General features: G+C 70.4%; 47 protein-coding genes and 1 pseudogene (2 of these 48 only partly in view). 24 read left to right on the top strand and 24 right to left on the bottom strand.

Annotation, left to right across the window (positions count from 1 at the left end):
• The 4 genes and pseudogenes from V1460_RS30725 to V1460_RS30710 form a co-directional block, all read left to right on the top strand.
• Window positions 1–1,462, top strand: the 3' portion of a protein-coding gene (locus V1460_RS30725; protein WP_338676863.1) for a fatty acyl-AMP ligase. It extends 350 nt beyond the left edge of the window; 1,462 of the gene's 1,812 nt are visible here — the last part of the coding sequence; its start codon lies off the left edge, out of view; it ends in the stop codon at window positions 1,460–1,462.
• Entirely contained in the window at window positions 1,459–3,189 is a 1,731-nt protein-coding gene (locus tag V1460_RS30720) for an acyl-CoA dehydrogenase family protein (RefSeq protein ID WP_338676862.1), read from the top strand. The genes V1460_RS30725 and V1460_RS30720 overlap by 4 nt, the downstream gene beginning before the upstream one ends.
• Window positions 3,190–3,251: 62 nt before the next feature.
• Window positions 3,252–4,493, top strand: coding sequence for an acyltransferase domain-containing protein (locus V1460_RS30715; protein WP_338676861.1), 1,242 nt, complete (start codon window positions 3,252–3,254; stop codon window positions 4,491–4,493).
• Window positions 4,494–4,603: 110 nt separating this feature from the next.
• Window positions 4,604–5,194, top strand: a pseudogene (locus V1460_RS30710) (4'-phosphopantetheinyl transferase family protein); the annotation flags it as partial.
• 141 nt (window positions 5,195–5,335) lie between these two features.
• Here V1460_RS30710 and V1460_RS30705 read toward each other — a convergent pair.
• The 5 genes from V1460_RS30705 to V1460_RS30685 all read right to left on the bottom strand — a co-directional run bounded on the left by V1460_RS30705 (window position 5,336) and on the right by V1460_RS30685 (window position 10,574).
• Complete coding sequence (locus tag V1460_RS30705) at window positions 5,336–5,950, bottom strand: response regulator transcription factor (RefSeq protein WP_338676860.1); 615 nt, start codon at window positions 5,948–5,950, stop codon at window positions 5,336–5,338.
• A gap of 32 nt (window positions 5,951–5,982) precedes the next feature.
• Entirely contained in the window at window positions 5,983–6,588 is a 606-nt protein-coding gene (locus V1460_RS30700; RefSeq protein WP_338676859.1) for a hypothetical protein, read from the bottom strand.
• A 45-nt stretch (window positions 6,589–6,633) separates the two neighbouring features.
• On the bottom strand, window positions 6,634–7,788 hold the full coding sequence (locus V1460_RS30695) for a histidine kinase (RefSeq protein ID WP_338676858.1): 1,155 nt from the start codon (window positions 7,786–7,788) through the stop codon (window positions 6,634–6,636).
• Window positions 7,789–8,022: 234 nt separating this feature from the next.
• Window positions 8,023–10,287, bottom strand: a complete 2,265-nt coding sequence (locus V1460_RS30690) for a TOMM precursor leader peptide-binding protein (protein ID WP_338676857.1) — start codon at window positions 10,285–10,287, stop codon at window positions 8,023–8,025.
• Entirely contained in the window at window positions 10,284–10,574 is a 291-nt protein-coding gene (locus V1460_RS30685; protein WP_338676856.1) for a hypothetical protein, read from the bottom strand. The genes V1460_RS30690 and V1460_RS30685 overlap by 4 nt, the downstream gene beginning before the upstream one ends.
• A 245-nt stretch (window positions 10,575–10,819) precedes the next feature.
• Here V1460_RS30685 and V1460_RS30680 point away from each other — a divergent pair, with 245 nt between their 5' ends.
• From V1460_RS30680 to V1460_RS30620, 13 genes are all read left to right on the top strand, one after another.
• Complete coding sequence (locus V1460_RS30680) at window positions 10,820–11,611, top strand: AfsR/SARP family transcriptional regulator (protein ID WP_338676855.1); 792 nt, start codon at window positions 10,820–10,822, stop codon at window positions 11,609–11,611.
• A 76-nt stretch (window positions 11,612–11,687) separates the two neighbouring features.
• The gene (locus tag V1460_RS30675) at window positions 11,688–13,277 is read left to right on the top strand and encodes an acyl-CoA carboxylase subunit beta (RefSeq protein WP_338676854.1); all 1,590 of its coding nucleotides are present in this window, start codon (window positions 11,688–11,690) and stop codon (window positions 13,275–13,277) included.
• Between the two features lie 282 nt (window positions 13,278–13,559).
• The gene (locus V1460_RS30670; RefSeq protein ID WP_338676853.1) at window positions 13,560–14,825 is read left to right on the top strand and encodes a beta-ketoacyl-[acyl-carrier-protein] synthase family protein; all 1,266 of its coding nucleotides are present in this window, start codon (window positions 13,560–13,562) and stop codon (window positions 14,823–14,825) included.
• Entirely contained in the window at window positions 14,822–16,036 is a 1,215-nt protein-coding gene (locus tag V1460_RS30665) for a ketosynthase chain-length factor (RefSeq protein ID WP_338676852.1), read from the top strand. The genes V1460_RS30670 and V1460_RS30665 overlap by 4 nt, the downstream gene beginning before the upstream one ends.
• A gap of 104 nt (window positions 16,037–16,140) precedes the next feature.
• The gene (locus V1460_RS30660) at window positions 16,141–16,425 is read left to right on the top strand and encodes an acyl carrier protein (RefSeq protein WP_338676851.1); all 285 of its coding nucleotides are present in this window, start codon (window positions 16,141–16,143) and stop codon (window positions 16,423–16,425) included.
• Window positions 16,426–16,583: 158 nt separating this feature from the next.
• Window positions 16,584–18,371: an acyltransferase domain-containing protein gene (locus tag V1460_RS30655; protein ID WP_338676850.1), complete on the top strand. Its 1,788-nt coding sequence runs from the start codon at window positions 16,584–16,586 to the stop codon at window positions 18,369–18,371.
• Window positions 18,368–18,589, top strand: coding sequence for a DUF6059 family protein (locus V1460_RS30650; RefSeq protein ID WP_338676849.1), 222 nt, complete (start codon window positions 18,368–18,370; stop codon window positions 18,587–18,589). The genes V1460_RS30655 and V1460_RS30650 overlap by 4 nt, the downstream gene beginning before the upstream one ends.
• Before the next feature lie 206 nt (window positions 18,590–18,795).
• Window positions 18,796–19,491 carry a chaplin gene (locus tag V1460_RS30645; protein ID WP_338676848.1) on the top strand — a complete coding sequence of 232 codons (696 nt, stop codon included), beginning with the start codon at window positions 18,796–18,798 and terminating at the stop codon, window positions 19,489–19,491.
• Window positions 19,492–19,672: 181 nt separating this feature from the next.
• Complete coding sequence (locus V1460_RS30640) at window positions 19,673–20,209, top strand: CAP domain-containing protein (protein ID WP_338676847.1); 537 nt, start codon at window positions 19,673–19,675, stop codon at window positions 20,207–20,209.
• A 425-nt stretch (window positions 20,210–20,634) separates the two neighbouring features.
• Window positions 20,635–21,435, top strand: a complete 801-nt coding sequence (locus V1460_RS30635) for a hypothetical protein (protein ID WP_338676846.1) — start codon at window positions 20,635–20,637, stop codon at window positions 21,433–21,435.
• A 164-nt stretch (window positions 21,436–21,599) separates the two neighbouring features.
• A complete protein-coding gene (locus tag V1460_RS30630) occupies window positions 21,600–22,169 on the top strand; it encodes an LPXTG cell wall anchor domain-containing protein (RefSeq protein ID WP_338676845.1) in 570 nt (189 codons plus the stop codon).
• Between the two features lie 410 nt (window positions 22,170–22,579).
• On the top strand, window positions 22,580–23,476 hold the full coding sequence (locus tag V1460_RS30625; protein ID WP_338676844.1) for a glutaminyl-peptide cyclotransferase: 897 nt from the start codon (window positions 22,580–22,582) through the stop codon (window positions 23,474–23,476).
• Between the two features lie 76 nt (window positions 23,477–23,552).
• Window positions 23,553–25,433, top strand: a complete 1,881-nt coding sequence (locus V1460_RS30620; protein ID WP_338676843.1) for a DUF4012 domain-containing protein — start codon at window positions 23,553–23,555, stop codon at window positions 25,431–25,433.
• On the opposite strand, the gene V1460_RS30615 is transcribed toward V1460_RS30620, so the two are convergent.
• Window positions 25,412–26,038 (bottom strand): low molecular weight phosphatase family protein, encoded by a 627-nt coding sequence (locus V1460_RS30615; protein WP_338676842.1) that lies wholly within the window; start codon window positions 26,036–26,038, stop codon window positions 25,412–25,414. The two genes, V1460_RS30620 and V1460_RS30615, sit on opposite strands and share 22 nt — an antisense overlap.
• Window positions 26,039–27,556: a polysaccharide biosynthesis tyrosine autokinase gene (locus V1460_RS30610; RefSeq protein ID WP_338676841.1), complete on the bottom strand. Its 1,518-nt coding sequence runs from the start codon at window positions 27,554–27,556 to the stop codon at window positions 26,039–26,041. It abuts the gene before it with no gap.
• A 133-nt stretch (window positions 27,557–27,689) separates the two neighbouring features.
• Between V1460_RS30610 and V1460_RS30605 the strand changes: the two genes are divergently transcribed.
• Window positions 27,690–29,570 (top strand): DUF4012 domain-containing protein, encoded by a 1,881-nt coding sequence (locus V1460_RS30605; RefSeq protein ID WP_338676840.1) that lies wholly within the window; start codon window positions 27,690–27,692, stop codon window positions 29,568–29,570.
• Between the two features lie 70 nt (window positions 29,571–29,640).
• Here the strand turns inward: V1460_RS30605 and V1460_RS30600 are convergent, their stop codons facing one another.
• Entirely contained in the window at window positions 29,641–30,633 is a 993-nt protein-coding gene (locus V1460_RS30600) for an NAD-dependent epimerase/dehydratase family protein (RefSeq protein WP_338676839.1), read from the bottom strand.
• Complete coding sequence (locus tag V1460_RS30595) at window positions 30,630–31,820, bottom strand: glycosyltransferase (protein WP_338676838.1); 1,191 nt, start codon at window positions 31,818–31,820, stop codon at window positions 30,630–30,632. The genes V1460_RS30600 and V1460_RS30595 overlap by 4 nt, the downstream gene beginning before the upstream one ends.
• A gap of 225 nt (window positions 31,821–32,045) precedes the next feature.
• Between V1460_RS30595 and V1460_RS30590 the strand changes: the two genes are divergently transcribed.
• The gene (locus V1460_RS30590) at window positions 32,046–33,239 is read left to right on the top strand and encodes a glycosyltransferase (protein ID WP_338676837.1); all 1,194 of its coding nucleotides are present in this window, start codon (window positions 32,046–32,048) and stop codon (window positions 33,237–33,239) included.
• The gene (locus V1460_RS30585; protein ID WP_338676836.1) at window positions 33,232–34,542 is read left to right on the top strand and encodes a polysaccharide biosynthesis C-terminal domain-containing protein; all 1,311 of its coding nucleotides are present in this window, start codon (window positions 33,232–33,234) and stop codon (window positions 34,540–34,542) included. The genes V1460_RS30590 and V1460_RS30585 overlap by 8 nt, the downstream gene beginning before the upstream one ends.
• Before the next feature lie 24 nt (window positions 34,543–34,566).
• On the opposite strand, the gene V1460_RS30580 is transcribed toward V1460_RS30585, so the two are convergent.
• From V1460_RS30580 to V1460_RS30560, 5 genes are all read right to left on the bottom strand, one after another.
• Entirely contained in the window at window positions 34,567–35,496 is a 930-nt protein-coding gene (locus tag V1460_RS30580) for a class I SAM-dependent methyltransferase (protein ID WP_338676835.1), read from the bottom strand.
• A complete protein-coding gene (locus tag V1460_RS30575; RefSeq protein ID WP_338676834.1) occupies window positions 35,497–36,786 on the bottom strand; it encodes an O-antigen ligase family protein in 1,290 nt (429 codons plus the stop codon).
• A gap of 6 nt (window positions 36,787–36,792) precedes the next feature.
• Window positions 36,793–38,802, bottom strand: coding sequence for an asparagine synthase (glutamine-hydrolyzing) (asnB, locus tag V1460_RS30570; protein ID WP_338676833.1), 2,010 nt, complete (start codon window positions 38,800–38,802; stop codon window positions 36,793–36,795).
• Between the two features lie 93 nt (window positions 38,803–38,895).
• Window positions 38,896–39,942 carry an MraY family glycosyltransferase gene (locus V1460_RS30565; protein ID WP_338676832.1) on the bottom strand — a complete coding sequence of 349 codons (1,047 nt, stop codon included), beginning with the start codon at window positions 39,940–39,942 and terminating at the stop codon, window positions 38,896–38,898.
• Complete coding sequence (locus tag V1460_RS30560) at window positions 39,930–41,090, bottom strand: NAD-dependent epimerase/dehydratase family protein (protein ID WP_338676831.1); 1,161 nt, start codon at window positions 41,088–41,090, stop codon at window positions 39,930–39,932. The genes V1460_RS30565 and V1460_RS30560 overlap by 13 nt, the downstream gene beginning before the upstream one ends.
• A gap of 270 nt (window positions 41,091–41,360) precedes the next feature.
• Here V1460_RS30560 and V1460_RS30555 point away from each other — a divergent pair, with 270 nt between their 5' ends.
• Window positions 41,361–42,641, top strand: a complete 1,281-nt coding sequence (locus V1460_RS30555) for a nucleotide sugar dehydrogenase (RefSeq protein WP_338676830.1) — start codon at window positions 41,361–41,363, stop codon at window positions 42,639–42,641.
• An 880-nt stretch (window positions 42,642–43,521) separates the two neighbouring features.
• Complete coding sequence (locus V1460_RS30550; protein WP_338678269.1) at window positions 43,522–44,412, top strand: DUF5655 domain-containing protein; 891 nt, start codon at window positions 43,522–43,524, stop codon at window positions 44,410–44,412.
• A 90-nt stretch (window positions 44,413–44,502) separates the two neighbouring features.
• On the opposite strand, the gene V1460_RS30545 is transcribed toward V1460_RS30550, so the two are convergent.
• The 3 genes from V1460_RS30545 to V1460_RS30535 form a co-directional block, all read right to left on the bottom strand.
• Entirely contained in the window at window positions 44,503–46,737 is a 2,235-nt protein-coding gene (locus tag V1460_RS30545; RefSeq protein ID WP_338676829.1) for a hypothetical protein, read from the bottom strand.
• A 580-nt stretch (window positions 46,738–47,317) separates the two neighbouring features.
• Entirely contained in the window at window positions 47,318–47,998 is a 681-nt protein-coding gene (locus V1460_RS30540) for a hypothetical protein (protein WP_338676828.1), read from the bottom strand.
• A gap of 501 nt (window positions 47,999–48,499) precedes the next feature.
• A complete protein-coding gene (locus tag V1460_RS30535) occupies window positions 48,500–49,105 on the bottom strand; it encodes a DUF6417 family protein (RefSeq protein ID WP_338676827.1) in 606 nt (201 codons plus the stop codon).
• Between the two features lie 295 nt (window positions 49,106–49,400).
• Between V1460_RS30535 and V1460_RS30530 the strand changes: the two genes are divergently transcribed.
• Both V1460_RS30530 and V1460_RS30525 read left to right on the top strand, forming a co-directional pair.
• Window positions 49,401–49,958 carry a 2'-5' RNA ligase family protein gene (locus V1460_RS30530; RefSeq protein WP_338676826.1) on the top strand — a complete coding sequence of 186 codons (558 nt, stop codon included), beginning with the start codon at window positions 49,401–49,403 and terminating at the stop codon, window positions 49,956–49,958.
• A gap of 66 nt (window positions 49,959–50,024) precedes the next feature.
• Complete coding sequence (locus V1460_RS30525) at window positions 50,025–50,972, top strand: hypothetical protein (RefSeq protein WP_338676825.1); 948 nt, start codon at window positions 50,025–50,027, stop codon at window positions 50,970–50,972.
• A 162-nt stretch (window positions 50,973–51,134) separates the two neighbouring features.
• Here the strand turns inward: V1460_RS30525 and V1460_RS30520 are convergent, their stop codons facing one another.
• The 7 genes from V1460_RS30520 to V1460_RS30490 form a co-directional block, all read right to left on the bottom strand.
• Window positions 51,135–52,499 (bottom strand): DUF317 domain-containing protein, encoded by a 1,365-nt coding sequence (locus V1460_RS30520; protein WP_338676824.1) that lies wholly within the window; start codon window positions 52,497–52,499, stop codon window positions 51,135–51,137.
• A 55-nt stretch (window positions 52,500–52,554) separates the two neighbouring features.
• Window positions 52,555–53,658, bottom strand: a complete 1,104-nt coding sequence (locus tag V1460_RS30515) for a DnaB-like helicase N-terminal domain-containing protein (protein ID WP_338676823.1) — start codon at window positions 53,656–53,658, stop codon at window positions 52,555–52,557.
• On the bottom strand, window positions 53,658–54,923 hold the full coding sequence (locus V1460_RS30510; protein WP_338676822.1) for a DNA cytosine methyltransferase: 1,266 nt from the start codon (window positions 54,921–54,923) through the stop codon (window positions 53,658–53,660). Before V1460_RS30510 ends, V1460_RS30515 begins: the two co-directional genes overlap by 1 nt.
• The gene (locus tag V1460_RS30505) at window positions 54,920–55,783 is read right to left on the bottom strand and encodes a hypothetical protein (RefSeq protein WP_338676821.1); all 864 of its coding nucleotides are present in this window, start codon (window positions 55,781–55,783) and stop codon (window positions 54,920–54,922) included. Before V1460_RS30505 ends, V1460_RS30510 begins: the two co-directional genes overlap by 4 nt.
• Before the next feature lie 105 nt (window positions 55,784–55,888).
• On the bottom strand, window positions 55,889–56,422 hold the full coding sequence (locus V1460_RS30500) for a hypothetical protein (RefSeq protein WP_338676820.1): 534 nt from the start codon (window positions 56,420–56,422) through the stop codon (window positions 55,889–55,891).
• A complete protein-coding gene (locus V1460_RS30495) occupies window positions 56,406–56,966 on the bottom strand; it encodes an XF1762 family protein (RefSeq protein WP_338676819.1) in 561 nt (186 codons plus the stop codon). Before V1460_RS30495 ends, V1460_RS30500 begins: the two co-directional genes overlap by 17 nt.
• Window positions 56,963–57,671 carry the 3' end of a TraM recognition domain-containing protein gene (locus V1460_RS30490; protein WP_338676818.1) on the bottom strand. It continues 1,076 nt past the right edge of the window, so the window shows 709 of its 1,785 coding nt (coding positions 1,077–1,785); the start codon falls outside the window, past its right edge; its stop codon occupies window positions 56,963–56,965. The genes V1460_RS30495 and V1460_RS30490 overlap by 4 nt, the downstream gene beginning before the upstream one ends.

The raw sequence follows: 57,671 nt of genomic DNA, 5'->3' as shown, positions 1-57,671 counted from the left end.
GCTCACCGAGAGCAGGCATGCGCCCGAGGTCTCCCAACTGCTGGCCAGGACCGGATTCGGCGCGGTGACCTGCCTCCTCGCGGACACCCCGGCGGGTGCCGCCACGAGCACCGGCCAGTCTCCGGCCGGCACGGCGGCACAGCCCGGACCGGCACTTCCCCCTCCCGGCCCGGACGAGATCGCGTACCTCCAGTACACCTCGGGTTCCACCCGTGAGCCCCGCGGAGTGATGGTCACCCACCGCAATCTCGCCGCCAACCAGGAGGCCATCCGGCTCGCTCTGGGCACTGACGCCGGCTCGCGGTTCGGCGGCTGGCTGCCGCTGTACCACGACATGGGCCTCGTCGGTCAGCTGCTGCACCCGCTGTGGCTGGGAGCGACGACGGTGATGCTGTCTCCGCAGACGTTCGTCAAGAAGCCGTTCCACTGGCTCGACACCGTGTCCCGCTACGGACTCACCGTCAGCGGCGCCCCCGACTTCGCCTACGAGCTGTGCCTGCGCAGGATCAACGACATCCAGCTCGCCGCACTCGACCTCACCCGCTGGCGGCACGCCGTCAACGGGGGAGAGCCCGTGTACCCGGGCACCCTCGAAGCCTTCGCCGAACGCTTCGCCCCCGCCGGTCTCGAGCCGGACGCCCTGACCCCCGCCTACGGGCTGGCGGAGGCCACGCTGATGGTCTCGGGCGCCGGTACACCGGCGTCCGGTGCCGTCCCGTCGGGCGCCCGCAACCCGTTCGCGCCCTGCGGAGCGCCCGCGTCCTCCGAGGTCAGGATCGTCGACCCGGTCAGCCGCAAGGAACTCCCCGACGGGCGGATCGGCGAGATCTGGGTACGCGGAGACAGCGTCGCCCCCGGCTACTGGGGCCGCCCCACCGAGACCGCGGAGGTCTTCGACGCCCGGCTCGCGGGCAGCGGATGGGGTGCCGACGGGAGCGGCGCCGATGGCACCGGCGGCAGCGCGACGGGAGGCAGCCGCGCCGGTGGCGGTGGATTCCTGCGCACCGGCGACCTCGGATTGATGGAGGCCGGGATCCTCCATGTCACCGGCCGGATCAAGGACGTGATCGTGGTCGCCGGACGCAACCTCTACCCGCAGGACCTGGAACGCACCGTCCAGCAGGTCAGCGGCCTGTTCGGCCCGGCCACCGCGTTCGCCGTCCCCGGCGCCCGCGAACGGGTCGTCGTCGTACAGGAGCTGCGCGCCCGCAGCCAGTACGACATCGACCTCGACTCGCTGGCTGCCACCGTGGAGGCCAGGATCGGCGAGGAGCACGAAGTGCGCACCGGAGGGCTGCTCTTCGTCCGCCCCGGCACCGTACGCCGCACCACCAGCGGAAAGGTGGAACGCGCCGCGATGCGAAGGATGTTCCTGCGCGGTGAGCTCAGCCCGCTGCACCAGCGCGTCGACCGCGAGATCGAGCAGTTGCTGGCGTCCGGGACGTCCGGGGCAGGCTCATGAAGACCGTGGGGGAGCGCTCCGACGCGCTGGAGCGGTCCTTCGGGCCGCTTGACGACCCCGCCAACCCGCTCGGCGGCGCTGCGTTCGTCGCCGCCGACGCAGCCGGCGAGGTGCCGCCCGCCGCCGAGACCGTACTCGACCACTACGGTCTGAACGAGGAGTTCGTACCCGCCGCGCAGGGCGGCCGACTGCGGCGGATGGATGAACTGGGCCGGGTGCTGCGCCCCGTCTTCCGGCGCGATGCCTCACTCGGCTTCGGCTACGGGCTGAACTGCTTCTTCGCCGCCACCCCGGTCTGGACCGCGGGCAGCGAGCAGCACCGCGAGCTCGCGGCGGGTCTGCTGCTCGGCGGGGACCGGATCGCCGTCGCCCGACATGGTGTGGCCCACGGCAACGACTTCGTGCGGGACGAGTTCACCGCGCAGCGTGAACCGGGCGGCGGGCTGTTGCTCAGCGGTAGCAAGACCGGCATCGCCAATGCCTCGCGCGCCCGCGGCCTGGTGGTCTTCGCCCGCACCGGACCACCGGGGCAGGCCCGCAGCCACACCGTGCTGCTCTTGGACCGGGAGGCCCTACCACCGGGCCGGGTCACCGACCTGGGTCGGCGGGCCACCACCGGGATGCGCAGTGCCGAGTTCGGCGGACTGGCCATCGAGGACTGCCGCGTCCCGGATTCCGCCCTGGTCGGCGGGCTCGGCGACGGCTATGAGCTGTCGCTCCGCTCGTCCCTGGTCATCCGGGGCCTGATCCCGTCGATCGTGCTCTCGGGCGTCGACACGGCGCTGCGCACGGTGGCGGCGTTCGCCGTGCGCCCCAGGAGCGACGGGCGCTCGTCGCTCGATGTGCAGCATGTACGGGACGTACTCACCGGAGCGTTCCTCGATCTGCTGCTGATCGACTGCCTCGCGCTGGTGGCCACTCGGGCGCTGCATCTGCTGCCCCGGCAGATGAGTGTGTACGCGGCGGCGGCCGCCTACCTGGCGCCCAAGCTGATGGCGGAAGCCATGGACGAGATGTCCGCCGTGCTCGGCGAGGCGACCTTCGCCGAAGAAGGCGCGTACGCCATGTTCCAGAAGCAGCTCAGGGACCTGCCGGTCACCTCACTCGGCCATGCGGGCAGCGCGGGACGGCAGGTCAGCATCCTGCCGCAGCTGCCGTTCTTCGCCCAGCACGCCTGGTTCGCCGACCCGGAGCCGCCGCCCGGGCTGTTCCGGCTGCACGAGGACCTGCCGCCGCTCGATCTGGCGCAGCCGGCGTTGCTCGGCGACGCCGATCCGCTGGCGGCGACCCTGGTGGCGAGCACCGACCTGTTCGAGTCGGTCCCGCTGCCCAGGCAGGGCAGGGACGGCGGAGTGCTCCGCTTTCTCAGCCGCGCCTTCGCCATCGAACTGGACGATCTGCGCAAGGCGTTCGCCGATGTGCCGCAGGGCGACCGCCGGGCGCTGGCCAGCCCCCACAGCCTCGGGCTCGCCGACCGCTACACGCTGGTGCTCGCCGCTGCGGCCTGCCTGGGGGTGTGGCGTGAGCAGCAGTCCGCCGGTGCCGAAGCGGACCGCTTCCTCGCGGACACGGCGTGGCCGGCGGCCGCGCTGTACCGGTTGTGCCGCCGACTCGGCCTGGCGCTGCCCGACCGGCCGACTGCGGCGGAGCAGCGGGTGCTCGCGGAGGTGCTCGCCCGGCTGCACGGCCGCCGCAGCTACGACCTGTACGCGTCCTCGCTTGCCTGACCCGCCGCGAGGCGCCGCCCGCCCCCCGCCTTCCCTCCCCCTAGTCCCCCTAGGAGCACACGATGTCCACGCAGGAACACGACGGACACGGAGACGTCCACGGCGACGTGCACCGTGAATGGCTGCTGGAGCGGCTCCGCCACTATCTCTCCCGCCCGGTGCAGGACTCGGTACCGCTGGTCGAGTACGGACTGGACTCGGTCGCCGCGCTCAGTCTCTACGGCGACATCGAGGAGGAGTTCGGGCCCATTGTCGAGCTGGACGACATCTGGGCGTTCCCGACCGTGCGGGAGCTCGCCCGGCACATGGCGTCCCGTGATGTCCGCCAGAGCGGCGGCGGGGTACGCGCGGCCTTCGTCTTCACCGGGCAGGGCTGCCAGCACCCGGGGATGACCGCCGCCCTGTATCTGAACTCCACCAGCTACCGGAGCCAGTTGGACGAGGTCGCCGACGCCCTGTTCCCGTACCTCGGGCTCTCGATCGTGGACCTGATCCTCAGCGAGGACCCCCGTATCCACCAGACCGCCTTCACCCAGCCCGCCCTGTACGCCGTCGAGTACGCCCTCGCACGGACCCTGGAGACCGTCGGAGTGGTGCCCGTGGCCGTGCTCGGCCACGGCATCGGCGAGTATGCGGCGGCGACCGTCGCAGGAGCGCTCACACCGGCGGATGCGGCCAAACTGATCGCCCTGCGTGGCGCCTTCATGCAGTATCTGCCGTCCGGCGGTGGCATGATGGCCGCTCCCATCTCGCCGTACGAGATCGCCGAACTCGTCGCCATCGAGCCGGGCGTCGGCATCAGCGCCGTCAACGCGGCCAAGGCGACCGTGCTGTCCGGCGAGCTCGCCGGACTCGAACGGATCGAGGACGGGCTCGCGGCCCGCGGCATCCGGTGCCGGCATCTGCCGGTGACCCATGCCTTCAACTCCCCGCTGATGGAGCCCATGGCGCCCAAGTTCGAGGCCGTGGCCCGCCGGGTGCCCGGTGGCGCCGCCCGTCTGCCGTTCTACTCGACCGTGTACGGCCGGCTCGTCACCGAGCCGCTGTACGCCTCGTACTGGACCGAGCAGCTCACCGCACCCATCCGGTTCGCCGACGCGGCCCGCAACATGCTGGCCCAGCAGAACCCCACGCACATCGTGGAGATCGGCCCCCGCCCGGTGCTCACGCCGTATCTGCGCCGGATGGGAAGCCCCGCCTGCATCCCCATGTGCCCCCGCCCGGACACCGACGCCGTCGATTTGGCCGGGGTGATCTCGGCCCTGGACGCCGGCCCGCTGGCCGTCGCACCGGCGGGAGCCTGAGTGTGGCCGCCCTCATCGGACGGCCGCTGCCCGCCCTCGGACCCTCGGGCCCCTGGGACCGGGTCGGGGAGGAACTGGCGGGTACCGGAAGCGTCCTGGTGTACGGCACCATGCCCGGCTGGCTGCCGCGCGGTGAGGCCGACTCGGTGCGCCGCATCCTGGGCCGCGACTGGCGCCGTTACGAGAACCTGTCCCGGCAGGGGATGCGGGACCGGTTCGTGGCCTCCCGGCTGTTTCTGCGGTACACGGCAGCCGCGGTGCTCGACACCACCCCCGACCTGGTCGACCTCTCCTACCAGCCCGGTGGCCGCCCCTATGTCCGAGGCTGCGACCAGATCGACGTCAGCCTCAGCCACACCGAGGAGATGATGGTCGTCGCCGTCACCCGCCGCGGGCGGGTGGGTGTCGACGTGGAGCGCGCCGACCGCAGGCTCGCCCACACCGGATCCGAACTCCAGGCGTGCACCCCGTACGAGAAGGAGCGGCTGGACGAAGGGGGTGAGGAGGCACGCAACGACACCATGGTGCGGCTGTGGACGCTCAAGGAGGCGTACAGCAAGGCACTCGGGCAGGGATTGCGCTTCCGGTTCACCGAATTCGGCTTCGCCCTGAACGGGTCCGCGACCCGGTTGGTGCGGCCGGACGGAACCCAGGCGGCAGGTGACGAATGGAGTTTCGGCACGTTCCCGGTCGGGGAGCGCTATGTGGTGAGTGCCGCCGTCCATGACTCGGGCTTCGGGGACATGGCTGACCTTTCGGTGGCCACGATGCTGGACGAGGGGCTGTTCGACACCCTGCTGGGACTGGCCGGGCCGGACGGGGAGCGGCCCGCGGACACGGGGTCAGGGAATCCAGCCGGCCTCCTCGGCGATCCGGATCGCGTCGATCCGGTTGCGGGCGCCGAGCTTGGTGACGATGGCCGTGAGGTAGTTGCGGACGGTGCCCTTGGACAGGAACAGGCACCCGGCGATCTCGGCGGCGTCCGCACCCTGGGCGGCGAGCCTTAGCACCTCCAGCTCCCTCGGCGACAGCGGGTTCTCCGGTGAGTCCCAGGCGCTGAGGGCGAGTTGTGCGTCCACCACCCGCCGTCCCGCCGCGACCGCGCGCACGGCCTCGGCGAGCTGGTCCGGCGGCGAGTCCTTCAGCAGGAACCCGCTGACATGGGCGGTGAGCGCACGGCGCAACGTGCCCGGACGGCCGAGGCTGGTCAGGATCAGGGTCCGGCAGCCGGGTAGTTGCTCATGCAGTTCGGCGGCGGCGGTGAGGCCGTCGATGCCCGGCAGGTCGATGTCGATGATCGCCACGTCCGGTCTGGACTCCAGCGCGGCCTTCACGATGGTGTCCCCCCGGTCGACGGACGCCACGACTTCCAGATCGGGTTCGAGTTGCAGTAGTGCGACCAGTGCGCCTCGAATCATGTGCATGTCCTCGGCGAGAAGAATCCTCACGCACAGCATCAGTCCCCCCCGGGCGAATCAGGTCGTCGTTCTCAAGCGGCTGTCCTCTCGCCGGCGCGCGATCCGGTGTCCTGTGGCGTTTCGTCGTCTCCGGTCCGTGGTCGGGTGGGTACGTACGCCTCAAGGTGGAAGCGGCCGTCTTCGCGCAGTTCGGCGGTGAGCCGTCCGCCGATCTCCGTGAGGCGCTGCCGGAGGTTGTCCAGCCCGCTGCTCGCCGGCCGTTCACGTGTCGAGGCTTTGTGGTGCCGTGCTCCGTCGTTGACGATGCCGAGCAGGACCGTTCCGTCGTCAACGGTGGCGGAGTTGCTGCACCTTTGTACCTTACTGTGTCGCAGTGCGTTGGTGACACCCTCACGGAGCGCGGTCGCGAGGACGGTGTCGACGACCGGGTGGAGTCGTCCGCAGGCGATGTCGACTTGTGTGTCCACTTCGGCTGCGGTGAGGATCGCGGCTGCGGATTCCGCTTCGCCGCGTGGGGACATGTCGCGGTAGCCGCTGGAGACGAGGCGTACGTCGGCGGGTGCTTGGCGGGCGAAGCCGGTGAGACGCGATCTGTCCGGGTCGCCCCACTTCAGTGCGTTCAGGATGGCCACTGTCGCGAAGCACGGCAGCGCGACGACGGTGATCGCCCGTGCCATGCGCGGGGCCGGGAGGTCGGTACGACGTCCTCGGTTGGAAACTCTTCAGGCGGCCACCTTCTCGCCGGTGCGTGACTCGGTGGCGTCAGCCGGGTTGTGTCCGGTCCGCGGCCGGGTGGGTGCGTGGGCTTCGAGGTGGAAGCGGCCGTCTTCGCGTAGTTCGGCGGTGAGCCGTCCGCCGATCTCCGTGAAGCGCTGCCGTAGGTTGTCCAGCCCGCTGCTCGCCGGGCGCGGTTGCGGTGAGGGGGCCTTGTGGTGCTCTGCTCCGTCGTTGACGATGCTGAGGAGCACGGTTTCTCCGTCTGCGGTGGCGGAGATGCTGCACCTTTGTACCTTGCTGTGGCGCAGTATGTTGGTGACGCCTTCACGGAGCGCGGTCGCGAGGACGGTGTCGACGACCGGGTGGAGTCGTCCGCAGGCGATGTCGACTTGTGTGTCCACTTCGGCTGCGGTGAGGATCGCGGCTGCGGATTCCGCTTCGTCGCGTAGGGACATGTCGCGGTAGCCGCTGGAGACGAGGCGTACGTCGGCGAGTGCTTGGCGGGCGACGCGGAGGAGGTCGGCGGTTTCCTCGCGGGCGTCTTCGGGGCGGGTGTTGATGAGCCGGTGTATCAGTTCTCCTTTGAGGGCGATGGCGGAGAGGCTGTAGCCGAGGAGGTCGTGGAGGTCGCGGGCGAAGCGGAGGCGTTCCTGGACGACGGCCATTCTGGCCATCTCGGCGCGCTGGGCGTGTACTTCGTGCACCAGGTCGGTCAGCCGGCTGAGGCCGTAGATCACCAGACCGGTGAAGATCCCGGCTATGACGTAGTACCCGACCTGTGGGAGAGGCTCCCCCTCGACCGCCGCGTAGACCGGAATGCTGACCACCACCAGGGCGAATGCCGGCCAGGCGATCCGAGAAGGCAGAGCCAGCAGCACGGTGGCGGCCAGCGGTCCCTCCATGCTTCCCCATGAGGTCCCGTACCAGAACAGCGGCAGATAGGTCAGCAGCGCCTGAAGGAGAAGCACGGTCACCTTGCGCCGGATGCTCCAGGAGCGGGCGGCGGGGGCGGAGATCGCGAGCTGCACGGTGAAGATGAGCACGATCAGCGTCATGCTGACGGTGAGGCGGGACGTGGTCGGATCGCCCCACCGCAGCACGTTCAGGATGGTGACCGTCGCGTAGCACAGCAGGGCGGCGGTGGTGATCGCCCGTGCCATACGCGGGGCAGGAAGTTCCGCTCGGTTTCTGCGCTCGGCGGAGTCCACGCGGAGGCGTCCGGAGGTCTGCCCCCGGTCCCGAATGTCTCTGCCGGGTGGTTCGTCGTTGGTTGAATCCGGGACGGCACTTCGGGAGCGGTCCGGCATCGCAGCCTCCTTGAGGGACTGTGGCAGAACCGCATGCTAATGACGAAAGTGGGATGGTGCCCGCGCCAGGCGACAACAGCCCTGGTTTCAGACGAAGAGGGGAACCGGGTTCAACTCTTCGTACGGTGTGGCTCGATCACACCACCCCATCTCCACCGGTACGTCGAAGAGTCGACCGGGTGCGAACCGTGCCCAGAAGTGGCGTAGCCCGGGCACCACGACCTTGACCACGGGCAGCCCCACGTCGGGCCTGGTCTGGTCCAGTACCAGCAGCTCCATGCCTCGGGCCCGAACCGCGGATTCCGCCGCTTCGACATCCGCCCGCAGGTCCGCCCGCGGCGTGTAGACGTAGTCCGACGGGCCGTTGGAGGGCTCTCCGGGATCGGGGAGCACATACGGCTGATTTTCGACGGTCGCCGTGGACCACCATTCCAGCAGTTCCTGCGGCAATCCGGGTCTACGGCGCAACGGTTCGCCCACGCCGGCGACCGGTGGCGGGAGCAGCTGGCACATTTCGGTGACCGCACGGCGCAGAGCCAGGCGGGGATCGAAATGGGCCCCGAAGCCGAAGCAGATCTCCTGCCGGTGTCCGTCGGTCCGGGACACCGCCCCCATCACGGGGATGCCGAAGTCCGCCGTCAGATCAAGTACCCACAGTGAGCGGCCCGTCCGCGCGTACGCCTCACGGGCCCGGGTGAGCCAGGGCTCGTCGAAGGCGTCGAGGTCGACCGCGGGACGCCGCAGGCGGTTGTACCACCACAGCGCCACCGCGTCGCGCTCCACCAGTTCCAGGAAGCCCTGGACGATGGCGTCCTCCGGACTGGAACCCGCCGCGTTGCCGTTGGAGTCCGCCCAGGGCGGCTCCTGGACACCATCGGGTCCGGGGCCGTAGTACAGCATCGATGTCGGCAGCAGCCGGTGCCGGCCTTCCGTGAGCGACCACACGGGAGTCCACTCGCACGGCGCCAGCTCGTCGAAGCGCGGCGGCACCGTCTGCATCAGCGAGTGGCTCGGATTCCAGCGGTCGCGGTCGCGGAACTGCCGGTCGGCGAACAGTTGGACGGCGTTCGGGTGCATGGCGTCGCCACCGAGACCCGTGTACGAGTCCCGTACCACCGGCTCGTCCCCCTGCCGGGTGCCGCAGTAGCGCTCGACCGCTTCGCAGAGCGCTCCGGCCTCCGCCTCCTCCGATGTGACGCCCTTGCCGCCGCTGTGGCTGCGCAGCCCCTCGGGGGAACGGCCGCGCCAGGCCAGATTCCGCCCGGACATCCAGCGGTTGAGGCCCTCCGGAGTTCCCGGCGACGGCTGGAGTGAGGAGACGACGCCGGTGATCGGATCGACCAGATGCCTGTAGCGCGCGAGCACCTCGGCAGCCGAAAGCGCCCGGTGGTTGCTGCCGGACTCCTTCGCCTTGGGCCGTGACATCGGCACCACGGGGCCTCGGACTCGCGCGGCGACCAGCCCCGGGTCTCCGCACTCGGAGCACTGGGGGCGCTTGGCCACCTGATGGTGGCGGGTGCGCAGGGTGCGTGTGTCCAGCGCGCACACCGCACCCTGGCCCTCGTAGCGCATCCCGGCCGCCCACTTCAGCGCCTCCAGCACTGTCGTGTGCAGCCCCATCATCCGCACCGCAGTCAGCGAGGCCTCCGGCAGCGGCACCGGGCCCGGCAGGCCCAGGGCGTGCCGGACCGGAGCCTCGGACGAACGATGGCCGCGCAGCCGGTGCGCCAGACAGGACCAGCACGGCCCGCCGTCCGCGCCGAACACCGGCCCGACCCACACCTCAGGACCGCACGGGCGGGCCAGCAGCCACGGCCGTCCAGCCGCCCGGTACCGGGCGTCCACCTCGGCCAGCGCGGGGTCGAGATAGTCATCGCACAGCACCAGGCCGAAGGCGGCCGCCCCCACCGTCTCCGCCAGGGAGAGCCCGGCGGTCAGGCACTCCGCCCTGGCCGCCGCGCCGTCCGTCCGCCCCAGCGGCACCACCTGCACCGGGGTTGAGGCGACCGTCGCCGCGACGTCGGGGCCGCCGATACCGGCGAGTTCCCAGTACGCCGCGGCGGCGGAGTCCGCCCCCGGGTCGCGGTAGCCGACGAGGTCGGCGCGAGCGAGGGCGGCGATCACCCGGCCCACCTCCTCGGCCGGCACGACCGGAGTCGCCTCGGCGATCACCGCGGGGAGGGTGCGTGTTCCGTCGAGGAGCGGAGCCAGGGCGACGACCTGCTGTCCCCGCAGCACCTTGGTACCGCGTTCGGACAGCAGATACACCGCTTCCCCGGCCACCATCTCCACACGCAGGTGGTGCTTGAACCCCACCGGAAATCCGGCGTGAGCCGGGTCCACGGCCGTCATGAGCCCGCCGCGGACAGTGTGGTCCAGTTGCACCCGGCGGTGACCGCCGCGGCCGTGTCGTCGAAGCTCTCCAGCAGTACGTCCAGCGGGCGTTCCGCGTGTCCGTCCAGGTAGACCGGCTCCGCCGCCACCAGGCCGAACTCGGCGAGGACGGACACCGGGTCGATGGTGTAGCGCAGGGCCAGGTCGGGCTCCAGACCCGTCCGGGCGGTGAGCAGGGCCAGACGGTGGTCGTCGGTCTGCGTAGACGGGGACTTGCCGGGTACGAGCGTGGTCGAGCCGATCATGGGGTTCCCCTCCCGAGTCAGTCGTACGAGTTTTCGTCGACGTCCTGTGGCTCAGGATTGTGAGGTGTGGATCTCATGGAGGCCCAGTGCCCGGTTCACCATCGCGGTATGACATTTTCATGTCGGCCTTCGTGAGCCGCTCACTGGGGGCGCGACCGCCTTTGATGCGAACCTCGACCCTCAGCAGTGCTCCGCCCCGAGCACCGGAGCGTGAGACGGGGAATCGAGGCAAAGGGGAACGAACGATGGAGATCAATGTTCTGGGACCGCTCGCCGCCGTCGAGCACGGCATCTCCGTGGTCCCCACCGCCGGCAAGCCGCGCCAGATCCTCGCGCTCCTCGCCCTCCAGGCCGACCGGGTGGTCACCGTACCGACCCTGATGGAGGAGATCTGGGGCGAGGAGATCCCGCGTAGCGCGGCGACCACCCTCCAGACGTACATCCTCCAGCTGCGCCGCAAGCTCACCGCGGCACTGGACGGGGATCCGCACCGGCAGGCCAAGGACGTGCTGGTCACCCAGCACGGCGGCTATCTGCTCCAGGTCCAGCCCGGCAGGGTGGACGCCGAGGAGTTCAGCCGGCTGGCCTCATCGGGACGGGACGCGCACGAGGCGGGCGACTACCACGCCGCCTCGGAACTGCTCGGCACCGCGCTCAAGATGTGGCGCGGGCCGGCCCTGGTCGATGTCCGGGTCGGCAGTGTGCTGGAGCTTGAGGTGCTGGGCCTCGAAGAGGACCGGATGGCGGCGCTGGAGCGGCGTATCGACGCCGATCTGCGCCTCGGACGGCACACCGAGATCGTGCCCGAGCTGCGTGTGCTGGTCGCCAAGCACCCGATGCACGAGAACTTCTGCGCCCAGCTGATGACCGCGCTGCACCGCGCGGGCAGCGCCTGGCGGGCCCTGGAGTCGTACCAGCGGCTGCGCGGCACCCTGATAGACGAGCTGGGACTCGAACCGTCGCCGCGGCTCCAGCGGCTGCACCAGGCCATCCTGTCCTCCGACCCGGAGCTGGATCTGAACGTGCCGGCCACCTGATCGGAGCCGGACGTGCCGGGGACACGGGGAGCGGCTGCTCCACCGAGCTTCGAGGAGCCGTTCCTACGTTCGGCCAATGACGATCCTTGACGAGCTCACGGTCATCCAGGCGGCACCCGACCTGCGCCGCTCCACCGACGAACTGCGCCGTCTCAAGGAAGAGGTGAGCCGCGGCCCCGACCCGGCCGCCACCCGACGGCAGCACGAGAAGAACAAACTCACCGCCCATGAACGCCTCGAACTGCTCTTTGACGAGGGCACGTTCACGGAGATCGAGCCGCTGCGCCGGCACCGGGCCAGCGGCTTCGGCCTGGAGCACCGCAAGCCGCACGGCGACGGCGTGATCACCGGCTGGGGACTGGTGCACGGCCGCACCGTCTTCGCCTACGCCCACGACTTCCGGGTGTTCGCCGGTGCGCTGGGTGAGGCGCACGCCGAGAAGGTTCACAAGGTCATGGACCTCGCCGAGGCCGCGGGAGCGCCCCTGGTCAGCCTCAACGACGGCGCGGGCGCCCGCATCCAGGAGGGCGTCACCGCCCTCGCGGGCTACGGTGGGATCTTCCGCCGCAATGTCGCGGCCTCCGGCGTCATCCCCCAGATCAGTGTGATGCTCGGCCCCTGCGCGGGCGGAGCGGCCTATTCCCCGGCCCTGACCGACTTCGTCTTCATGGTCCGCGAGACCGCGCAGATGTTCATCACCGGACCCGACGTGGTCCAGGCCGTCACGGGCGAGCAGATCACCCACAACGGACTCGGCGGGGCCGATGTGCACGCCACCACCTCCGGGGTCTGCCACTTCGCCCATGACGACGAGGCCGCCTGCCTGGAGGACGTGCGCTTCCTTCTCGCCCTGCTGCCCGGGAACAACCGCGAGATGCCACCCGCCGCGGCCTGCGACGACCCGGCCGACCGGCGCACCGACGCGCTCACCGAGCTGGTGCCGGCCGAGCCGGGACGCTCGTACGACATCCGCAAGGTCATCGAGGAGGTCGTGGACGACGGCGAGTTCCTCGAAGTGCACGAGAGCTGGGCGCAGAACGTGGTGTGCGCGCTCGCCCGGCTCGACGGGCACCCGGTCGGCATCGTCGCCAACCAGCCCGCCTCCCTCGCTGGGGTACTCGACATCCATGCCTCGGAGAAGGCCGCCCGCTTCGTGTCCTTCTGCGACTCGTTCAACATCCCGCTCGTCACCCTGGTCGACGTGCCCGGTTTCCTGCCCGGTGTCGACCAGGAGCACGGCGGCATCATCCGGCACGGCGCCAAGCTGCTGTACGCGTACTGCAACGCCACCGTGCCCCGTATCTCCCTGGTGCTGCGCAAGGCCTACGGCGGCGCGTACATCGTGATGGACTCCCGCTCCATCGGCGCCGACCTGTCCTTCGCCTGGCCCACCAACGAGATCGCGGTGATGGGAGCCGAGGGCGCCGCCAACGTCATCTTCCGGCGCGAGATAGCCGCAGCCGAGGATCCCGATGCGCTACGGGCGCAGCGCATCAAGGAGTACAAGTCCGAGCTGATGCATCCGTACTACGCGGCCGAACGTGGTCTCGTGGACGACGTCATCGACCCCGGGGACACCCGGCGGGTACTGGTCAGGTCCCTCGCCATGCTGCGCGCGAAGCAAGCCGAAGTGCCTGCCCGCAAGCATGGAAATGTGCCGACGTAGTGCGCTTTTCCACGGTCCACGGGCGCGCGAGCCACGGTCGAGAGCACACCCGTTCCATGGCTGGACCGAGCCCGGCGACAAGCCACGAGCGAGTCGCCGGACAGGTGCCCGGCCGGCCGGGGTGGGGAGGCCCTGACCCTGAACCGCCCCGGCCGCCGCATCGAGTGCAGGAGCGTCACGCAAGCGAAAGCGTCACGGACGAAGGGATCGACAGTGACCCCCACAGTTCCAGCCGGCTGGTGCGCGACGGCGCACCCGGCCCCGTCGAAGGCCAGGTAGACCATGCGCAGAGTCGCCATCACAGGCCTGGGCGTCGTGGCCCCGGGCGGGGTCGGTGTCAAGGAGTACTGGGACCTGCTCACGGCGGGACGCACCGCCACCCGCAGGATCACCTTCTACGACCCGTCCCCGTTCCGCTCCCAGGTCGCCGCCGAGTGCGATTTCGACCCGCTGGCGGCGGGTCTGTCCCAGCAGGAGGCCCGGCGTCTCGACCGGGCCGCGCAGTTCGCGGTGGTCTCCACCCGTGAGGCCGTCGCCGACAGCGGACTCGATGTCGGCACGCTCGACCCGGGGCGGATCGGCACCTCGCTGGGCAGCGCGGTCGGCTGCACCACCAGCCTGGAGCGGGAGTACGCCGTCGTCAGCGACGGCGGGCGCCTGTGGAACGTCGACCACACCTACGCGGTACCCGAGCTGTACCGGCACTTCGTGCCCAGCTCGATGGCCGCCGAGGTGGGCCAGGCGGCCGGAGCCGAAGGACCCGCGGCGGTGGTCTCCACCGGCTGCACCTCGGGACTCGACTCCCTCGGACACGCCGTGGAGCTCATCCGAGAGGGCACTGCCGATGTGATGATCGCGGGCGCCACCGAGGCGCCCATCTCACCGATCACCTCGGCCTGCTTCGACGCCATCCACGCCACCACCCCCCGCAACGACACCCCGGAGAGCGCCTGCCGGCCCTTCGACAGGACCCGCAGCGGTCTCGTCCTCGGCGAGGGCGCGGCGATCCTCGTCCTGGAGGAGTTGGAGAGTGCCAAGCGGCGCGGCGCCCATATCTACGCGGAGATCGCGGGATTCGCCTCCCGTTGCAACGCGTACCACATGACCGGTCTCAAGCCGGACGGGCGCGAGATGGCCGAGGCCATCGACGTCGCGCTCGCCGAGGCCCGGCTCGCACCCGACACCATCGACTACATCAACGCCCACGGCTCCGGCACCAAGATGAACGACCGCCACGAGACCGGCGCGTTCAAGCGCAGCCTGGGGGACCACGCGTACCGCACCCCCGTCAGCTCCATCAAGTCGATGATCGGGCACTCGCTGGGTGCCATCGGCTCCCTGGAGATCGCCGCCTGCGCGCTGGCGATGGAGCACGGAGTGCTGCCGCCCACCGCCAATCTGCACGAGCCCGACCCCGAACTCGACCTCGACTACATCCCGCTGACCGCCCGTGAGAAGCAGACCGACGTGGTCCTCAGCGTCGGCAGCGGCTTCGGCGGGTTCCAGAGTGCCATGGTGCTGGCCCGTCCGGAGAGGAGCGCCGCATGAGCAGGACCACCGTGGTGACCGGCCTGGGCGTGACCGCGCCCAACGGGCTGGGCACCGAGGAGTACTGGAAGGCCACGGTGGCCGGACAGTCCGGCCTCGGCGAGGTGACACGCTTCGACGCCTCGGGGTATCCCTCGCGTGTCGCGGGCGAGGTCTCCGACTACAACGCCGAGGAGCACATCCCCAGCCGGCTGATGCCGCAGACCGACCATATGACGCGGCTCGCGCTGACCGCGGCGGACTGGGCACTCTCCGACGCCGGGATCGACACCACCGCGATGCCCGAGTACGGCATCGGCGTCGTCACCTCGGCCTCGGGAGGCGCTGTCGAGTTCGGCCAGCGGGAGCTGGAGAACCTGTGGAGCAAGGGCAAGGAGTACGTCAGCGCGTACCAGTCCTTCGCCTGGTTCTACGCCGTCAACACCGGCCAGATCTCCATCCGGCACAAGCTGCGCGGCCCCAGCGGGGTGCTGCTCACCGAGCAGGCGGGTGGCATCGACTCCATCGGGCAGGCACGCCGCCACATCCGCAAGGGTTTCCCGGCCGTGATCTCCGGTGGCGTCGACGCGGCCGTCTGCCCCTGGGGCTGGGTGCCGCAGATCGCCTCCGGGCTGATGTCGACGGTCGACGACCCGGCGCGCGCCTATCTGCCGTTCTCGTCCGAAGCGAGCGGCTACGTACCGGGTGAGGGGGGCGCGATCCTGCTCCTCGAAGACGCGGAGGCGGCACGCGACCGGGGTGCCACCCATGTCTACGGGGAGATCGCCGGCTACGCGGCCACCCTCGATCCGGCTCCCGGATCCGGTCGCCCGTCCGGACTGCGCCGGGCCATCGAGCAAGCCTTGGCCGACGCCGGGTGCACCAGCGCCGACATCGACGTGGTCTTCGCCGACGCGGCGGGTGTGCCCGAGCACGACCGGGCGGAGGCCGAGGCGCTCGCCGCCGTGTTCGGGCCGAACGCCGTCCCCGTCACCGCGCCCAAGACGATGACCGGGCGACTGCTGGCCGGCGGCGCCGCCCTGGACGCGGCCACCGCCCTGCTCGCCCTGCGCGACGGGGTGGTCCCGCCGACCGTCCATGTGGCGGCGCCGGCGCCCGGTCTCGGCATCGACCTGGTCACCGAGGCGCGCGAGGCCGATCTGCGCGCCGCGCTGGTCGTCGCCAGGGGCCACGGAGGCTTCAACGCGGCGCTGGTCGTGCGCCGCGCCTAGAGCCGGTACGAGCTGCGATCCCCCACTCCCCACCCCTCACAAGCTCCACAGCGTCACCTACCTCACCACCAGACCAGCCAGCCCGAACGAGAGGACGTCCCATCATGAGCACCGGTATCACCACCACCACCACGACGATCACCGTCACCCTGGCCGACCTGACCCGCATGTTGCGTGAGAGCGCGGGCGAGGAGGAGGGTGTCGACCTGGACGGCGACGTCATGGACACCCCCTTCATGGACCTCGGTTACGACTCGCTCGCCCTGCTCCAGGTGATCGGCCAGATCCAGCGCGAGTACGGCATCGAGATCCCGGACGACGCCGTGGTGGACGCGGAGACCCCGAGGGCCCTGCTCGCGCTCATCAACGCGGACCAGACCGCCGCCTGACCAGGGGCTCGAATGAACGCGGCCGTCCCGCCCGAATCCCCCGCGGGGCGGGACGGCCGCCCCCCCACACCCCGCCCCCACACGCAACTCCGCACGACCACAAGCACACGAACGCGCACGCCAGGGCGGCCGGAGGCCGCGGCCCACCAGGAGGGAAGATGTCGCTCACCTCATACAGCGCGGTCGTCCGGAGGCTGGTCATCAGCCCCGGCTCCACGCAGCCGCCCCGAGCGCGGATCGTGGCATCGGCCGCCGGTGTGTCGGCGGTGCTGCGGGCCTTCGGCAAGCCGCCCGAGGAACTGCCCGTACGCACCATCGTGTACGTCGGCGCCATCGACCCGGACCCCGGACTCGGCAGCGAACACGAGGGCTTCACGGTGCGTACCGTGTCCACCCCCGGCCGGGCCCTGCGCCTCGCCGACCGGGAACTGCGCGACGGCATCGCGGACTTCGCCATGGTCGCCGGATTCGGCGAGTTGGACCCGCACACCATCACCGTCTACGCGGTCAAGCGGGCCGCCGAGGCCATCGCGGAGGCGGACCGCGTCCTCGGCGTGCTCGACGCGAGCGGCGGCACCGACGACGAGATGCCCGCGCTGCGCCCGCTCCACCACGGACGCCGCGCCACCGACCCCGAGCAGCATCGGCTGCTGCTCTGGTCCGGTCAGGACGCCGCCGACGAGAGCCGGGTCCGCAGCGAACTGCTGCCCCTGCTCAGCGGACTGCACAGTGAGGCCTACCCGGCCCTGCCCACTGCGGTGCCCTGCGGCACCACGCCCGGACCGGTGCGCGGCGCCGCCGTCTCGGTGTCGGCGCTGGCCGCCGCCACCGTGCACAAGGCCAAGCCCGTGACCGCCGCCCGTCCGCGGCCCGTCGCCCTGCTTTTCCCAGGCCAGGGCTCCCAGCACGCGGGCATGGCCGCAGGGCTCTACCTGCGCGAGCCCGTGTTCACCGCCGCCGTGGACGCCGCACTCTCCCACATGGGCGAGGAGGGCCACCGGATCCGCGAGGACTGGCTCAACTCCGGATCGCCGCGCATCGACATCGACGATGTGCGCCGCGCACAGCCGCTGCTGTTCGCCGTCGACTACGCGCTCGGCCGGCTCATCCTCAGCTGGGGTGTGCGCCCCGCAGCCCTGCTCGGGCACAGCGCCGGTGAACTGGTCGCCGCCACCCTCGCCGGAGTGATGGCGCTGCCCGACGCCGTGGCGATGATGATGGCCCGGGTGCGAGAGGCGGTACGGATACCGGAAGGCGGAATGCTGGCCGTCGCCGCGAGCGAGGAGCAACTGCATCCCTACGTGGAGGGGGACGTGGCCATCGCCGCGGTCAACGCCGCGCAGCAGGTGATGCTCGCGGGTTCCGCCGCCCCGCTGGCCGATGTCGCGGCCGACCTCAGGTCCGATGGCTTCACCGTCGTCAACGTCCCCGCGACCAGTCCCTTCCACTCACCTGCGATGGCTCCGGCATCCGACGCCGTGGAGGCCGTCTACCGCGGCATCCCCCTGCGCGAGCCCCGGCTGCCGCTGTACTCCGGCTACACCGGTGGTCTGATGCACCCCGAGGACGCCGTCAGCCCCCGCTTCTGGGCGCGCCAGATCACCGACACGGTGTACTTCAAGGCCGCGCTCGAAGAACTGCTCGCGGTGGACGACATGCTGCTGATCGAGGCCGGTCCGCGGCAGACCCTGACCGCCTTCGCCCGCAGGCACCGCGCCGTGCGCCTCGGTGCGAGCGCGGCCGCCGCGCTGCTGCCCGCGCGCCGGGGCACGCCCGAGGCCGACCGCCAGTCGGTGCTGGCGACCGCCGCGCGCATCTGGACCGAGGGCCACGATCTCGACCTCGACGCGTTGTCCCGGTTGTGGACCTGGAGCGACGAGGAGCCCGTGGCGACGGTGACCGGGACCGGCGCACCCTGGGAGCCGGCCGCCGCGCTGCGCTCATGACGCTGCTGAGGCGGGTGGTGTACGGCTGCTACGACGCCCTCGTGACCGCCGGGTGGATATGGATCGGGGTGCCCGCCCCGGGCCGGGGTACGGAGCCCCCCGGGCTCCGCCCGCCGCCGCCCGGCCACCCGGAACGGGTGCGCCCGGACATCCCGCTGACCCCGGCGGAGCGCCGTCTTCGCCGTCAGTTGACGGCACGTCACCGACCGGGTTGCTGAGCGGCGCCTGTGAGGCGGCCGTGCCATAGCCGCCGCAGTATCCACCAGCGACGCATTCATGGCACCCAAATAGGAAGAACTGATTTGCTTTTGTCGATTCCCGAAAATCCGCGACCGCTACTGCGTGACGTGTCCGCCCTCTGTTTCGTTTCCTGCTCGAAGGGGTGAGGTCAGATCCTTCCCCCGATGCATGAAGGGAATTAAGGGTGGAGAGCAAGGCTCAGCGCATTCTCCTCGCAGCCTGCCTGGCTACGGGGGCGACCATGGCCGGTGCCGGGGCGGCCCTGGCGGACAGTGGTGCCGTCGGTGCCGCGTCGGGCTCGCCCGGGATCCTCTCGGGCAATGTCATCCAGGCGCCGGTGCATGTTCCGGTGAACGTGTGCGGAAACACCGTCAGCGTCATCGGTCTCCTCAACCCGGCTTCCGGCAACGCGTGCGGCAACGGCGACGGCACCAGTGTGATCGAGGAACCGACGGTCCCCGGACCGGAGGAGCCCACGACCCCGGGCACCGAGGAGCCTCCGGCCAACGAGCCGCTGCCGCTCCCGGAGCCGCTCCCGGAGCCGAACGAGCCGGCTCCGGTCCCGCCGGTCGAGGAGCCGCCCGTCGTTCCGCCGGTGGACAACCCCGCGCCCGAGCCGCCGGTCCAGCCGCAGCCGCCGGTCGTCAGCACGCCTGAGACCCCGGCCACCCCCGAGGTCCCGGTCGCTGAGACGCCCGAGGTCCCGGCCGTCACCCCGGTCGTGAACACCCCCGCCGCCCCCGCCGCCCCGGCCGCCCCGGGTGCCACGCTCGCCGAGACGGGCGCCGAGGCCAACGCCGGAATCATGGCGGCGGTCGCGCTCGCGCTCGCCGGTGGCGGTGCCCTCGCGATCCGGAGCACCAGGGCCGCACGGCGCTGACCACGCGTATGCCCGCGGAGGGAAGTCCCGGACACGACAGCCGCGTGTCCGGGACTCCTTCGTGTGTGGCTGACATGGCATCCGGCGAATAAAGTCCGACCAATCGTCCGGAAGGAAGAGAAAATCTCGCCGCCGTATCGAATTTACGGGCGGTCGGTGGTAAGCGCTGTACAAATGTGCCATGACGAACTGGGCGAAGAGAATTCGTGTCGTGGCTCTGTTCGCCGGGCTCGCGTCGGCGGCCGCATGGGCGACGAGTGGTCCCGCACCGGCACTGGCGGCCTCGTCCGCGGTCTCCGTCGTCGGACGGTCCGCCATCGAGGTCCGGCTCGATGTGACCGCCGACCGCGTGCTCGGTCTGGTCAACAAGGAGCGGGAGCGCGGGGGCTGCGACCCCGTCCACGCGCATCCGGCACTCGAGCGGGCCGCCGAGGAGCACAGCGAGGACATGGCCGAGCGGGGGCGGTTGACGCATACGGGGACGGGCGGCCTCTCCGTCGCCGAGCGCCTGCGCGACTCGGGGTACAGGAACGAGTACTTCGGCGAGAACCTGGCGCGGGGTTCGCTCACCGCCCGCTCGGTCGTGAACAGCTGGATGCACAGCCCCGCGCACCGGGAGATCATCCTCACCTGCCTCTACGAGGAGGCCGGTGTGGGGATCGCGCTTGACTCGGACGGCCCCTGGTGGACCGTCATCCTGGGCGCCGCACACCCCTGATGCGGCGCACTGCCGCCGTCCGCCCGCGTGTACGGACGTGTCCGGTGCACTTCCCTGCGGGGCCGAGTCCTGAGGCGCCCGGCCGGGAGGAGGGAGCCGGGCGCCTCGGACGGATCACGGCGCTTCGGGAGCGCGTAGCAGCACGATGGCACCGGCGGCGGCGGACCGCGGTCGAGTGCCTGTCCGGCGCGCCCGGAATTCAGCCTAGTGGATGCATATTCTGTCGTCGGAGCATCCGATAGGCAGATCGCGAGCGGTTCGTACGGAGGGCTCGCAGTCGAACGCCGTCTCGATGCGGACGGCTTGTGGTGGCGGCGATCCCAAGTTATCGGCTGCCGTCTTGATCGCCTTTAGTTTTTGGCTCTCTTTGTGTTGAATGTGTCGCACCTGCGAGCTCAAAGGCCGGGACGGGCGTTTATGCGTATGTGGAACCGCGTGAAGTATGGGAAAGAAATACGATCCTAGCCAAGGCGTTCTGTGCCAGCGATGACAAGGTCCGAGCGGCACGGGCGGCTCTGGACGAGGCGCAGGCCGACCGTACGAGGAAACTCGCCGCCTTCGCGGTGATCGTCGGTGACGACGGTAGCGTGGCCGGGATGATGGGTCTGCATGAGCGCGAAGTGCGGGTGGCGCGCAGGACCGTCGGCCGGGACGGCGCCCGCACGGTGGCCGCCAATCTGCTGACCACGGGACAGGACACCATCAGGGACGCCATCGCCGATCCGGTGCCGGAAGCCTCCTGCGCCACCCCTCCGGTGGAACCGGCGCCGGTGGCGCCACCGCCCCCTCCGTCGGCGGCGCCTTCCGTGCCGGCACCGGCTCCGGCATCGTTCACGTCCGCTGTACCGTCGGCATCGGCGACCGTGACCACGGCCTCGATCCCGGTGGTCCCGGCCCCGGCATCGATGCCCACGCCGGTGTTCGACGACCACTGGAGCGAGGCGCACCAGCCCACCGTGCTCTGGACGTCCGCCATGGACTCGGTGCTGGTATGGAGTTGGCAGTCGGGCGTCGACCTGATGGTCGTGGCGAACGAGCTGGGGGTGGATCTGCGTACGGTGCTCCAGCGGGTGCAGATCCTTGCCGCCGACGGCCACTTGGCCAAGCCCGACCTGCCGGGTACCAGGACGACCCTGGGGCGCCACCGCCGCTATGAGGAGGACCTCGAGTTCGCCGGCGCGGTAAGCGGCGTGGGCGATCTGTACCCGCCGCCGAGCTGGACCTGAGCGGTGGGCCAACGGTGTGCGGCACCCCGGGGTGCTTAGGCCAGTACGGTGCCTCCGCCGCCCTGGCGCGTAGACAATCACGGAATAACGCCTTGTATCCGTAAATATGTCACGCATGGGGTCGTCAGTTGTCGGCCCGAACCCTCCCGAGGAGCGTGAACCACATGAGGACGTTCACAGGGCGTGCCGGCCTGGCGGCCATGGCCGCCTCCGCCGTCGTCGGAGCCGTGACATTCGTCTCCGCCCAGCCCGCGTTCGCCGCCCAGTACCCGCCTGGCCCGCCCCTGGTGCTGGAGCCGGCCGTGGTGTGCCCGGGGGACTCCGTCACCTTCCACGCGGACGGGTTCGCGCCGCTGCAGCCGACGACCGCGAAGCTCCTGAGCAAGGCCTTGCTGCTCGGGCATTTCAACGCGGATGCGCAGGGCGACGTGGACGGGACCGTGGAGATCCCGTCGAACGTCCGCAGCGGGAAGCACACCTTCAGGCTCGACGCCAGGAATCCGGAGCGGGAGCTGTCGGCGAAGCTGACCGTCAGGAAGCAAAACGAGTGCGGCACGGATGGCGTGCCGCCGGGCGTCGTCGCCGAAGAGCCTGGGGACGCGGGTTCTCTCGCCCAGCCCGAGCTGGCGGCGACCGGTCAGGACGACACCCTGATGCTCTTCGGCGGTGCGGCGGGTCTCGCGCTGCTCGGTGGCGGGGCGGTCGTGGCCGTCCGGCGGTTCGGCAACAGCTGAACACCGCCTGCCGCGGCTCCGCCGGCCGGGGACGCGCAAGGTCCCTGTCCGTGCCGTGCGCGCGTGCTCCTGTGCCGTTCCCCCTGGCCCTTCCCCTGCTGTCGCGGGGGGCCCAGGGGGATCCCACGCCGGCTTGGGCCATGCGCCGACTCTGTCGCGATCTTTCCCCACGGCCCTGAAGGCCTGGGGAGGCCCCAACCCACGGCCCTGAAGGCCGGGGGAGGCCCCAACCCACGGCCCTGAAGGCCTGGGGAGGCCCCAACCCACGGCCCTGAAGGCATGGGGAGGCCAAGCATGGCCCTGAGGGTTCGGGAGGCTCCAGCTCACGGCCCGGTGCCGGGTTCCGGCCGGTGCCGGTGCGGGCACCGACGGAAGGACCGGATGTGCGTCTGTACTCAGAAGGCAGGACCATGAGCCGGCCACGGGTGGTCGTCTGCACGGTGGCGACCGCGTGCGCCGCCCTGCTGACCGCGGCCTGCGGTGCCGGTCATGGGCGGGGACTCCCCGGTCCCAGCGCCGCGGCGCCGCACACGGACGGAACCGACCGCGCTGACGCGGCGGACGGTGTCGAGCCCTTGGCGGTCAGGGTGCTGGAGGTGCTTCCGCACGATAAGAGTGCTTTCACCCAGGGGCTCGAGCTCGACGGCGACACCCTGTACGAAAGCACGGGAATGGCGGGCCGGTCCTCCATGCGCTCCAGCCGCCTGGGCGGCAAGGGCGTGCGGAAGGTGGCGCTGCCCTCGCCCCTGTTCGGCGAGGGCATCACGGTACTCGGGCCCACCCTCTGGCAGCTCACCTGGCGGGACGGGGTGGCGATCGAGCGCGATGCCCGGACCCTGGCCGAGCGCCGGCGGGTCCGCTACTCCGGTGAGGGCTGGGGTCTGTGCCATCAGCCGGCCCGCGGCAGGCTGGTGATGAGCGACGGTTCCGCGCAGCTCGTCTTCCGCGATCGGCGTACCTTCGCCAAGACCGGCGAGATCACGGTGACCGCGCACGACGAGCCGGTGACCCAGCTCAATGAGCTGGAGTGCGTCGGGGACACCGTCTACGCCAACATCTGGTCGACGGACCAGATCATGCGCATCGACGCGAACACCGGGAAGGTCACGGGGACGATCGACGCTTCGGGCCTGCTGACCCCTCAGGAGGCGGAGCGCGCCGATGTGCTGAACGGTGTCGCGGCTGTGCCCGGCACCGATCAGTTCCTGATCACGGGCAAGCTCTGGCCCAAGACGTTCCGGGTGGTCTTCGTGCCCGCTCGTGCACAGGCATCCGCCGCCGCCGGCAGCGGCGGACCCCATTCGTGAGCCGCGCTGCCTCGCGCAACGTCACTCCGGCCGAAGTACCGCTCGCAGAAACATCGTCGTACGGACGGGAGCCTCCATGAGCCTTGGACTGAGGTCGGCAAGGTCGCGACTCCTGTCGCGCCTGCCCCATCCGCTGCCCCTTCCCTCCCTGCCCCTGCCCACGGGTTCCGGACCGATCCGGCTGCTGCTGGCCGCCGCCGCCGTGCTGCTTCTGGCGGGCGCCGGCTGGATCGCCGTGACCGGACTCTTCGCACGCGCCGAACTGACGGCCGCGAAGAGGGACCTCCAGAATCTGCGTCAGTCGGCCACCGGCGCCGGAGTGGCACGGGAAGAAGGCGGCGGGGCCGCCACCGCCGCCGGAGTCGGTGATGTGCGGCGGGCGATGGGTTCCGCGGCGGAGCACGCCGATCTTGCGCATCGCCTCACCACCGGGCCCGCGTGGTATCTCGCCTCGCGGATCCCCGTCATCGGCCGCCCCTTCGAGTCCATGCGGGGCGCCACCCATGCGGCGGACCGGATCACCCACGAGGTGTTCCCGGCGCTGGTGCGGGTGGTTCCGGACATCGCCAGGGACACCAAGGGCCGCGGCTTCCAGGCCCTGCTGTCAGCGCTGCGCGACAGCGCACCCGGCCTCGACCGGGCGGAGGGCGCCGCCATCGAGACCGAGGCCGCGGTCGCCGAACTGCCCCGGGACACCTGGCTCTCGGCCGCCGACCGGTTGAGGGACGAGCTCGCCGCCGGGCTCGACGGCATCACGTCCGCCATGGCGGACGCGACCGTCGCGGCCAGGGTGCTGCCCCCGATGCTGGGTGACGAGGGGCCGCGGCGCTTCTTCGTGGTGTTCCAGAACACGGCCGAGGCACGCGGCACCGGGGGCGTGCCCGCGGCCTTCGCCCTCGTCACCGCCGATCAGGGGCGGCTGAGCTTCGAGACCTTCGGCAACGAGGCCTCGCTCGCCAAGACCAGACCGATCGTCGACCTCGGAGCCGAGTTCACCTCCCGGTACGGGCCGAGCAACCCCACCAGCACCTGGGCCAACACCAACCTCAGCCCGCACTTCCCCTATGCCGCCCGCATCTGGGCGGAGGCATGGCGGGCCTACAGCGGCAAGCACGTGGACGGCGTGATCGCACTCGACCCCAGCGCGCTGTCGCTCCTGCTGCGGGCCGCAGGCCCGGCCAGGCTCTCCGACGGCACCGCGCTCACCGCGGACAACGTCCTGGACCTCACCGAGCGCACGGGCTACGGACGCTTCGCGGACCCGGCCAAGCGCAAGACCGTCTTCTTCGACGCCGCGCACCGGGCCGCTCTCCGGCTGGCCGGTGCCATCGAGGACCCGCGCCGTCTGCCCGCCATGCTCGACGCGGTCCACCAAGTGCTGGGGCAGGACCGGCTGAAGGTGTGGAGCACCTGGGAGGACGAGCAGCGGCTGCTCGCAACACGGCCGCTGGGCGGCATCCTCCCCTCGGGTGAAGGCCCGTTCGCCGGTCTCGTCGTCAACAACACCACGGGCGGGAAGCTGGACTACTACCTGGACCGGCGCCTGGAGTGGACCCCGGGGCGCTGCACCCCGGAGGGCCGGCCCGTGGTCGTACGGATCATCCTCGGCAACCGCGCTCCCGTGTCCGGGCTGCCTGGGGTCGTCACCCTGCGTGCGGACAAGCCTTCGTATCCCACCCGCCCCGGTGACAACCGACTGCTGGTCTCCTACTACGCCAGCGCCGGAGCGGAACTCACCGGAGCCGCCCTGGACGGCACACCTGTCGCGACCGGCACCGAGATCGAGCATGGCCACCCTGTCTTCACGACGGATCTGGAGCTTCCGGCCCAGCAGACCCGCACCCTGACACTGACCCTCATCGAGCCGCTCAGCGAGCGGCCCCCGCGTGTGCTGAGCCAGCCGCTGGTCACCCCTCTCCAGCCGGTCGTCCAGCCCTATCCGCCCTGCCGCGGCTGAGAAATCGGGAACTCGCACGGCTCGCCGGCCGCGCCCGGTGCCAGCAGCGCCGCCAAGGCGGCGACGGCTGTGCCGATCTCCTGCGCGCACCGCGTGAGGACCTCATGACCGCGCCCCTGGGGATCGGCGATCTCGTCATCAGCGGCAGGCGCCGGGTGCGGTGTGCCGCGCTCGGCGGCGGCGCATCTGATCAGCTCCCGGGGCGTCCGGCCGGGTTCCCACGTGCCGTCGGCCAGCCGCAGGAACTCCTTGAGGGTGAAGCTGCGGCGCAGCGCCGCGGGGTGCATCCGCACCGCCTCGTCGCGGTGTTCCCTGGCGAGTCCGAGCACGAGGTCCGCCGAGATGATCAGCTCCGGGGCCAGTAGGGTCGAGCGGAAGCCCGTGCCGTCCCCGCCCAGGGACTCCAGCACGGCGAGGGTCGCCGTGTCCATGCCGGATCCGCGTGCGCCACCCACGCCGGCCCAGGCCCGGGTGCCCGCGCTGGACACCCGGACGCCCGGCAGCCGGGACGCCAGCAGGCGCTCGGCGAGCGGTGAACGGTACATGTTCCCCGTGCAGATGAAGAGCACGCGGAGCTCGTGGGTGCTGTCGGCGTCGCGGGTCATTCAGGACTCGCCGCGTGCTGACGCCGCCTTGCGGCGCTTGATGAGCCGGGGCATCCCGCGCTGTGCCGACACACCCGCTCGTGGTTCCGGGCCACGCGCTCGGGGTTCCGAGTCGCGCGGTCGCGGCGGCGTCGCGGGCAGTTCGGTGTCCACCGCGGGATCGCCGTAGCCGTACAAGGCGCCGTAGCCGCCGCCCACCCGGCTGGGGACCGGCACCATGCTGAGGACGGCACCCAGCGTGTGGACACCCACCTTGCGCAGCGACTCTGCGGCGGCGACGGTGCGGTCACGGGGGGTCTTCCCGGCCTGGGCGACCAGGATGGCACCCTGCGCCATCGGGGCCAGCCCCACGGTGTCGGCGACGGGGAGCAGCGGCGCACTGTCCACGACCACGGCCTTGTAGCGGCCGGCGAGTTCGTCGAGTACCTCGCGCATCCGGCCGGATGCCAGCAGCTCGGCGGGATTGGGCGGAATCGGTCCGCTGGTGAGCACGGAGAGCCTCCCCGTCTGCTGCGTCACGTCGTCGATGTCCGCCTGGTTGATGAGCACACTGGCCAGACCGGCGTCCTGGACCAGTCCGAACGCGGCTGCGATACGGGGTCGGCGCAGATCGGCGTCGACCAGGCACGTGGGCGTGCCGGATTCGGCGAGGGACAGTGCCAGGCCCACCGCCGCACTGGTCTTGCCCTCGCCTGGAAGGGCGCTCGTCACCACGATGACGCTCGACGCCTGGTCGATCTGCGTGAACTTCAGGTTCGTCCGCAGGTGTCGGAACGCTTCAGCACGTGGTGAGTGCCCCAGCGCGCCTTCGGTGGGGGGCAGGCCGGCGGACTTCTTGTCGTAGGGGATCGCGCCCAGAACCGGCAGCCCGGTGTGCTTTGCGAGGGCTTCCGTCGTCTTCATCGTGGTGTCGAGAGTCTCGCGCAGCACCGCGATGGCGCCGCCGATGAACAGGCCGACCAGCAGGCCCATGGCGGTGTTGAGCGTCGGGCGCGGGCTCAACGGAGCCGAAGGGGGGATGGCCGTCTCCGTCACCCCGATCTTCACCGGGGAGCGGGTCCTGGCCGGGTCTCCCCGCGGGGTCTCCAAGCGCTCCACCACCTCGCTGAAGCGCAGAGCCACGGCGTTGGCGATGCGCGCCGCCCGGGTGGGGTCCGTATCGCTGACCGCGACGTTGACGAGCACCGTGTTGAGCGGTGCTTCGGCGGTGATCCGCGCGGCGAGCTCTTCCGGGGTGGTGTCCAGTTGCAACATCCCGACCACGCCTTCGGTCACCTGACGGCTGGCCACGATCGATGCGTACGACTGGACCCGGGCCTGCGAGAAGGCATTGCCCTGCTGGAGCTGGGCGATGTCGGCGCCGCCGGACTGGGCCGCGACGAACAGCTGGGTGCGGGCCTGGTAGACCGGCTTGGTGAAGGCCGTGACAGCCCATGCGGTGCCGACGCCCAGCAGCGCGCAGACGATGACGGCGGGCCAGCTGCGCAGCAGCGCTCTCAGAACGATGCGGAGTTCCACAGGCAGTGCACCTCGTTGGGCGAGTTCGGATCCGGTCCTCCCCAGATTAGTAAAAAATGGGGCATTCATTCCGCTATGGGCGTTTTCCCTTGCGAGGGTGGCGCCGTCCAGATCGGGAGAAGAGCCGGTGAACGTGCCACCACGTATTCAGGGAGTCGCTTCGTCAGTCGGGGACTCGCTGATCAAGCCCCTCAGGAAACGGGTCGCCCACTGGGCGGGACTGCTTCGACGTGTTCGAGGGCGGCGGCGCGCCGGATTCCTGCCGCCGGCCTTCGCCGGCCTTCTGCTGCTTTCCGTCGGCTGGTTGGTCGGGACAGGGCTGTACGCCCGCGGTGAACTGCTCGCTGCCCGCCAGGACCTGGATGCCGTGCGGAGCGCGCTCACGGGGGCGGGGGACCCCGGCCATCGGGGTGAGCACGGCGCGCGTGCCGAAGCGGCGGCGGCGTCGGCCGCTTCGCACGCGGCGAACGCTCACGGTGCCACCACCGGCCCCGCCTGGTATCTCGCGGCTCGGCTGCCCTTGGTCGGTGAGCCCCTGGAGACGGTCCGCGGCACGACCAAGGTGTTCGACAGGCTGGCGGGCGATGTACTCCCCGGCGTCGTACGGACCGTCAGCAGGCTCAGCGGGCACAGCGGCCCCGGTCACCTCGACCTCTCGGCACTGGGCGCGTCGGCACCCGCGCTCGACCGGGCGGCACAGCACATGGCGCAGGCCAGGACCGAGGCCCACAGGCTGCCGCGGCGCACCTGGCTGCCCGCCGTCGACCGGGTACGGGACGCGCTCGTCGACCGTCTCGACCGGCTGGCACCGGCGGTCGCGGACGCCGCGACGGGCGCCCGGCTCCTTCCGCCGATGCTCGGTGACACCGCCCCGCGCCGCTATCTGCTGGTCTTCCAGAACCCGGCCGAGGCGCGTGGAACGGGCGGCATGCCCGGCGCGTACACCATGCTCACCGCCACCCGGGGCAAGCTGTCGCTGACCGAGTTCGGCATCGACACCACGATGGCCGGAGCCCGCCCCAGGGTGGCCCTCGGTCCCGAGTTCGACAGGCTGTACGGGCCGGCTGATCCGGTCAACACCTGGCCCAATTCGAACATGAGCCCGCACTTCCCCTATGCCGCCCGCATCTGGTCGGCCACCTGGTACGAGAAGAGCGGTGGCGAGCGGATCGACGGCGTCTTCGCGGTGGACCCGGCCGTCCTGGCGCGTCTGCTGGCCGCGACCGGACCCGCGGTCATGGCCGACGGAGCGGTGGTGAGCGCGGACAACGTCGTGGACCTCAGCGAACGGGCCAACTACGCGAAATTCTCCGACTCCATCAAGCGCAAGGCCTATCTGCTGGACGTGGCCCGCGCCGCCGCCGGCCGCCTGTTGAGCGCCGCCGACGACCCGCAGCGGCGCTCAGCGCTCTTCCTCGGGGTGTACGACGTGCTGCGGAGCGGGCAGATGACCGCCTGGAGCGCGCACGCCGACGAGCAGCGGGAGCTGGAGCGGTACCCGTTCGGCGGCGCCCTGCCGCAGGACGACCGCCCCTACGCGGGCCTGGTGGTCAACAACGGAGCGGGCACCAAGCTGGACTACTACCTCGACCGCACGCTGGACTGGCGTCCCGGCGGCTGCACCACGGCAGGTCGCGAGGTCACCGTCAAGGCAGTGCTGTCCAGCAGCGCGCCGCTCAAGGGGCTGCCGCCTTATGTCACCGCGCGACTCGACAAACCCGCTTATCCGGTCCGGCTCGGGGACAACCGCCTGCTGGTGTCCTACTTCGCGACCAGCGGGGCGGAGCTGCTCGGGGCGAGTATCGACGGCCGGCCGGCCATGGTGAACCAGGGAGACGAGTTGGGCCATCCGGTGTTCACCTTCGATGTCGAGCTGCCGGGCGGCGGCAGCAGGACGCTGACCATGCGGCTGCGCGAGCCGGTGTCGGAGCAGCGCCCCGTCGTCTTCCAGCAGCGGTTGCCGCGCCCGATGAAGGTCACCGTGCACCCGTACCCGGGCTGCCGGGTCGGCTGACCGGCGGGTCCGGTCCGTCGCCGCGCAGGGCTGTCGGGCCGGACCCGTCGTCGGTTCGGTCGGACTGAGCTCAGTTCGGCTCGGCCGAGCCGAACGCCGCGTGTGCCGCGTGCTCGGGGCGTTCGGGGTGGTATTCGGGCAGGGTGCGGAACCACTCCACCGTGCGTTCCAGCCCTTCCACCAGCGGCACCTGCGCGAGATCCGGGAACAGCTCGCGCAGCAGCCCGTCGGCCGCCTGCGAGTCGCGGACGTCGCCCGTCCTCGGCGGCTCGTGCCGGATCGCGGACTGCCGCCCGGTGATTCCGGCGAGCTGCCGGGCGAGGTCGAGCACGCTCACCCGGGTGCCGAAGGCGAGGTTGACGGGTCCGGCGCAGGTCACCCGGCGCAGCACCGCGTCGGCGAGTACGCGGACGACGGTGCCCACATAGGTGAAGTCGCGGGTCTGGGCGCCGTCGCCGAATACCCGCACCGGTGCCCCGCGCAGCAGCGCGTCGATGAAGGCGGGTACCACGGCTGCGTAGGCGTGCCCGGCGGGCTGGAGAGGCCCGTAGACGTTGAAGAACCGGAATGCCAGGGCCGGGAGCCCGAACGAGGCGCCGTAGGCGAGCAGGTACGCTTCCGTGGCCAGCTTGCTCGCGGCATACGGGCTCAATGGCCGCGTTGCCAGTTGTTCGTGCTTCGGCAGCACTGCGGTGGCCCCGTAGACGGAGGACGACGAGGCCGCGACCACATGCACCCCCGCTCGCCGGCATGCCTCCAGGACGGTCACCGTGCCGGTGGCGTTGACATGGTGGCTCGCCACCGGGTCGGCGAGGGAACGGGGCACGGAGGGGCGGGCCGCGAGGTGCACCACGGCGTCCACGCGGGCGACGAGGCTCTCGACGAGCGAGGAGTCGAGGATGCTGCCCTCGACCAGCTCGGCGCCGGTCCCCTCCAGATTGGCCGCGAAACCCGTGCTCAGGTCGTCCAGGGCGATGACCCTGCCGGCGTCGGGACGCGATACGAGCTCTTGGCACAGGTTGGCGCCGATGAACCCGGCACCTCCGGTGACGAGTACGTTCAACTGTGCTCACCTTTTTCGGACGGGATGACAGAGAGGACGGGAGGGACAGCGGATCCGGGAGGAGCAGGGGGACTCCACCAGCCACGGGCCACGGCGATGGCGGAGTAGAGCGCCTCCGTGTCGGCCACCAGGCGCTCCTCGCCGAACCGCCGCCCGGTGAACTCCCGCGCCCGGGCCCCCATCTCCCGGCGCAGGTCCGGATCGCGCAGCAGAGCCACCGTCCGGCTCGTGAGCTCGGCGGTCACACCCGGCGTGGGCGCGGCCAGGAACCCCGTCACCCCGTCCCGTACGACCTCGGAGACGCTGCCGACGTCGGTGGCCACCACCGGCAGTCCGGCGAGCCCGGCTTCGATCAGGCTGACCGGCATACCCTCGTTGTCCGAGGTCAGCAGCACCAGGTCGGCGGCGGCGTACACGGTCTCCACATCAGGGCGCCAGCCCAGCAGATGGAGGCGGTCCCCGAGTTCCGCGACGGTTTCCGGCCCCGGCCGCAGATCGCCGTCCCCGCACACCGCGAAATGCGCCTCCGGCACGGCGCGGTGCACCTCGCGGGCCACGCCGAGCAACCGGTCGGGTCGCTTGATCCCGGTGACCCGGCCGACATATGCGACCACCGGGCAGTCCTGGGGCAGCCCGAGTGCCTCTCTGGCCTTCACCCCATCCGGCGCGGGCCCGAGCCGGGTGCCCGGCGGTACGACGGTGTACTGCCCGGGCTTTCCGATTCCGGCGGCGATGAGATCGTCGCGTACCCGGCCTCCGACCGCCACCAGCCGGTCCGTGAACGCGGCGAGTCGGCGTTCGGCGCCCACCACGATTCTGGTCTTCGTCGGTGGGAAATAGCCGTGCAGGAGATGTCCGTGAAAGGTGTGCACACGCGACGGAACTCCGGCCAGCACCGCGGCGGTCCGGCCGAGGGCCCCGGCTTTCGCCGTGTGCGTATGGACGATATGCGGCCGGAATCGCCTCATCGTGGTGACGAGTTCGGCGAGGCAGCGGGCGTCGTCCGATGGCCGCACGGCGCGACCGAGTCCTTTGATTCGCTGAACTGGCAGGTCAGGTGCTCGGTGATCCAGGTGGTCGGCCTCGTCCGGCGCCACGAACCCGGCGATGAGTCGGTGCTCGAACCGTCCGGAGTCCATGCCCCGCAGAAGTGCCGAAACCTGGACGGCAGGTCCGCCGATATTCATACGCGTGATTACTCTCATCACACGTAGGCGTGGGATTTCCGGCCCTGCGTCTGGCTGCATGGCGGTCGACATGCAGCCGATAGTAGGCGGCGTGCGCCGGTGTATTGGCCAAGGGCGCGTTTCATGTCCGGATCCGCGGGTCGCATGTACAGTACGAATTCCCGGAACGCGGTTGGCGATGACCGGCGGTGAATGTCCATGAATAGCGAGCGAGTGGTGTCTTCCATGCAGACGACGGACCGGACACCCGCACCGCTCGCACCCTCATCCGGCCCGTCAGCACCGACCGGTGACGCCTCCTCGCCTCCGTCGCCCACCCGGGTCTGCCTGCTGATCGGACAGCTCGGTCTCGGTGGCGCGGAGAAGCAACTCGTGCTCCTCGCTCGCGGACTGAGCAGGCGGGGCATCCGGACCCATCTGCTGGTCCTGTTCGACGGGGGCCCGCGGGAGGCCGAGCTCCGGGACTCCGGAGTGACCCTGGTGAAGCTGGGCTTCTGGCGTCGGCAGACCCGGGGGTCCACGCTGCTCGGCAACATCCGCGCCTTCGTGCGCCTGCTGGTGTTCCTGCGGAAGGAGAAGCCGCAGGTGCTCCAGGCTTTCCTGCTCCACGCCTATGTGCTGGCGGCGCCCGCTGCCAGGCTCGCGCGTGTCCCCGTGATGGTGGCGGGGCGGCGCAGTCTCGGGTTCTTCAAACGCGGGCACCGCGTGGCGCTCACGCTGGAGCGGATCGCGACGCGCTGGACCGATCTGGTGGTCGCCAACGCGCAGGCGGTCGCCGACGACGTGCGGCAGGACGAGGGGCTGCCCGCCGACAAGCTCACGGTGATCCCCAACGGGATGCCGGCCGGCGAGTTCGAACTCGCCGCGCCCGTCGATGTGGACACCTCGCTGCCCGTGGTGCTCTGCGTCGCCAATCTCGCGACCCACAAGGGCCACCGTCACCTCCTCGCGGCCTGTGCCGAGCTGCGGCGCCAGGGCAGGCCGTGCACCCTCGTCCTGATCGGGGACGGTCCGGAGCGCGCGGTGCTGGAGCAGCAGGCCGCCCGTCTGGAGGTCGACGCGCGCTTCCTGGGCTTCCGTACCGACGGTGCCGGATTCCTGGCGCGTGCGGATGTGGTCGTGCAGCCGTCCCTGTACGAGGGGCTGAGCAACGCCGTCATGGAGGCCATGGCGGCAGGGCGGCCGATGGTGGCCACGGCGGTCGGCGGCACACCGGAGCTGCTCGACGACGGGCGTGGGGTACTGGTCCCGCCCGCAGACCCGATCGCGCTGGCCGACGGCATCCGGTCGGTGCTGGAAGACCGCGACAGGGCCGCCGCGATGGGACGGCAGGCACGTGAATGGGCCCTGGCCAACCTCAGCGAAGACGTGATGGTCGACCGGTATCTGTCGCTGTACCAGCGGCTTCTCCATGGCTGACAGCGGGGCACAGCAGTTCGTCCGGGTGATCGCGGCCCGTGCGGGCACCCTCGCCATGGGCGTCGTCGCCAGTGTCGTCATCGCCAGGGCACTGCCGCCCGAAGCGCGCGGCACGTACTACGTGGCCGTCACATTCGGCACCACCGCCATGGCACTCGGGCACCTGTCCGTCGAACAGGCGCAGACCGCCCTGTGGTCGGACAAGAGCAAGCGACCTCTCCTCGAGGCCAACAGTGTTCCGCTGGGGTTGCTCGTCGGCGCCGTCGCCGCGCTGCTGGCGATGGCCGCGGCCGCCGCCTTCCAGGGGTACGGCAACCTGCCCGGACTGTGGCTGCTGGCCGCCGCCTGCGCGAACGTACCTCTGGCGGTCGGGGTGCTGTACGCGAGCAACATCGCCGTGCTGCGCGACCGCTCCCGCGAGGCGGGGCTGGCCGCGCTGGTCGCCGCCGCCGTCCAGTGCGCGTGCCTGGTCGCGCTCGGCGCCACCGGGCACATCACGGTGTACACCGTCGTGATCGTGTGGTCCGCCTCCTCCGTGGTGTCCCTGGCCGTGCTGGTCGGAACGGGCGGGGTCGGTGTCGCCAGGCCCCGCATGGGACTCGCGCGGCTGGCCTGTCTCAAGGGGCTGCGGCTGCACGCCGGTTCGACCGCGACCTTCCTGCTGCTGCGATCGGACGTGTTCCTCCTGAACGCCCTGGCGGGCCCCCACGCGGTCGGCGTCTACACCCTCGCGGTCACCCTCGCTGAGCTGAGCCGTGTCGCCGTAGACGTGTTCGCGCAGATCACACTGCCCAGGCAGTTCGACCACGACAAGCGCGGGGCGGTTCCCGTCGTGGTGCGGAACGTACGGCTCATGGCGCTGCTCAGCGCGGCATCCGCGCTGACCACGGTGGTCGCCGTCGCCGCCCTGATCAGACCTGTGTACGGGGCCGCCTACGCGGAGGCGGCCGCACTCACCACCTGGCTGGTGCCGGGGGTGCTGCTGATGTCGGCGGGCCGTCCCGTGTCCACCTACCTGCTGCGGTTCCGCTCGGCGCGCTCCGTCGTAGTGCCGTCGATGCTCGCCCTGGGGGTGAACACCGGACTGAACCTGCTGCTGATTCCCGTCTGGGGCGCGGTCGGCTGTGCGATCGCCTCCACGGTCGCCTATCTGACCGTGATGGGCGTGCAGTTCGGACTCTTCCTCCGCGACAGCGGCGTCCCGTGGTGGCGACTGCTGCCGACCGGCGCCGAGGCCGCCCAGCTCACCAAGTCGCTGCGACGGCGGCGCGGCGGGCTCCGTGTCGGCGGCCAGGCCGGCTGACGAGCGCGCCGCGCCGCGGTCCGGTCAGGCTCCCGCGCCGGCTCCCGAGCCCAGGGTGAACACGAACTCGTTGCAGCCGAGTCCGCCTCGGCAGGTCTTCAGATGACGCAGTTCGAAGTCACGCTCCCGGCAGAACGAGAAGACCTCCTCCGGTGTCGCGACCTCGAAGGGGTAGCCCCCCACCCAGTCGACCAGATCGTGTCGGCGTGACATGCCGCGGGGGCGGGGTACGGCCGCCCCGCCGAGTGGCGCGCGCCCGCGAGCCAGGTTCAGGAGCGTACGCGCGGGTTGGTTCCGGCTCAGGTACAGCAGGCTGCCGGACAGCAGCAGCCGCCGCGCGAGCGGTCCGGACCGGTTGTAGCGCCGCTTGACTTCGGTCCAGACCCGGCTTTCCAACCCCTGGTCGTTGTAGATCGACACGTACAGCGTCCCTCCCGGGGCGACCAGTCCGCACGCGGCGTCCATCGCCTTCCAGAGATCACCCGTGTGGTGCAGTACACCCCAGGAGTACACGATGTCCGCCTGCGCCTGCTCCTTCACGAAGCCGGAATCCAGGATGGACGCGCAGCACACGCTCCAGTCCGTCCCGTCGGCGTCAGGAGCGAACTGCGCGCGCAGCCGTTCGGTCGTACGCACCGAGTCGGGGTCGTAGTCGAAGGAGCGGACCCGCGCACCCATACGCAGCGCCGCGAGGGAGAACAGCCCGCTGCCGCAACCGATGTCGAGGAAGGTGCGGCCGGTGAGGTCGGCGGTACCGAGCGAATGTTCGAGCGACTTTCTGGCGGAGGTGATGCGCTCCTCGTCGATCAGATGCCCGAACTGGTGCCAGTTGCGGCCGAAGGCGAAGCGCCGGCCCTGACTGATCTCGGTCTCGCAGCCCGCCGATTCCGCTGCTCCGGACATCGCGGTGCCGGTGCTCGCCGTGGACTCGGTGTGTGCGGCGATCTCTGTCATTTACGTCTTCCTTGCGGTGAGGGGACGGGAAGGGGGTGCGACGGCCGGCTGCCGACGCCGGGACTGGGCGAGCAGACAACCCAGCAGCACCCAGAACGGAACGGACACGAGGAGGCTCGCCAGGGCGTTGGCGAAGAGCAGCCCCACCGCGGCAGCCACTCCCATCGACTGGAGAACCGCCTGCTCGGGGGAGTGCCGCCGGGCGAGAGCGAGCCACAGCAGGGCCGCGAACAGGACGAGTGCCGAGACTCCGGACTCGGCCGCCAGCCTCAGGTAGTCGTTGTGGGTGTTGATGTAGATCCCCAACTCGGGCGACATCCTGGCGAAGTCGGGGAACGCTCCGTATCCGATCCCGCGCAGCGGATGGTCGAGCGCCATGCGTGCGGCCACCCAGGCGGCGCGCCCGCGCACGTCGTTGTTCGCGGAGAGCTCGGCGGACTGACGGTTCCCGGTCAGCATGTCCCCGACCGCGTCCAGGGTGCCCGGCAGCAGCAGGGCGGCGGCGAAGGCCGCCGCCGCGATGAGCACCTTGCGGCGCAGCGGGCGCCCGGCGAGCAGCACGCAGGTCACGCCCGCAGCGACCATCAGGAAGGCACCGCGCGACCGTGTCTCCGTGATCGCGGTGGCGAGGACCAGCGCGGGCAGCAGCCACAGCCAGGAGCGCTGCAGCCGCGCGAGGCCGGCGGTGGCGACGAGCGGCAGGGCCAGCATGGCGCCGAGGTAGTTGGGGTTGAGGCCGAGTCCGATCAGGCGATCGGTGGCTTGTTCCCCCTGGACCAGGAGATGCCCGGCGACCGCGGCCCCCGACAGGGCGACGACCTGCGCGATGCGCCGAGGGTCCGCCGGAGCCATGGCCGAGACCGCGACGAGTGCCAGGCCCATGACGAGTGCCGCGCATCCCGCCCCGTCTCCCTCGGCGATGGTCGGCAGCGGTGGCAGCAGATGGCTTGCGGCGGCCGCGAGGGCGAGCAGTACGACCAGGGCCAGCGCGAGCAGATCGCAGCGGAGCCTCAGACCGCGCAGCAGGATGCGGAGCAGCAGGATGGCGACGCCGCCGGCGACCAGTGCCGCCGTCGCCGTGCCTGCCGGGTCCAAGACCGCCGTCACGGGAACCAGCCCAAGCAGCAGCACCAGGGACAGATCCGGACGGGACCAGACGACCAGGCCGAAGCAGGTCGCGACCACAGCCGCTGCGGTCGCCTTGCCGTGGAACAGCGTCAGATACACCGCGGCGGGCACGGAGAGCAGCAGGCACATCCAGCCGACGACCACGGCGGCACGCGATTGCATTCCCGCTCAGTCCCCACTGTGCCGCATCGGCTCCGAGGCGACCGGGGCCGCTCCGATGGCGAAGCCCGGCAGCGGGCAGGGCGCGGGCCTCGGCCCGGGCAGCGGCGGGTCGGCGAAGTGCCGGTGCCAGAGCTCGAACTGCATCAGCGCCCACAACCCCCGTGCGTGGTTCGCCCCCGCCATGTGCTCGTCGAGCAGCGCCCGTACGGCCTCCGGCCGGAAGAACCCGCGCGACCTCGCCGTCCGGTCCGTCAGGACGTCCCAGGCCAGGTCCTTCAGCTCGGTACGGAGCCAGTGGTCGAGCGGCACTCCGAACCCCTGCTTCGGCCGGTGCAGCACCTCGGAGGGCAGCCAGCCCTCCAGCGCCTTCTTGAGGAGGTACTTGGTGGTGGTTCCCCGTACCTTCAGCGACGCGGGAAGCCGCGCTGCCCACTCCATCAGCTGGTGGTCGAGAAAGGGGGAGCGGGCCTCTAGGGAGTGGGCCATGGTGGTGATGTCCACCTTCACCAGCAAGTCGCCCGGCAGATAGGTGTGCACGTCGACGTCCATCAGCTGGTTCGGCAGACTGCCCGCGCGCGAGGCGGCGAAGGCCTGTTCCATGAGGACGTAGCTGTCCACGCCCGACAGCTCGCGGCGTAGCTCGTCCGTGTAGAGCTCGTGCTTCTGCTCGGGGCCGAGATACGACATCAGCCGGGCGTAGCGGTGCCGGGGGGTCTCGCTCAGCATCCTGAGGGCGGTTCCCGCCTTCCGCAGGGGCGCGCGGGTCGAACAGCGGTCGTGGAGCAGGCCGGCCAGCCGGCGCAGCGCGGGGTGGGTGATGGCCGGGGCCCGCAGCCGCGATGTACGGGCCATGAGGGCGTAGCGGGTGTAGCCGCCGAAGGACTCGTCGCCGCCGTCGCCGTTGAGGGCGACGGTGACCTGCTGCTTGCTCAACTGGGCCACGTAGAAGGAGGGGATGGCGGACGAGTCGGCGAACGGCTCGTCGAAATGCCAGGTCAGTGTGGGTAGGACGGCCAGCGCGGAGGCGTCCACGACGAACTCGTGGTGGTCCGTCCCGTATCGGCGCGCCACCACCCGGGCATGCTCCCGCTCGTCGTAGCGGGCGTCGTCGAAGCCGATGGCGAAGGTCTTCACCGGCCGGTCGGTGCTCCGGGCCATGGCGGCGACCACAGCGGACGAGTCGACGCCCCCGGACAGGAACGCGCCCAGGGGGCGTTCGGCCACCATCCGGATCCTGGTGGCCTCGAGAAGGAGTTCACGGGTGCGCTCGGCGGCCTCGTGTTCGTCGACCCTGCGGTCGGCGGGGGAGAAGTCCAGCCGCCAGTAGCGCCGCACGCTCGTCCGGCCGTCCTGCCAGCTGAGTAGATGTCCGGGCGGCAGCTTGCGGACGTCTCGGAGGATCGACCACGGCGCGGGCACGTACTGGTAGGTCAGATAGTGGTGGAGGGCGACCGGGTCCACCTCTCGGTCGCCCGGGGCCACGGCCGTCAGCGCCTTGAGCTCGGACGCGAACAGCAGGGCGCTGCCGGTGTCCCGGTAGTAGAGCGGCTTCTTCCCGATGCGGTCGCGGGCCAGCAGCAGCCGACGCCGCTTCACGTCCCACAGCGCGAAGGCGAACATGCCACGCAGCCGGTGGACGAGAGCCTCGCCGCACTCCTCGTACAGGTGCACGATGCATTCGCCGTCACTGCCGGTGCGGAACCGGTGCCCGCGGGCCAGCAGTTCGCGGCGGAGGTCCCCGAAGTTGTAGATCTCGCCGTTGAACACCGCGATCACGCTGCGGTCCTCGTTGGCGATGGGCTGATCGCCTCCGGTCACATCGATGATCGCGAGCCGGCGCATGCCGAGGGCCACGTGTTCATCGGTGTGGTAGCCCGAACCGTCCGGACCGCGGTGCGTGAGGGTGCCGCACATGGCGCGGACGGTTGCCGGATCGGCAGTCCCGGTGGTCGCGATTCCGGCTACCCCGCACATCTGTCCGCCCTTCTGCGCCTGATAGCGACTGACCAATGGCACGATACCGGCATAATCTCCTATTCCGGACGACCTGCAGGGCTGGGGAGCCGGCTGGGTCCGGTCTGGTCCCGGCCGGTCCGGAAGCGGGCCGCCTCAGCTCGGTTCGTACACCGGGACCCTCAGCAGCAGCCCCCAGGCCACGGCGGTCGCCGCGACCACCGCGATCAGTGCGATGTCCTGCGCGAACACACGGAACATCACCAGGAAGGCGATCAGGCAGGTCAACGAGGCGAAGGCACCGATCACCACGGCGACCTGGCGCACGGTCAGGCCGAGTCGGCGCAGCCGGTGGGCGATGTGGTCCTTGCCGCCCTGCAAAACCGGCCGGCCCGCCCGGCGTCTGGCGACCATCACCAGGGCCGTGTCGGCGCTCACCACGAGGGTGACGAGCGGTAGCGCCGCGTATCCGGACAGCGCACCACCGCCGTCCTCGTGGAGGGTCAGGGTGGTGCACGACACCAGGAAGCCCACGAAGAGGGAGCCCGCGTCACCGAGGAAGATGCGGGCGGGATGCCAGTTGTGGAAGAGGAAGCCCGCGCACGCTCCGGTGAGCGCGGCCATGAGCGCGGCCGTGGCCGCGTGCCCGGTGCTGAGCGCCGCACAGCACAGGAAACCCGCGATCACCGTCGTCACCGTCGCGACCACGCCGTCCATGTTGTCCAGGAGGTTGAACGCGTTCGTGGTGAACAGGATCCATCCGACGGCGAACGGCACGTCGAACCACGCGCCCAGGAACTCGGGATGGTCGCAGCAGAGCACCACCACGAGCGCCGCCACCGCCTCGACGCCCAACCGGGCACCGATGCCGAGCGGACGCAGGTCGTCGGCGAGTCCCAGGGCGGCCACGAGCGCGGCGCTGGCCAGGATGACGCCGACGGTGACCGTGTCGGCGCTCCCGGGCTTCCCGGTGTTCTCCCCGGCGATGAGCACCGCCGTGATCGCGGTGGCCAGCGTGGCGCAGGCGACGGCCACACCGCCGAGGTAGGGCGTGGGGTGGATATGCGACTTGCGGGCGTTCGGACGGTCGGTGTAGCCGCGGCGCAGTGCCAGCCGCCGCAGGGGTTCGGTCAGCAGGGCCGCGACCAGGAAGGCGCCGAGACTCGCGAACAGGAACCCCGGCCATGGAGTCAGACCGGACACGGGCCCGCCAGTACGCCGGGGCTGCTGCCCGCACCCCCGGCGTCGCCTGCGCCGTCGGCGTTCCCGGCCTTCCCGGCCTTCCCGGTGCCTTCGGTGTTCCCGTTGGAACGTCCTTCGGCGGCGGCTCCGAGAGCCTGCCGGCGCACTTCGTCCCTGGCCTGCTCCACCGCGTCCCCCAGCATGTCGTCCAGGCTCCGCCTGGGCGCCCAGCCGGTGAGATCCCTGAGCTTCGAGGTATCGGGGACCCGCCGCTCCATGTCCTCGAACTCGGGCCCGTACGCCTCGTCGTAAGTCAGCCGCCGTAGGGACGAGGGACTCTCGGCACGGGCGATCACCCGCCGTGCGAGGTCCAGGACACGGATCTCCTCCTCACCCCCGATGTTGAAGGTCTCCCCACTGGACCCGGGGAGTGCGAGCAGCCGCAGCAGCGCGTCGACCGCGTCGGCGACATGAAGGAAGCAGCGGGTCTGCTCTCCGGTGCCGTAGACGCTGAGGGGCTCACCGAGCACCGCCTGCCGGGCGAAGCGCGGGATGACCATTCCGTAGGCGGGGCTCTGGCGCGGGCCCACGGTGTTGAAGAACCGCACGACGGTGGCGCGCAGCCCGTACTCCCTGCGGTACAGCTCGGCGAGGATCTCGTCCACCGCCTTGGCCGTGCTGTACGACCACCGGGGGATGGCCGGGCTGCCGAGGACCCGATCGGAGGTCTCCTTCAGCGGACCCGACGAGTTCTTGCCGTAGATCTCCGACGTGCTCGCGAGCAGGAGCTCGCGGTTGTGGCGGCTCGCCGACTCGATGACCGACTCCGCGCCCTTGGTGTTGACCAGGAAGGACCTGAGCGGTTGCTCCACGATCAGCCTGACCCCCACGGCCGCGGCCAGGTGCACCACGGTTCCGCAGTCGCGCACCAGCTCGTCGACGAGCGGGGCGTCGAGCACGGAACCCTCCACGAAGGTGAAGCCGTCCCGGGCCCCCTGCCGCTGAGCGTATTCACGGGAGACGGTGAGATTCCTCAGGCGTCCCGTGCTGAGGTCGTCCAGGACGACGACGCGCGCACCCTGTTTCAGCAGCGCCTCGACAAGATGGGATCCGATGAATCCGGCTCCTCCGGTGACAAGGTACTTGGGACTTTCCGGATGTTCCGTCAAGATGTCACCCCACGTTTGCGGTTCACGATATTCCGGGGGTGTGTGCACCCGGTCGCTCAGGGCAACGATAGCCCGAGCCGGAGCGCTAGTAATGCAATGAATGCGCGATTGGTCCGTCTGTGAAGCGACTTTCCGGGGCGTGTGACGCTGTTCGCCTGAATCACTGTCACCCGGAAGGCGGGATTCTGGTGGCGTTGATTGTGGGTCGCGTTGATTGCGAGTCGGGTACTTCCCCGGTAGATCGAACACCGACCGGAGAGGGTCTTGAAGATGTCGAGCTCAACTGAAGTCCCAGTGAAAAGGGTAGTGGTGGTCGGGCAGGGGTACGTCGGCCTTCCCCTGGCGGTGCGCGTCGCGGAGGCAGGTCACCGTGTCGTGGGCGTCGATGTCGACGAACTGCGGGTCAAGCGGCTCTCATCCGGTGAGTCCTTCGCCGAGGACGTGACCTCCGACCGTCTGCTGCGGGCTCTCAACTCAGGTCGCTACAGCCTGAGTACGGACTACGCGGATGCCGCGGATTTCGATGTCTGCATCATCACCGTGCCCACTCCGCTGAAGGACGGGGCGCCGGATCTCAGCTATGTCGAGAGTGCGGTGCAGGGTATTGGTGAGTATCTGAAGCCGGGCGCCACGGTAATCCTTGAATCCACAACTTATCCGTGCACGACCGAACATGTAGTACTCCCGATTCTGGAGGCCTGCAGCGGGTTGCGGGCGGGCGATGACTTCCATCTCGGATACAGCCCGGAGCGGATCGACCCGGGCAACCGGACCTGGCGCCTTGAGAACACGCCCAAGGTGATTTCCGGGGTGAACGAGGAATCGCTGCGCCATGTGGCGGAGTTCTACGACTGCGTGGTCGAGCGGACGGTCGCGGTGAGTTCTCCCCGTACCGCCGAACTCACCAAGTTGCTGGAGAACACTTTCCGGCATGTGAACATCGCGCTCGTCAACGAGCTGGCGATGTTCTGCAAGCCGCTCGGTATCGACATCTGGGAAGTCATCGACGCCGCGTCGACGAAGCCCTTCGGATTCATGCGCTTCCTGCCGGGACCCGGGGTCGGCGGACACTGCCTGCCGATCGACCCCTCCTATCTCTCCTGGCAGGTCAAGCAGGCGCTGCGGCGCGACTTCCGCTTCGTGTCGCTGGCGAACGACATCAACAGCCATATGCCCGACCATGTGGTGCTGCGGGTCGCGAGGGGGCTGAACGCGCGCCGCAAGCCGGTCAACGGAAGCAAGGTGCTGGTGCTCGGGCTCGCGTACAAGAGGAACACCGGGGACATCAGGGAGTCGCCGTCCGTCGCCGTCGCCGACGGGCTGCGGCAGCTGGGCGCCCATGTCCTGGCGGTGGAGCCGCATGTCGAGGCGTCCCGGCTGCCCGTGGACATCCTGTGCGTCGAGCTCACCGAGGAGCGGCTGGCGGCGGCGGACGCGGTGGTCATCGCCACAGACCACGACGCCTTCGACTACGCGCTGGTCGAGAGCGCCGCCGACTATGTGTTCGATGCGTGCAACCGCTGCCGGGGTGCGGACGTCGAGCGCCTTTGACCGCCTGCTCGGCCACACGGGTGTCGCCGCTGCGCTGTATCGCCGACCGCGGCGGCGAGCCTGTCTGGCATCGGTCGGCTGCGTCTGTTCGTCACGTTGCCCGGATCGGGCGGCGATGTCGAACAGCCGAACTGTCGCGCCGTCCCGCCGTCGCGCAGCCGTACAGAGGAGTGATCAGTGCGATGTCGGTAGCGGTCAGGCGCCTGGCGAATCGTTTCTGCCGTGTCGTCGGGTGGTGGGCGCCGCCATGCTTCGGCCGCATGGGCGTCGGCCCCGTCCGCTGACTGCACCCCTTGCCGTTGGTCAAGCGCCCCTCTCCGAAGGAGCCACGGGCACGATGCCCAGCCGCCGATCCGACGCGGCACCCCGGAGGTCGGACCGGCCGCGGACGGCCTCTTGGCGAGGCGTCCGTGGTGTCGGTCCCGTGTCGTCACGCGCAGGTGGCGCTGAGTGGTCCCCGGCGGTGCTGCCAGGCTGCCGGCGGCGGTGCGCTACTCGGTTCCGTGTCGCCCCCCGCCATCGCGGCCGGCGGAAAGGCGCTTGGCCTGGACGCGGTGCGCATCGGGCCGGACTTGGAATTGACCAGCGTTTCCGCTGGTCAACGAGTATTTGCGCCCCCGGCAGGACTCGAACCTGCGGCCAAGCGCTTAGAAGGCGCCTGGTGAATTCGCTTCGAATGCCTCTTGACCTGCATGTTTCTAAAGGTCTGACGTGTCGTCATGGATTTTGTGGGATGTATGTGGGATCAGCCCCGTTTCTGGGACTGGCCGCGTGCGAGTTCGGGGTACGGCGTGCATCCCGCCCCTCGCTGTCCGGGGATGCTCTCGGAAATACTCCTGCCTTCTCCGGCGTTGTCGATCTTCCAAACATGGAGGGGATGGTGTCGGACCTGAAGCTGTTCAATACGGCAGGCGGCGGTGTGGTCGAGGTTGCGCCGCGTCTCGCGGAGGCCGAGGCGGACGTGCAGGGCCTCATCGAGGCGCACATGGAGACGATGCTGGGTGTCACGTTCCTGGCGAGCGAGTACGTCATCGACTGTGTCGACGGCGGACGCATTGATTCGCTGGGAATCGACGAAAATGGGGCGCCGGTCGTCATTGAGTACAAACGCGGCACGAATGCCGGCGTGATCCACCAGGGCCTCTACTACCTGGCCTGGCTCACCCGGCACCGGAGCGTCTTCCACGCTCTGGTCCGCGACCGGCTCGGGGCACCAGCCGCGGCCCAGGTCCTGTGGAGCGCGCCCAGGCTGATCTGCGTCGCCGGGGACTTCACCCGGTACGACGTGCACGCGGTGCGCGAGCACCGGCGCAGTATCGACCTGGTCCGCTACCGGTATTTCGGCGATGACCACGTCGGACTTGAGACCGTCGCCTCCGTCACGGGGAAGACGGAGGCGGGCAGGCGCAGCCGCCGGCGCGCGGGTACGCCGCAGGCGCCCCAGCGCAAGGTCGGGGCCATGGAGGAGTTGGCTGAGGGCCTCGGGGAGACGCTTCTCGGCCTTGGGGACGGCGTCAGTCGCGTGCAGCGCAAGCAGTACGCGGCCTACCGGCGGCTGCGGAACTTCGCCTGCGTGGTGCCGCCCCAGCAGACCAAACTGCTGGTCTACCTGAAGGCGGACCCGGCGAAGGTGGACATCGTCCCTGGGTTCACCCGGGATGTGACGGGTCTCGGCCACCACGGCACGGGCGATCTGGAGGTACAACTGCGCACGGAGCGGGACCTGGGACGTGCCCAGGACCTGTTCCGGCTCAGCTACGCGGCGGCGTGATACCGCCCTGGCCTTCCACAGCGTTTGTGCGTCGCGGGGCGGGTTGTGGCGGTGGAGGTACGGGAATCCGGCGGATCCCTGCGGGTCTGATCATTCGGGGCGGCCTTGGTGGTCCGGTGGTGGAACGGGCAGGGGCCAGTAGGCGGTGTCCCGTTTGCCTTCGAGTGTGGCGAGGAGGACGTCTTCGGACAGTTGCAGGGCGGGGGCGCAGCGCAGGAGCTGGGTGGGTGTGGGGGGTGCGCCGTCGAGCCAGGCGGTGATGAGGGTGTGGGGGAGGATGGCTTCCTCGGCGAGTTGGGTGCTGCTGATGCCGAGGTGGTGGGTGCGGTGGCGCAGCAGGCCGGCGGTGGTGAGGTCGCGTGCGAGTGCGCGCAGACGCGCGAGCAGCTCGTCGAGGAGGTCGTCATCGAGTGGCGGGGCGGGCGGGTTGCCTTGGAGGATGTCCATGGCGGTGTGCCCGTGGTTCGCGACGATGTACTTGGCGCAGTCTTCGAGGAGGGCGACGGTCCACTGGCGTGCCTCGCGGGCGGTGAGGTCGGCGTGCAGGCGCCAGGTACGGGTGTAGCCCTGGAGGCAGAAGTCGTGGTCGACCAGGAGCAGTCCGGCTTGGACGGCGCTGGCGCGGGGGTTGAGCGGCCAGATACGGGAGGGCACCACGACGTCGCTGTCGAAGAGGCGGGCGAGCAGACGCTCCAGGCTTACGGCCATCGCGATGGCACAGGACTCGTCGAAGAACCGGCGCTGCGCGAGGCCGGTGAAGTGCTCGAACTCTTCCCGGAGTTGTCCAGGCAGGACGGTGGCCGTATCGGGCTCGACGGGCTCGGTGTGCAACTGGGTGAGTGCGGGGGTGCTGTCGAAGAAGGCGTCGGGGTCCGCGCCAGCGAGGATCGCGCGGTCCTGATCGCTGAGGGGTTGTGGGGTGCGGGGGCGGATGTTGCCGAAGGGCGCGAACCAGGCGCGGGGGCGCAGGTCCCCGGTGCCTGCCTGCAGGCTTACCGGGTGGTCGGGGTCGGCGGCGACGCGGGCGAGGGCCTCGTCGTAGTGGAGCAGGACGTCTTCATCCTGGAGAAAGGCTTCCCTCCATAGGTCGAGGGTGCGGTGACGGGCGGTGAACCGGTCGCCGGTCGGCAGGCCCACGTCGTGGGCGTACTCGGCGTCGTCGAGCTGGTCCAGGACCATTTCGGCTTCGGCGAGGATCAGGTGGAAGGCGAGTTCCTCGGCGGTGCAGGTGGGCAGCGGGGCCCGTCCGCCGCGCAGGTCATCGGCCAGGTTCTCCACCGCGCGGACCATGGCCAGGCGCCAGGCGGCGGACTGGCCGTCGCACAGCGGCGGGAGCCGGTACAGGAAGGAGTCCTCCAACTCCCACACCGCGTCCTCGTCGTCGGGGCGGGCGAAGACCCGGTCGCCGTGGGCGAGCAGGTCGTGCCGGCCGCTGTCGGCGACACTGTCGGCGGCCACCGTCAGCAGCCTGGCCGCCAGCGGGGTGAGGATGTCCGCGACCATCGCCACCCGGGGGCGCAGTACGTCGCTCTGTGCCGCTTGCCAGGGGTCGAAGTCGTCGCCCAAGCCGAGCAGGCCAACGGCCCGCTCGACACTCGGCCACCCCAGCGGCAGCGAGCTGCGGCCGGCGGGGTCGGCCCAGTCCGGGTGGCCCCGCCCAGGGTCCCGGGGGCGGGTGATGGCGTAGGGGGAGAACCAGTACGCGGGGGCGTCCCAGCCGTCTTCCGGCTCCGGAACCGGCCCAGGTCCCTCGGCTCCTGCCACCGTCTCCTGGGCAGAAGCGGATGGCTGAGCCTCGGCGATCGTGTATTTCGCGTCCTCGATGACGAACGCCCAGGGTTCGTCATCGAAGCAGGGTTGCCAGTAGGAGTTCCCGTCCGTGCCCGGGGGAACGGGGACGCCGAGCGCGGTCAGTTCCTCGTCGTCGGCGGCACACACCCGGGGCGCCGCGTCCAGCATGGTCTTCAGGGCCCAGGTCTCGGCCTGGCAGCGCGGCAGCGGCGCACGCCCGGCCGCGAGGTCCTCGGCCAGGTCCCCGAAGGCGCGCGCCACCTCCCGGCGGAAGGCGTGGCCCTGGTCGTCGCACGCGGGGGGCAGCAGGTTCAGCACCGTGGCGGCGGCGTCCTTCTCGCCCCGGGCGAAGGGGCGGTCCGTGTAGTGGGCGGCGTCGCGGTAGGCGCAGACGGCCAGCATCCGGCCGGCCGCCATCAGCAGCCCGGCGTCGAACGGACGCAGGTATTCATCGAGCCCGCCGAAGGGAAGGTCGGTGAAGTGTTCGGCTGCCGCGGTGTAAGCAGCGAAAGGCCCGTCTGCCGCAGTGGCCATCTGTCGTCCGTCCTACGATTCGGGTGCGAGGTCGCGGATCAATCTTGCAGGGCAACCGCCTGGGCTGTGACTGCGGGGAGGGAATCCACCCGTACGAGGCAGCCCGGGCTGGGGGACGTGTTCAGGGGCCAGGGTCTGGGACTCGTGGATGGCGTGAGTGGTGCCATCGGGCCGGGGCACTTCATCCGTCGTCGACCTTCCTCCTGTTGGGTCGGTGACCTCGCGTGAGCGCGAGCAGTGCTCGCAGGTGGGCCAGGTACGCGCAGGACAACTGGACGATCCGTGGCCCAAGCGGTTCTGGAGCCCCTGGTTCGCGATGAGCCCGGTGACCGGCTTGCCGCAGTGCCGGCATCAGCCCTGGGAGGGGGCCGTCGCTGGTGTTGCGTTTGTCGCGGGCGTAGATGACGGTCGTCTTTCCGCCGCCGGGAGTCCTGCGGTCCACCTCGAACAGGGTGGTGGCCAGGAGGTCCTTGAGCTTTGTGTAACCGCGGGTGCGGGAGTCGAAGTCAGAATGCTGGTCTCCAGGTGTACGGACAGCTCGCCCCACCTGGACGGTCTTGACCAGGCAGCGGCCTGCCGTTCAATCGGCAGCCGCCTCCGACTTCCCTGTAAAGCGCAGCCACGCGCTGAGTGCCGCCTGCAGTTCGATCACCGCTTGCCGGTCGAGGGTCTCGCCTGTCCTTCCGACGTGCAGCCTTACCCCCTCGCCCGTGACGGTCCAGCCGACCGGCCGACGTGGCGGGGAGCTGATGGGAGAGCCGTGGGCGAGGGTACGCATCATCGCCTCGACACGCGGCGGGATCGGCTGTCTACGGGGTTTCCATGAGACGTTCGCGGGCCGTGTGGGCAAGCCGAGGGCAGCGCGGAAGTCCCTGATGGCGACGTCGAGCGGCTGCGGCGTGTTTGGGGCCGCCCCGATGAAAGCCTGCATCAGCTTACGATGGGGGATCGCGGGAAAGGGCGGGAGCTCTTCCAGGTCGAGGCGAACGACGGCCGGTGGGATGAGGGCGCGGGAGTAGCCCTTCTTCGTGTAGTCGGTGTGGCGCTCGCGCAGGGCGGCAATGGGGCTGGCCAGAGGATTCTCGCCTTTGAATAAGGAGTTTCGGCTGAGCGCAACCGAGGGCTCCGGTCGGGACAACCGCGGGAGCTTCCCGTAGATACCTTGGGCACGGTGCAGGACACCAGACTCGGTCACCAGCACCGTAACTTGCCGGCTGGTCGTGTCATTGCCCAGCCGAAACCCCACTACCAGCGTCGCCATCAGCCTGATCTCCCTCCATCGCGCTTCTACGCTAGCGAGTAGGGGCGCCCTCCGGGACCGGATCCCACAGGTCCTCCCGAAGGGCGTCGCAGGGAAGGTCGACGGAGAATTCAGCCTTCGTGATGTAAGCACGGAAAGGCCCGTCTGTCGCAGTGGACATCTGTCATCCGTCCTACGATTCGGTCGCGAGGTGCGCGGATCTATCTTGCAGAGCAGCCGCCTGGGCCGCGCCGGTACGGCGGAAGCCACCCGGACGAGGCGCAGCCGGGGCGTTCACGTGTGCCCGCCGCAAGGAGGCGCCGACCGAAGGATCGTCCCAACCGCAGCCCTGGGATCGCGGGTGGACGTAGCCCGGCTGGTTGGGCGCGGAGTCGGCAGCCCCCGCAGGACGCAGGTAGTCGGTTGCAGGAATCGGCGGTTCCTGGGCTGGGTACGAACGGCCGTTACAGGGGGACTGCTTTGGGCGGGAGTTCACCGATCATGGCGGTCTGCTGCCGGGTCTCACAGCGGTGTTGGCCGTATCTCCCCCGTGGTGCTGTCCACGCGCATGCTGATGTTGTAGGTGCGGGCGAAGCGGTTTGCTTCTCCTACGGACACGCTGCAGGCGTGCAGGTAGAAGGCGTAGGCGACCGATTCGACCTGTTCCGAGGTCAGCCGCAGCGTCCATCGGTTGGCGGTCTTGTCGAAGGCGGCGGTGCGCACCTTTTCGGCGAGGCCGTCGGCGGGCGGCACGTGGAGTTGCGGAGCGATGCTCACATACACCCGTACGACATCCATTTCCGACGGGCGCAACTGGATCAACCTGAGGCCCTCGTCCGACGGTTCCTCGGGGGAGGGGAGTGCGGAGCTTGCCTTGATGTAGGCGACGGCGTCGTGGCCCTGTGTGGTCAGTCGGGCCGCCTCAGGGACCGGGTGGCCGGCGAGGGCCGAGAGTTCGGCGCGGGTATCCCGATCGGCGAACTCCGCCAGCCTTTTGTCGACTGCGGCCCCCAGGGCCTGGTGATACTCAGATGGGAGGTCGCCGAACGGGACCCAGCCGCGTAGGGCCGGCTGCGTGCGGGCGCCGAGCGCCAGAAGCGCCGCGACTTGCGCCTTCCTGTCCTTCATTGTCCCTCCGCTGCGTACTGGTGAGGCTGACAGTAGGCGTGCGGTGTGTGGGGGGAAAGGCAGAAGGAGACCGCGAATGTGTGGCCACGTCCCCGGGGGCCATTGGCTGGGCGTGGGAGGTTGGGCACGGCCACGACGGGCGGAGTGGTGGCCGAATGCCATCCCGCCGGGGTGAAGGGGGCAGTCGGTGGAGAAGTTCGTGCCGCGTTTTCGGGGGCGTCCGTGGCCCAGTGGGGTGGGGGTGCTTCATGTCTATGCCTTGCCTCGTGCGGGAGTCGATGACGGGTTCCTCGCGATGGCTCGGGCCTGTGGGCCGCTGATGGCGGGCTATCCGATCGACCCGCAGTACTCGGGCGCGGAGGATGGTGCGGGGCTGCTGCACATGACGCTGGAGATGCTGGCCGACGCCCCGTCCGCCGACTACGACCGGCCAGCCCTGGGACAGGTGGTGGACGCGCTCGCGACCGAACTCGCCGATGTCGAGCCGTTCACCACTCAGGTCGGCCACCCGTTCAGCAACATCGCCGGCGTGGTGGTCGACGTGTGGCCCGACGCGGAGGTCCTCGCGCTGATCGAGCGGGTCCGCGCGGCGATCCGGAAATCCAGGGGGGAGGGCGCGCTGCTGCATTCGGGCGGCCGGCCTCACCTCTCCCTCGGGTACAGCTACCGGGACACCTCCTCCGACCGGCTCAACGGGCCGCTGCGCAACGAGATCACGCCGAGGCAGGTGCCCCTGCACGTCGACCGGGTGCACCTGCTGGACGTGACATGGGCCTTCGCCGACGACATCGGCGGGTGGCGCATGTCATGGGAGCCGGTAGCCGAGATCCCCCTCGGCCACCGGCCCCGATGACGACTGGAACAGAGGCGTGGCGGGTTCCCCTTCGCAGCCCGGCAGTTACCGGGCAGGATGGGCACCATGTCTGACGTCCTGGCGGTGGAGTCCGGTCAACCGAGCGCATACGACCTCGACCTGGAGATGAGCCTGCTGCTCCCCTCCTCGGCGCCGCCTGCCTGGGGCGCAGCGGTTCATGAAGCGGCTCGGCTCCTTGTCGACCAGCGATGGGATCAGGGCAGCCGGGCGTCTGTCGACCTGTGCACGCTGTCCCTGCTGCTGTTCGCCCGGACGTACGCCGGGGACCGTGTGCCCGGGGACGTACCGGCCGCCGAGCTGGTCGAGGCTTTCCACGGCCCGGCAGACCATGAGCCGCAGATCATCGGCGAGATCGACCGGGCGCTGACCGAGACCGGGCAGGGCCGGGACCGGGAGAGCGGGCGGAACACACCGCTGTGGAGCATCTTCAACACGGCCCGCGACCAGTACAAAGGCCGCATGGGGGCGAGCCTGCTGGCTGACGATATCGAGCCTCCCGCTCCTGGCCCGTCCCCTATGCGGGGAGCGGCCGGACGCCTGGCCGCGTTCTTCGCCGGCTATCCGGATCAGGCCCGCGAGCAGAAGGTCGCACCGGTCGTCGCGCCCGGCCCGCTCATCATCGAGTCCGACCGGATCCAGATCGCGACCGCCCACAGCATCAGGCCGGTCCGCCGCTGCCCACACGATGACCGGGTGAGCGGCGTGCGCGTCGATGGCCCTGAGGCGATCCTGGTGTGCGATCAGGGGCATGTATCGGCTCACTGGGAGCTTGACGCTTCGCGGGTGCGGATGGCGGTCGCCCGGGCGACAGGCGTACGTCCTTCCGCCCAGGGGACGCATCGGTTCCCGGAACTGGTGGTCGCCTCGACGGACCTGCTGCGGCACAGTGATCCACGGAAGGTGAACGTGTTCCTGCGAGAACGGGACTTCCCCCTCGTCGGCCGTGACGATGTGTTGCAGCAGGTGGGGCGTCTGATCGACGAGCGGGGCTGACCGCCGGGGTTCATCTCCAGCGAGCGAGCGAGCGAGTGGCTGGGCGGTGCTGGTGCGGGGCCCGGGCTGTTTCTGGTGATGGTGGCGGTGGCACCGTCCCCCGTCGGTGGGGTGCCCTGCGGCCGGGACCGGGATCGTGCCTGTCGGCCTGCGCATGCCGGGTCAGCGGTGTCGGGCGGGCCGGGGTGATGGGGCTGGTATGGCTGCCGCGGGTTGTGCGGCGTGCCGATGGGTCTGCCGGTGCGGGCTGGGTGCGGGCTGGCGGGTGCCGCTGCCGTGGGCGAGTTCTTCGGTCAGGCGGGCGAGGAGAGGGGCGGGTGTGTAGGGCGAGGCGTGGATGGCCCAGTGGGGGTGGGTGATGTCGCTTCCGGCCCACAGGGTCCATGTGGGGAGGGTGTTGTAGGTGCGTTGGGCGGCGAAGGCGTCGAACTGGACTCCGGCGTCACCGTCGTGGTTCCTCCAGCGGATCCAGCGTCCGTCCAGGGTGTGCTGCCAGCCGGCGTCGGTGAGGGCGCGGGTGGCCTGGGTGACGGTCTTCTCGGTGACGGGGGTGCCGACGGACGTTTCCCAGACATCTGTTTCCGCGAGGTTGTCCAGCAGGGTCTGGAGCAGGGGTGCCGGAGTCGTGCCGGTGAGCGTCATGTGCCATATGCGATCGGACACGGGATTCTCGTAGGCGGCGATGGTCCATGCGTACTCGCGGGGATCGCTCTCGTGTACGCGTTCGATGCGCAGGGTCTGGTTCTCGTGGACGGCATGGGTGGTGTCGTCCGACCAGGTACGCCATTTCCGCCAGTCCTTGTGTGTGTCGAGGAAGAGTTCCAGGGCGGCGTCGTGGTCGCCGGGGTCGGCCAGGTACACGGGGACGGCCTCTGGTAGGGCGGGGGTCGGCTCGGGCTTGGGAGGTGCGCTGAGTGGCGTGCGGGCTTCGATGGCTGCGTGTTCGGTGGCGGTCAGGGGTGCCGGGCCGGGGCGTATGCCGGTTCCGTGGGCCTTCTCGAAGGCGAGCAGGGCCTGGCCCGGGGAGTCGAAGGTGCCGGCGACTTGGCGCAGGTGGTCCTCGCCGTGCAGGTGGACGCTCTCGCCGCCGTGGAGGTAGGTGCCGACCGCGGCGGTGGTATTTCCGTCGTCGGCGTGGGCGTGGATGAGGAGTTGGCCGCGGCGGATGTCGTCGTGGATCTTCTGCGCCTGATCGGAGACCTCGCGGATTTCGCTGCGGGTGCACCACGGCATCGGGTATTCCGCCCAGGTCCATTCTTCGTCCATGGCTTTCTGGAGTCTCGGTGTGATCTCGACGGTGATGCCGCTGTCGGACAGGTGCTGGGCTGCGTCCTTGGCCCAGTGGGGCTCTTCGTGGTCGATGCGGGCCAGGACGAGGGTGTTGTCGGCGACGGTGGTCCAGTCGGCGGCTTCCAGAGCGAGGTGGGCGACGAGGCGGTTGGCGCCGGTGAGGGTGGCGGTGACGGCGCTGGGATGCGTGGGGTGGGTGTCGAGGCGGACATGTGCGTCGAGGTGAGGGGTGGTCACGAAGCGGGAGTTCCTTGTCTCCGGCGACCGGGGGCAGACTGCGGGGGCGCCGGGGTTAGTGGGCGATGCGGCTGGGGGGCGGGGCTGTGGTGGGCGGCGGGCCGGCCCGGGGCGCGGCGGTCGCCGGGCCGGGTGTGGCTCTGACCGACGGTGGTGCGGTGGCGAGGTGCCAGCGGGTTCGTACAGCGGCCAGGTCCGCGAGGGCGCGTCGGCTGCCGAGCACGAGCTGCGGGGGCGTGGTGGCCGGGTCGTCGGTGAGTGCGGCGATATGCCGGCCGGTGCGGTGGGCGCTGTCCAGGATGCGGCGGTGCAGGATGCGCCCACCCAAGTGCCGTGCGGATTCGGCCGGTGCGGCGAGGAAGCCGAGCAGGTCTCGCGGATCGTGGTCGTGCAGGACACCGCGTTGCTGGGCTTCCCAGACGACGGTGATGGGGTCGACGGGCGCACGGCGTCCGGCAAGGGCGGTCAGGCAGTGCCACAGTCCGGCATGCAGGGAGTGGGTGAAGTCGTCGCCGGTCAGCCACCGCATCTGGGCGATGTCGGCCGGGTTGGCGGTGGCGGTGGCGAGGAGCAGGCGTTCTTCCTCGGCCGCTTCTTCGGCGTCGCGGACGGGTGCGGGCGGTGTGGGGGTGCGGGGCAGGGGCCCGGAGCCGTGAGCGAAGGCGGCGGCGATGTCGTCCACGACGCCGGCGAGGGCGTCGGCTTCGGCGAGGGTGGTGGGCACCGGGTGGGGCAGGGAGGTGTCCCGCGCGGTCTGCGCGAGGCGCAGGGCGGCTTCACGCAGGCGGCGGCGGGCGTGCTCGGCCTGGATGACCTGCGCGTAAACGGCGGCGTGCCCAGGGGAGGGACAGACCTGGACCAGGGCGTGGAGGTAGGACACGCTCAGCCCGGGGGCTTCGGGCCGGGCGGCTTCCAGCACCGCGTTCAGCCAGACCACATCGGACCGGCGCGTCTCCGCACCGCACGCCGGTGCTGCCTGGATGGCCGCGAACAGCGCGCCGTGGGCGTGATTGCCGAACTGGTCGGCGTGCACAGCAATGTCGCCGGATCGGTGGGGTTCGAGGAGGAGTGCGCCGAGGAGGGCCTGCTCGGCGTAGTGCACCGGCGGCTGCGGCGGCAGGTCGACCGGATCGTCGTACGGGCTCGGGGGATGGGGCATCAAGCGGCCAGGGTGAAGTCGGCGGGATTGAGGGTCTTGCCGAGGTGCGGGGCGAGCAGATGGCCGGCGAGCAGCGGGGGCACGGCATTGCCGATCTGAGAGAACCGCTGGCCCTTGTTCCCCGCCCAGGGGTAGTCGGCGGGGAAGGACTGCAGGATGCCGGCCTCGCGGGCAGTGATCCGGATCGGCTCCGGCACTGCCGCAGGCGCCGTGCCGTGCGATGGTGCCGAGGCGGGTTCGGCGACCCACGTGCACTCGTTCGCGCGATGGCCGAAGAACAGCGTGCCCGCCGGCTCCTCGATCGACCGGACGGTCGCGTTGGCCTGGTTGTTGCTGCGCAGCGACCAAGACCAGCGCTGCCCCACCGTGGGAAACGCCGATACCCCGGCACCGCGGCGGTCACCAGTGCCGCGGTGCACCGCGCTGCTGGCTCGTTGTCGGCGCGATGGCAGGACCGCACCGTCCGGTCGCGGCGTCCAGGTCCCGCGCTCCCGGGCATCGGACAACATTTTGCGGGAGCCGGAGGGGAACGGCTCCGGGCCGCCGCCGGGGCCTCCTCCGGCGCAGACGGTCGGCGTGGGCCGGTCGGTGGCGCCCCAGCCGAGTGCTTCGGCCATGCTGACCCAGCGGGTACGTCCCGGTCCGAACAGCGAATCCGGTTCGGTTACTTGGGCATGCGTCGGGGGAGGCGGTTGTGCTGTGCGGACGCGGGAGGCGAGCAGGATCGCCCGCCGCCTCGTCTGCGGCACCCCGTAGTCGGCGGCGTTGAGAATGCCGCACCACACCGAGTACCCCCACGACCGGAGCACTGCCGCGTAGTGCCGCCACAGCGGCAGGACGTCCGGCACTTCCTCCATGGCGACCCATTCCGGCTCGCCGACGCTGTTCAACGCGTGGAGGTAGCGCATCGGCTCGGCGGCGAGCAGGCTGCGCTCGTCCCGGCAGGCGGTGAGCAGACGTTCGCGGGTGTCGCGTCCGGTGGCGAGATCTTCGACCGCCTGGTGGACTAGTGGCTGGTCCACCAGGCCGAGGCGTTTGCCGGCCATCGACCACGCCTGACACGGCGGGGATGCGATCAACCCGCGTGTGCGGCCGAGGAACGGCCTCGTCGGATACCTCGCCACATCGGTCCGGATAGTCACCTGCCCGGCAGCCGCTCGGGTCTTGCAGGCCCACGCGTCCCATTCCAGGCCGACGTCACGCACACCGAGAACGCTCAGCGAGTGGCTCCAACCCCCCGGGCCGGCGAAGAGGTCGAGTATCAAGTAGCCAGCCCGAAATGATTCCGCGTCAGCGCGTCCGTATCCCCGCGGCACGTCCAGGGTGAGCAGCCGTCCTCGACACCGTTCTCCCACTCCGACGCTTCGGCCGGCTCGCCCTGCAGGGCTTTGCGTTCGGCGGCGGTGACATGGTCGATGGGCGCCTCACTCAACGGGACGCGGGAGCGGTGCAGGAACGCCTCGCCGAGCAGTCGGCTGCCCGACGCGTTGGCGCGGGCATTCCCCTGCCGGATGGCCGCGTCGAATTCGACAACGTCCGCCCACTCCTCAGGCGAATGGTCGCGGATATGCCTCCACTGCGCATTTCCGTGGAAAGGGCATCCGAGGCAGCTTGATTTCGGTGTGTCAGCCAACCCGAGTGACGTGAGGTAGCGGACGCAGTCCGCTCTGCTCCAGCCCAGGTCAAGAAGAGGATGCCGGTTGCGCATGTACTTCACATCGGCGTCCTTGGCGCGGTGGAATTCATCGGTGGAGATGCCAACCCACTGCTCCACGAACACCACCCTAGGTATGCGTGTCGGATAAGGGTAGCCGAGGAGTTCGCGGACCTTCTTCTTTATCGGTTTGATCTTATATTCACCTGTGCATTGCCGTCTGGTCATTCCTGCCTTGCCGTCCTGGTTGAGAATGTGGAGCGGCATGCTGGCGAATCGGTGGTCAGGGTTCAATGCGTCGCTTCGAATGTTTCCGGAGGCGACGCGCAGGATGGGGATGCCTGCCGGTTTCGCTATCTCTCGCTCCAGGCGGTCGAGATGCGAATATACGGCTTTGGGTTCCCATCCTGTGTCGGCGAAAATGGCGTAGTCGACCTTGGGGAGAATGCCTTCGGCTGACAGGGCGAGCATGGCGCTGGATTGAATTCCGGCGCCGAGCGAGATGGATCTGAATACGGGGTCGGTGGAAATCGGGGGTCCTTGCGGTGGGCGGGGCGCTGCCGGTGGGTGGGTCGGTCAGCGGCGGGGTGTGGGGGTGCGGGCCGCGGCGGGTGCCGGCGGGGCCGGGGTCGTGGCGGGGGTGCGGGGTGTGGTGAAGGCGGGGCGTACCGTGTCGAGGCCGTCGGCGAGGTCGCGGGCGGTGTCCGTGGCGTCACGCAGCCATTGCCAGGTGGGGGTGGGCAGCCCGCGCCGGTGGGCGTGGTCGCGGGCCCATTCGAGGATCTCGGCGGCGTTGCGCAGTTGTTCGGTGAGCTGCTGCAGGACCGCTGTCTGCTGTTCGGGACTGCTGGTGCCGTGCGCGGCTTGCAGTAGCGCGTCGAGAGCGGTGGGAAGGGGCTCGTCGCCTGTGGGCAGTCCGTAGAGCTGGGCGTGCAGGGCTTGGGCGTAGACCGTCACGGGGCCGCCGCGGGAGCGGTAGCGGTGCCGGGCCGCGGCCTGGCGTCTAACGCCGAAATGCATGGTGACGTCGCGGGGAGCGGCGCCGGGAATCTGGTCGGCGAGCGCATGGGCGAAGTCGTGCGCGGTGGGTGTGTCAGTGGACGTGGGCATCTCCTCGACGAGAAGGCGCTTCAGCGAGCGCGGCTGGTGGCTGCGGCGTTGGACGGTTCGTAGGTGTCGATGAGGGGTGTCCTGTCAGAGGGGCTTGCCACAGGGTGCGGGCGATGTGAGCGGTGCCGCGGTCGGTCCGCGGCCGGGACGGTGTGTGCCAGCCCGGCCGCGCGGGGCGGTGGGCGAGGACACGCCATCCGGCTCCGCGCAGCGAGGCTCCGCTCTCGCCAGCCTGGGTGTATGTGATCAGCCGGCGGTATCCGAGGGCTTTGGCCGCTCTCCATGCCGCTCCGTAGAGCAGCGAGTTCGCCATGGGCGCACCGTCGCTGGTGGTGCGGGTGACTTCGAGCGTGCTGCCGTCGTCCAGGTGGCGTGCGACGGGACGGCCGACGATGGCCACCGCGCGCAGGGTTCCGGTCTCGTCGGCTGCGCCGACGGAGAAGATCTGCCCGGCGGGCGGTGGGTGGTGCCGGTGCCAGGCGCGGACGAACTCCTTCGCCTCACGGGAGCGGACCGGCACCAGGTGCAGGTGCGCCTCGCTCATGCCGTCGGCCCGAAGTCGTCCCGGTTCCGTGTGTGCTTCGCGATGGCACGCGTGGTGATCGCCTTCGACGCGCGAGCGGACGCGGCGGTCAGTTCCTGCGCGCCGGGCTCCAGGTACCAGGGGCGCAGGTCCAGCATCGCCACCCGCAAACCTGTGGCCAGGCAGAGCGCGCTGCCCTTGGGCAGGGCGCGGATCGCGTCGGCGGGCAGGATCCGCTCCTGCCGCATCGACACCGAGGTGCTCTTGCCGGACTCCGAGTGCGACGTGGACGTGGTTTCGACGTCGTGGTCGCCGATCAGGCGGGAGAGTTTGTCGGCGAAGTCGGGGTCGTCAATGCCGGAGCCGATGACCTTGACTGTGCTCGCGGACCACATGGCGTCCATGCCCGCGTCGCCCCACACCTTCTGGCCCTGCCGGTAGGACTGCAGGATTGTGATGGGGATGATGCCGCGCGATCCCAAGTGGGAGTACAGGTCGGGAAGGTCGCTGATCTTGCAGACGTTGGCGGCCTCGTCGAGGATCGCGAGCATGGGCGGGTCGAGGCGCCCACCGGCGCGTTCGGCCTGGGCGGTCGCGGCGCGCATCACGGAGTCCGCGCACGCGGCGATCAGGGCTGAGGCTCCGCCGCCGCCGTCCTTGGACAGCAGGAACAGGGTGTCGGTGGAGGTGACGAACGCGGACGGCGTGAACTCGGGCACGCCTCGC

Origin of the sequence: Streptomyces sp. SCSIO 30461, assembly GCF_037023745.1 — a bacterium.
GTDB lineage: Bacteria > Actinomycetota > Actinomycetes > Streptomycetales > Streptomycetaceae > Streptomyces.
This window is presented reverse-complemented; position numbering and strand designations above follow the sequence as displayed.

Excerpts from the sequence above, each read along its gene's own strand:
- V1460_RS30585 (WP_338676836.1), top strand. The coding sequence starts at position 33,232 with ATGGCTGACAGCGGGGCACAGCAGTTCGTCCGGGTGATCGCGGCCCGT.
- V1460_RS30625 (WP_338676844.1), top strand. The coding sequence starts at position 22,580 with ATGAGCCGGCCACGGGTGGTCGTCTGCACGGTGGCGACCGCGTGCGCC.
- V1460_RS30525 (WP_338676825.1), top strand. The coding sequence starts at position 50,025 with ATGTCTGACGTCCTGGCGGTGGAGTCCGGTCAACCGAGCGCATACGAC.
- V1460_RS30640 (WP_338676847.1), top strand. The coding sequence starts at position 19,673 with ATGACGAACTGGGCGAAGAGAATTCGTGTCGTGGCTCTGTTCGCCGGG.
- V1460_RS30680 (WP_338676855.1), top strand. The coding sequence starts at position 10,820 with ATGGAGATCAATGTTCTGGGACCGCTCGCCGCCGTCGAGCACGGCATC.
- V1460_RS30515 (WP_338676823.1), bottom strand. The coding sequence starts at position 53,658 with ATGCCCCATCCCCCGAGCCCGTACGACGATCCGGTCGACCTGCCGCCG.
- V1460_RS30495 (WP_338676819.1), bottom strand. The coding sequence starts at position 56,966 with ATGAGCGAGGCGCACCTGCACCTGGTGCCGGTCCGCTCCCGTGAGGCG.
- V1460_RS30620 (WP_338676843.1), top strand. The coding sequence starts at position 23,553 with ATGAGCCTTGGACTGAGGTCGGCAAGGTCGCGACTCCTGTCGCGCCTG.
- V1460_RS30540 (WP_338676828.1), bottom strand. The coding sequence starts at position 47,998 with ATGGCGACGCTGGTAGTGGGGTTTCGGCTGGGCAATGACACGACCAGC.
- V1460_RS30655 (WP_338676850.1), top strand. The coding sequence starts at position 16,584 with ATGTCGCTCACCTCATACAGCGCGGTCGTCCGGAGGCTGGTCATCAGC.
- V1460_RS30685 (WP_338676856.1), bottom strand. The coding sequence starts at position 10,574 with ATGATCGGCTCGACCACGCTCGTACCCGGCAAGTCCCCGTCTACGCAG.
- V1460_RS30555 (WP_338676830.1), top strand. The coding sequence starts at position 41,361 with ATGTCGAGCTCAACTGAAGTCCCAGTGAAAAGGGTAGTGGTGGTCGGG.
- V1460_RS30690 (WP_338676857.1), bottom strand. The coding sequence starts at position 10,287 with ATGACGGCCGTGGACCCGGCTCACGCCGGATTTCCGGTGGGGTTCAAG.
- V1460_RS30590 (WP_338676837.1), top strand. The coding sequence starts at position 32,046 with ATGCAGACGACGGACCGGACACCCGCACCGCTCGCACCCTCATCCGGC.
- V1460_RS30580 (WP_338676835.1), bottom strand. The coding sequence starts at position 35,496 with ATGACAGAGATCGCCGCACACACCGAGTCCACGGCGAGCACCGGCACC.
- V1460_RS30545 (WP_338676829.1), bottom strand. The coding sequence starts at position 46,737 with ATGGCCACTGCGGCAGACGGGCCTTTCGCTGCTTACACCGCGGCAGCC.
- V1460_RS30695 (WP_338676858.1), bottom strand. The coding sequence starts at position 7,788 with ATGGCACGGGCGATCACCACCGCCGCCCTGCTGTGCTACGCGACGGTC.
- V1460_RS30595 (WP_338676838.1), bottom strand. The coding sequence starts at position 31,820 with ATGAATATCGGCGGACCTGCCGTCCAGGTTTCGGCACTTCTGCGGGGC.
- V1460_RS30700 (WP_338676859.1), bottom strand. The coding sequence starts at position 6,588 with ATGGCACGGGCGATCACCGTCGTCGCGCTGCCGTGCTTCGCGACAGTG.
- V1460_RS30715 (WP_338676861.1), top strand. The coding sequence starts at position 3,252 with ATGTCCACGCAGGAACACGACGGACACGGAGACGTCCACGGCGACGTG.
- V1460_RS30530 (WP_338676826.1), top strand. The coding sequence starts at position 49,401 with ATGGCTCGGGCCTGTGGGCCGCTGATGGCGGGCTATCCGATCGACCCG.
- V1460_RS30720 (WP_338676862.1), top strand. The coding sequence starts at position 1,459 with ATGAAGACCGTGGGGGAGCGCTCCGACGCGCTGGAGCGGTCCTTCGGG.
- V1460_RS30615 (WP_338676842.1), bottom strand. The coding sequence starts at position 26,038 with ATGACCCGCGACGCCGACAGCACCCACGAGCTCCGCGTGCTCTTCATC.
- V1460_RS30670 (WP_338676853.1), top strand. The coding sequence starts at position 13,560 with ATGCGCAGAGTCGCCATCACAGGCCTGGGCGTCGTGGCCCCGGGCGGG.
- V1460_RS30505 (WP_338676821.1), bottom strand. The coding sequence starts at position 55,783 with ATGCTCGCCCTGTCAGCCGAAGGCATTCTCCCCAAGGTCGACTACGCC.
- V1460_RS30630 (WP_338676845.1), top strand. The coding sequence starts at position 21,600 with ATGAGGACGTTCACAGGGCGTGCCGGCCTGGCGGCCATGGCCGCCTCC.
- V1460_RS30650 (WP_338676849.1), top strand. The coding sequence starts at position 18,368 with ATGACGCTGCTGAGGCGGGTGGTGTACGGCTGCTACGACGCCCTCGTG.
- V1460_RS30660 (WP_338676851.1), top strand. The coding sequence starts at position 16,141 with ATGAGCACCGGTATCACCACCACCACCACGACGATCACCGTCACCCTG.
- V1460_RS30575 (WP_338676834.1), bottom strand. The coding sequence starts at position 36,786 with ATGCAATCGCGTGCCGCCGTGGTCGTCGGCTGGATGTGCCTGCTGCTC.
- V1460_RS30500 (WP_338676820.1), bottom strand. The coding sequence starts at position 56,422 with ATGCCCACGTCCACTGACACACCCACCGCGCACGACTTCGCCCATGCG.
- V1460_RS30535 (WP_338676827.1), bottom strand. The coding sequence starts at position 49,105 with ATGAAGGACAGGAAGGCGCAAGTCGCGGCGCTTCTGGCGCTCGGCGCC.
- V1460_RS30705 (WP_338676860.1), bottom strand. The coding sequence starts at position 5,950 with ATGCTGTGCGTGAGGATTCTTCTCGCCGAGGACATGCACATGATTCGA.
- V1460_RS30665 (WP_338676852.1), top strand. The coding sequence starts at position 14,822 with ATGAGCAGGACCACCGTGGTGACCGGCCTGGGCGTGACCGCGCCCAAC.
- V1460_RS30675 (WP_338676854.1), top strand. The coding sequence starts at position 11,688 with ATGACGATCCTTGACGAGCTCACGGTCATCCAGGCGGCACCCGACCTG.